A 57,671-nucleotide genomic window follows, 5' to 3' on the forward strand; every position below is an offset into this window, starting at 1 on the left:
AGATGTGTATAAGAGACAGCATTTATCGTTTTGCGGTTGAGTGGTATACCGATTATCCGGTTTGCGGTATACCATTTATCGTTTTACGGTTAGGTGATATACCGATTATGCTGTTAGCGGTATATCATTTATCGTTTTGCGGTTGAGTGATATACCGATTATCCGGTTTGCGGTATATCATTTATCGTTTTGCGGTTGAGTGATATACCGATTATCCGGTTTGCGGTATACCATTTATCGTTTTACGGTTAGGTGATATACCGATTATGCTGTTTGCGGTATATCATTTATCGTTTTGCGGTTGAGTGATATACCGATTATCCCGAATGCAACGGTACATCATTTACCGTATTTGCAACATCATAAAAAAGCAGCTACCCAAAGATAGCCGCCTGATTCAATGTTACCTATGCCACAACAAGTCTAATTTTATTATCAGAAGGATCTTTTGTAACAATGACTCCATCCTCATCTTGAACATATGCGCCGATTTGCTTTAAGTTTCCGACGGTAGTTTGTAAGGAATCTTCGTTTGGCAATACAAGCGTGAACAACTTAATGCCAGCACTATTATCAGAAGGTGCAGGTGCTCCTACGCCATTCCATGTGTTTAGTCCAATGTGGTGATGGTAGCCACCTGTTGAAATGAATAATGCCATGCCGCCATAACGGCAAACAACATCAAATCCAAGCCCTTTTGTATAGTATTCCTCGGTTTTTGTTAAATCAGATACATGCATGTGAATATGTCCCATTACGGTTCCTTCTGGAAGTCCAGTCCATTTTTCACCATTTGCAGCAGCAAGTACACCTTGACCGTCCATTGGTTCTGTTACCATCTTCACTTCGCCATTCATCCATTCCCATTCAGTATCAGGACGGTCTCTGTAAATTTCAATGCCATTTCCATCTGGATCATCTAAGTAGAGGGCTTCACTCACCGCATGATCAGATGCGCCAATTCGCACATTATTTTGGACCAAGTGATATAGTACCTTTCCTAAGTCCTCTCGTGTTGGTAAAAGCAATGCAAAATGGTAAAGCCCTGTTCGGCGTGGCTCTTTTGAAGTAACGTTCTCAGGCTGTTCTATGGATAATAACGGCGTTTTGCCATCCGCTGTTAACAATACCTTTCTTTCGGACTGTTCTAATACTTTAAATCCAATGATATTTTGATAAAATGCTAACGACCGCTGTAGGTCAGTTACTTTTAGTTCTACAAGGCCAACAAATGTATATGGTGGGCGTTGATATTTCATTTTCGTGTGCCTCCTCAATTCAATTAGTAACTTACTTTATGTAAGTAATTATATTTTTATAATTAAACTATGTCAAGTAAGTTTATTATTTGTTACAATGCGCTATAATATATTCATAGGGGTGATGGAAATATGGATACAAATGTAATTTGTCCTAAATTCGAAAAAGCTATGAGTTTAATTGGGCAAAGGTGGACAGGACTTGTCATATACCAACTTCTCTCCGGTCCACAACGCTTTTGCACGATTGAATCTTCAATCGGAATCAGTGGAAGAGTCCTTTCAGAAAGACTTAAGGACCTAGAAAGTCAAGGTATCATAAAACGTCATGTATACCCAGAAACCCCTGTACGTATCGAATACTCCTTAACGGAAAAAGGGTTGGCCCTTAAACCTTTAATGGATGAAATCCAAAAATGGTCGCAGGACTGGGTAAAAATAGATTCATAAATCATCAAGTTTTAAGCAGATTGTGTTGGATGCAATCTGCTTTTTTTCATAAGCCTCAGGTCTTATTTGGAAATATATCGGTAGTGCGTTACATGAACACCGCTCACCATTTATGATAGGGATAGAATAAATAATAAAGGCAGGTTAAAAAAATGAAGAAAATATTAATCATATTTTTCGTTCTTATTGGGGCTTATCTATTAATCACAAATCTATACCGTATTCCTGGGCTACCTTTTGGAGGAAATTTTGAAGACTCCGTTCAGGTTACCAATAAAATTGATGAGATTGAAATTGATATAACATCAATTAGCACGACTGTTATTCCCGAAAACCGGGATGACGTGAAAGCTGAATTGAAAGGAAAAGGCAAAGTTCATGTGTCAAAAAGTGGCGACACAATAGAGGTCACTTATGAACGTGGATTTCTCAACTTTGGGTGGTTTCCCTTCTTTAATAAATCAAACCTAACGGTGTATATCCCAGAAGATTATGACCATGATCTAGCACTTAAAGTTGGGTCCGGCCATTTAGAATTCGATGGTGCTCCAATGGAGTTAAACGAGCTTTCTGCAGATGTCCATTCCGGAAATATGAGATTGGAAAACCTTTCGGCTAAAAACTTTACACATAATGTTGCATCTGGAAACTCTAGAATTGAGAAGCTTACAACCAAAAACGGAGAAATCGATGTTAGCTCTGGTAATGTTACTGTGGACAATTATACCGGGAAACTAGAAGCTGAAGTACACTCAGGGCGTTTAAAAGCAACAATTGCAAACCTCACAGATTCAATTGATGCAAGCGTAAAATCAGGTCTACTTGATATTGACCTCCCAGATGATGCTGACTTTACTCTAAAAGGTAAAGCAAATAGCGGATACATTTCCAATGATTTCTCTTTAGATGATTCGACACGGGATAAAGGGAATATTGAAGGAAAACACGGTGCGGGCACCCATGATGTTAATATTGAAGTAAATAGCGGTAAAGCATCAATCAGATAATGAAAAAAAGCGCTCGAACTTCGAGCGCTTTTTACTGCTTCTTCCCTATACTCACTGATATGCTGGAATTCCTAACATCGTTTCTAAATCCACGATTTCAAAGCCCCGTTCCTGCAATTTTTCAATGATACCTGGCAATGCTTCGTATGTATCGTATTCATCGGAATCCGTATGCATGAGGATGATGTCGCCATTACGTATGTTAGCATCAACATTGGAATAAATTACATCTGGACTTTTTTGTGCCCAATCGAGTGAATCTATCGACCAAAGAATAATGGAATACTTATTTTCTTTTGCCACGCCAGCAACTAATTCATTCGTTGACCCATAAGGTGTCCTAATAAATGCAGGCTCTTTGCCAATGATTGACTCAATCACATTTCCCGCCCGCTCTATTTCGTTCTGAATTTCTGCTTCTCCCAGCTGATCCAGTTGGATATGATTGTAGCTATGACTTAGCACGAGATGTCCTTTTTCATAGGCTTCTTTTACAACCTCTGGATGCTTCTCCACTTCGCTTCCCAAAAAGAAAAAATTCCCCTTAACCCCATATTTGTCTAAAACTCCAATCACTGCCGAAGTCACCGTGCTATCAGGTCCATCATCAAAGGTTAAGGCTACCTGTTTTTTATTCGGACCATTGATAAATAAACGATCCTGAGTTTTGGAGAATTCAATGATCTCATCCCGCCATTTTTGCATAGACGCTACAGTCTTTTTTTCTAGAAATGAAGATTCCCCCATGATTTCAAGTAGGTATTCATTCTTCCATGAAAAATCTGCAGGAAATCTCGCTTCAGGAATAGTATTTTCCTTCAGCACCATATTGTGGTTCCCTTGGGCTACTCCCCCAACCTCTTTCACTTCCTTTGACTCGCAGGAAGATAACAAACTTACCGAGCATATGATAAAAAATATAATCACCTTTTGGACCATGAAATCGTTCCCCCTTTACTTCATTCTAAACACAGGACATAATTATTGAAAGATATAAAAAATGTACTGACAAAATTTTCAACCTATTTTATTATTAGTAAAACACTATAACGAGGAGGTTCTTTTGATGAGTATTGCACTCATTTCCGATATTCATGGAAATATGACTGCACTTGAAACTGTACTAGAACATATTAAAGCACGTGGGATCGAGACGGTTCTCTGTCTTGGTGACCTTGTTGGAAAAGGACCAAACTCAGCTTTAGTGGTTGACCGGATACAAGAGGTGTGTGAGGTTGTGCTTTTGGGCAATTGGGATGACTTTATTCAGAATGAACATCCTGATGAGGGTATCACATGGCATCGAAATCAACTTGGAGATGAACGCCTCTCATACTTAGGAACACTTCCCTTTCATTATGATTTTTATATGAGTGGTAAATATATTCGGCTGTACCACGCCTCAGCCAAAAGTGTCCACCACCGTGTTGTCCCCATGATTCATTCTGATGATGAAAAAAGAGCCATGTTTGAGTACTCTGAATGGATTTCACCTTTAGAGAACAGAACACCTGACATAATCGGATTTGGAGATATACACGCTGCCTTAATTGAACCAATGGATACAGAACAGACCCTATTAAATGTCGGAAGTGTTGGCAACCCACTTGATACAACACAAGCAACCTTTGCCATTTTACATGGAAAGTACCACTCAAAAGAAGTGGCCCCCTTCTCCATCGAAATTGTTCGGCTTCCATATGATGTTGAAAAAGAATTAACGATTGCAGCCAATATGGGGCTACCCTATTTTGACAAATATGCAGCGGAGCTTCGTGAAGCCGTTTACCGTGGTGCTCCAAACAGGGAAAAATAACTAGTTCTTGAAACTTGCACAAGATCTAAGAATCAATGTAAAATAATAAAATAAACGAATTTTCATACGTATAGTTTTCATAAAATGTGTATATAATGTTTTTTATTTGAGCCTCTATAATTACAATCCTGAGAGGAGAATTGCCTTGACTGCCAATAACGAACCTAAAAAAGAGATCACGGTTAATTCAACTGTACAGTTAAAAGGAATCGTAAAAGCCATTTTTAATGATTCCATACATGTACAAATTGGAGGTAAAATCATTACACTTCCCGCTTCAAACCTTTTAAAACAAAATAAACCATTAACCTAAGAAGAGAAAACACCGTCCGGAATTTGAACGGTGTTTTTTATTTCACCGGATTTTCCGTATTTTTATTTTCCATTCAGCTCCTGTTCCAATTTTATATTTATTAGCAATGGACTCCTGATTAAGAGCAACCGCAATTTTATCTAATGAGTTTATATACAAAATGGGTTCGCCAAGCCCACTATCAGCAAAGGATCGTCCATATTTCATCGTACTCTTATATACATTACTTCCATCATACTCAATCATCACTTCAATGCCATCACCATACTCATTTCCAAGCTGATTAAAAAGTGTCCTGTCGATGTTAGTCCAAAGGTTACCGAACCGAACATCTAAGACATCAATATTCCCAAACACCGTTTCATTATCAATGCTCGCTTCAGATATGGGCAATTGGACTAATGATTCAACCGGAACAAGGGGTCCAACTTCTTCGTAAGAAATCACACCGGATGCAAGCCTTGCCCCCGTATAAACATAAACATCTCTTCCATGGAATGTATAGGATTCTCCTGAAAACGGTAAACGATTAATGCTTTCATCAATAATCCTCACCTCTTTAATACCTAGTTTTTTCAGAATATGCGTAACCGTACCATTGTCCGGTGTTACAATGTATTGATTTGTTTCAGTCTTTACCACAATGCTACGTCGGTCAGAACCAACACCCGGGTCAACAACCGAAACAAAAACAGTGCCTTCTGGCCAATAGAAAATTGTCTGATATAAGCGGTAAGATGCTTCCCATATATTAAATTTTGGTATATCGTGAGTTAGGTCAAAAATTCGAAGTGTTGGGTCCACTGAAATTGCTACACCATACATTGCACTTACAGCACCATCACTTAATCCAAAATCAGTTTGTACTACTAGATGATTTTTCATCACAATAAATCCCTCCATTTTGTCTGTAATCTAACGGGCAAACCCGTTTTTGGGGTATAAAAAAACCACGTCCTTATCAAATACGATAAGGACGTGGTTGAATTCACGTGGTACCACCTTAATTCACTGTTTGCTCACACAAACAGTCTCTGCAAGTACGCAGGTCTATACTTAGCCTGTATACTGTGGTATTGATAACGAGTACCAAATCTCGTCGGAACCTACTCATAACAGTTGTTACTTTCAGCACGAAACTCAGAGGCCATTGTTCAGATTCGTATTTTTGCTTCTTTTCAGCTAACGAAGCTCTCTGTGTAAAATAGCTAAATCCTACTTTTTCTCTTCATCGTCTTTACGTAAGGTTATTATTAATTAGTTATTATATCCAGGTTCATCTTATATTGCAATTAAGATTTTCTAAAAATTCAATCGGGTTATTTTTCCCCTAATGCCTGTAAAGTACCCGGCCACCATGACCAATCCTCTTTAAAAATCTTTTTCTGAAGTTGTCGGTAGTTTACTATGCTTTTGGCGATTGAAGCCTTTTATTTTTGACACCACACTATACACAAGTAATGCGGCGAATATGGCTAGGATTGCACCAACTAAAATATCTCCAGGATAATGCACACCCACCCAAATACGAGCAAAACCTACTAAGCATGCAAGCACCATCCAAAGATACCTGCCTGGTTTCTTAAACAAGAAAAAGGAAAAACAGACCGCAAAAAAGATCATCGTGTGATCACTTGGAAAGGAATTATTGACTGCTTTTTCAACCAATTGATTTACATTTGGCAGTTCCGCAAATGGTTGGTTATTGGAATGAACCATTCCTGCCACCCTTCCAAGAAGCACCGCTATCCCAACTGAAAGGAGGCTACTCATCACCATGATACGGTTTTGCTCTCCCTTTTTAAATAAATAGAAAATCACCACAAAGATTAGGAAATACAAGGCATAACTGCCTATCATAATCATTGGAACATCTAAGAATGGTAATTTCTTGCCTAACCCATTAATTTGATAAAATATATCTTTATTGACATCCATTATATTCAAGATAACTCCCCTTTAATAAAGACTATGATTTTATTTTTAAACACAAAAAATCGATGTAGCATACTTACCATTACAATTTTGTAAGCCACATCGAATGTTTGTCAACTATAAAATCGGAGATAAAAGTCTTGAAATCGACTCTTTAAACTTAATGTTACTTCCTCTTTTTACGTATTCTTCCCATGTTAGTAGCTTTGATCGCTTGATATCTTCTTTGAAAATCGCTGTTAGTTCTTTTGAAATGTTTTCATCATATAAAAAGGCATTCACTTCAAAATTAAGTCGGAGGCTCCTCACATCGATATTCGCTGTACCGACCGAAGAAATCTCCTCATCGACCACAAGTGTTTTTGAATGAATAAAGCCATTACTATAAATGTAAACATTTGCTCCAACAGGTAGCAGTTCCCCAATATGCGAAAGGGTTGCCCAATAAACGAAAGGGTGATCCGGCTTATCTGGAATCATGATATTCACTTCAACCCCTGAAAGACAAGCTACACGTATCGCATCCAAAAGGCTTTTATCAGGGATAAAATAAGGTGTCTGCATATAAATCGACTTTTTAGCTGAGTAGAGCATTTTGATATACGCATTTTTAATCTGCTCAAAGTCTGTATCAGGACCACTTGTCACAATTTGAATCCCAACATTTCCAAGTCTGACATTCTCAATTGGAAATAACTCTGGATCATACATGATATCGAAATCACGAGATGCTTGGTTCCAGTCCAAAATGAAGCGAACCTGCATCGTATCAACTGCAGTTCCCCTTATGCGCAAATGAGTATCTCGCCAATACCCAAACCTCGTATTTAATCCAAGGTACTCATCGCCAACATTAAAGCCACCGACATATCCTACCTTTCCATCAATAATGACCAATTTCCGATGGTTTCGGAAGTTCATCCGCAAATTGATGAAACGCAACTTCGATGGAAAAAATACCTCGACAAGCCCACCAGCTTCACGAAATTCTTTAAAAAATCTTTTTGTCAATGTCCTAGAACCTAGCTCATCATATAGAACACGGACTGTTACCCCTTCTTTTACCTTCCTTGTTAAATGCTCCATTAATTTTCGGCCTAGATTATCATTTTTAATAATATAATATTGCAAATGAATCGATTCTTTTGCAGCTTCAATATCCTCAAATAGACGGCGATATTTCTCTTGCCCATCTGTAAATACTTCTACTGCATTATTTTTCGTAAACAGGGCATTCGCATTAACAAGGTTCATATAAATAAGATCTTGATTATCTTGTGTAATCGGATTGTTGAATAGGAACTTTTGGGTTCGTAATAGTTCTTTTTGCTTCTCAAGTACTTCTTCTATCCCACTCTTTTTTAAATCATCCCATTGAAAAAGATGGTCACGTGTTAAATTTCGGCCTAGAAGTAAATATAAAATAAAGCCAGCTACAGGAATGAAAAATAGGACTAATAACCACGCCCAGGTCGAACTCGCATCTCGTCTTTCGCGAAAGATGACAACCACGGCAAATACAATGTTTAAGACCATAACCAATCCTAATAATACCGATGTAATATTTACCATATTTCTCCTCTCTCACCGATTCATTCTACATTCCAATATACTATATTTCAGAATGTTTATGAAACAATTCGCTATATGGTGTTTTCAGATCCGCTCTTTAATTTTTATTGTTTTTTTATATTCTTTATTTCATTTCTGAGGTTTTTAACAAGATTAAATATGTAGAGCAAGAAACCTGGCCTTTCTTCAGCCAGGTTCCACATACTAATGAATGTTCTTATCTACATACCTTCCATAGTCTGGAATCGCTATTTGGTCGAAGTCCCTTACTAATCTACCTAAGGATTCTTCCAACAAAGAACCTGTCATTGGAAAACCATGTCCCGTGATGGCAACACTCGGTTTAAGCGCAGCCAACGTTTCAACGGACTTTTTCGCAGCCTGCCAATCTGTTGTTAAATATCTCGGCGGACCACTAATTTCCTGTTCTTGCGTAATCACCTTGTACAAAGACTCCTGTTTCACTGTCACAAACGCATCTCCAACAATTAAAGCACGGTCTTTTTCACGGAAAAAGGATATATGCCCAGGTGCATGTCCCGGTGTATGGATCCAACGGAAATCAGACAAATGGGGTACTGTTCCATCTGCAGGTAATTTTTCTACATGGTCCCCTAGTTGTATGGGCTCATTCGGAAACATCGGTGACATCTTTGCAACCATTCCACCTTCTACTGTCGGGTCCGGATCCGGATAGCTTTGTTGCCCTGTTAAAAATGGCATTTCCAGCTCATGCGCGTAAACTGGTACATCCCAGTGTTCAACTAATTCAACGATTGCCCCCACGTGATCAAAATGGCCGTGTGTTAACAGAATCGCCTTCGGACGACTATTTGCACCAAAGCGTTCCTCACAAGCTGCTATTATTTCCTCTGCAGAACCTGGCATACCTGCGTCAACAATTACAAAGTCCGATGTTCCCGGCTCGCCGACCACCACAAAATTCACAATTTGGATGGTATGACAATAAAGATCCGGCAGCACCTGCATCCCCATCCCACTAGCGATAGAAGTTGCAGGAATAAATTTATAGTCACTTCCATATTGCATGTCCTTCTCCATATAAATCCTCCTTACAGGTCTACATAGTGATAGTATTTCACGGAAGTAATAATTTATTTATGGAGAAATGGAGAAGACACACAACTTAGTCACCTAGGTTTGACAACCATTGCTTTAGTTTACTTTTTGGATAATAAACATTCCCGTTTAATATGATATGTGGAATCTCTGGGTGCTCTTTTATTAATTCCTTAGCATCCTCTTTGGAAACCCCAATATGGTAATGGATATCCTTTTCCTTTATTAGCTCGAATAAATCCTCTTCATCAAATTTCTCCATAACACCCTTTGCTTCAGGATTTTTAAAATTCTTCAAGCCGTCTCCAATGAAATAACCGGCAACGGCAATTCCAATCCCTATAAACAGGCTCATTTTTCCACCCTCTTTATTATAATAATCCTCTATATTATGTATTACGTTACGTCTATTAAAAAGTTTCACATATACGAAAAGGAACCAGTGTGTACTGGTCCCTTAGTTATGTGTTTTTATACGTTTTGGATAATGAAAAATCATTCTTAGTATCGTGTAAAATAACAAAATAAATACAATTGTATTGACAATCCAATGGGTACCAATCAGAATGTTGGCTAGCGCAAATACGATAATTGGCTTTGTTAACGCAAACGCACACATTTTCCACAGAAATTGAAATTTCAACTGGCGATGTGTAAGTTTACTGATTCCGACTCCTAATCCCGCTAATACAGAAATCCCCGCGATTCCTAAAAACAGCATTAAAAACGGATAGAATAAAAGGACCTGGATGATATATATATTTTGTGGAATGTCACTTTCCTTATAAGAGTCATCCAACAACAAATTGATTTCAATTGGAAGTGCGATGATAAACAGTAAAAACAGCAAAAAAAGGATCGTATGTCTCATTTCCAGCTTATTCAGCCGCTTCATCGCTGCCTTATTTGGCAATCGCAAACTATCGATAACTGTCGACATGAGTTTCACATAAAGCCACTCGTTTCGTTTAAAAATAATTAGACATAAAGATACCTTTCCGTCAGAAGAAAGGTATCCATTCATATTACTTATAAAATTCGTCAGGAATATTGCCGAATTTACGGTTGTGATAAAGTAGTGGTGGATTGCTATAGTTTTCAATTTCAACCACTTCACCAATGAGAATCGTATGGTCGCCTGCTTCAACGGTTTTGAACGTTTTACAGTGTAAAACGCCTGAAGACCCCTTCAAGATTGGAAGATTGTTAGTAGACATCTCCCATTCACAGTTCGCAAATCGATCTGTTCCCTTGCTTGCAAAAAGGGCACAAATATCCCCTTGGTCACCTGCTAATACATGTACTGCAAATTTATCTGTTTTTGTGAAAATATCATAAGTGGATACTCTTTTATCAATGGACCATAATATCAATAATGGATCCAATGAAACAGAGGCAAATGAGTTTACCGTAAGCCCAAGTGGCACTCCATTTTCATCAGTCGTTGTCACAACTGTTACACCCGTCGGATAATTCCCCATGACGTCTTTAAAAGTCTGTACTTTATCCATAGCTCACACACCTTTCTACACGATGACATACTTATTTTCTATCATTCTATATTAATAACTTACAAAAATCGTTAATATTACTATATCATGATTACTTTGACAATTCTAATCGTTTGCCTAATGTGCGGACGTATAAATATTTCCTTGGCGAATCCATTTCGTTGCGACCCATTTTTCTCCCTCAGATACAGGAACACTTGAATGCAGCGACATGCGGTCTACCTCACCTTTACTGTTCCCATACTGAAAATACACAGCAGAGCCTCTCTTCGGAACAATCGAAACGCCCGCTTTTGGAAAAACCGTTTCACCACCAGCCAGTACATCATTTAAATAAATAAGGAATGTACCCACCCGCTGACCCCCTTTTTCGGGGTCTACCTTACCCGGAGGAAAATAATCAAAATGACTTTTATATTCCTCACCAATGCCATAATTCAATACCTGGAGCCCTTCCCCATTTTCAACAGGGAACTCCGTTAATTCTGAAATTCTAGTTTCTATATCTTTAATAAATTCATTTTCTCGTAAATAAAAAGACATTCCTTTACTTGTTCGACCAGTTGCTGCTTTTTCTTCACCAGTCTTCGGGTCGATAACAGTCGACGGCTTAAGGCGGCTTCTTGATAATTCAATCAACTGTTCACATTCCTCATCGCTTAAAAATTGATCTAAATGCAAAATAAACGGTTTCTCTACTTTTGATAAAACCTTTATTTCTCGGTCCTTTGTGCGTAAAATACTTCCTTTTTTTGCGATTTCGGGCTGTTCATATTCATATGGAGCTTGTACACCTGGTGTGTCAATCGGCTTATTTCCGACAATTCGAAACAAAGTTGTATAAGAGAGTCTAGGGTCATAACCTTTCCGAATCATGGCATCTACAATTGCTTCAGGATTCACGCCACTGTTTAGCGTTTTAATAATCCAATCCATAAGTGCACCTGGTATTTGCTTTACTTTCTCCATTTCTTCCTCCCCTTTTGGAACGAGGGACCTGTCCCTTTGTCCCGAGCCCGTGTTTTAGATAAAGTAATCCCTTACATTACATTTTAATATATTCAAGTAAAATTGTGGTAGTAATTACTTATTTCCAATGGTTGAACATTTTGGATTGCCACATTTTCTACAAAAAAATAAAAGTAACCACAGTTGTAGTTACTAAATAGGTTTGATGTTCTTTATGTATGTGGGTCAGTTAGATTCCAAAAAACTTTCTTGCTAAGTCAACATATTCAATTTCATCATCCGGAACTTCGTCCTCATGATAAATGGCATCCACCGGGCAAACCGAAACACAAGCCCCACAGTCAATGCAAATATCGGGATTGATATAAAACTGATCATCACCAGGCTCGATACATTCGACAGGACACACCTCGACACACTCTGCTGCTTTCTCCGCCCCACATGGCGACGTAATTACATATGCCACCCAATCCCCCCCTAGTTGAAGGCCTTCCAGTAGACTAGAAGTCTTCCATATTTACTACACCCTATGTTGCTAAGGCGAGATGTATTCCGGATATTGGGATTTAGTTGAGGGGAATGGAAGTTGGCTGTGGAGCTTCAACGCTTCCCCCTGCCAAATCCCTCCACTAAAAAAAGGGCAAGACCATATCGATCTCACCCCATCATAACCTTAAAAAGATTATTCACTCTTTTGTCCCGTATACACATGAATGGCGTCTCTTAGGAATGTTGCTGTTCCCGGCTGTTCTTTATCGTAATATGCCGTGAATCTCTCGTCATCCACATACATTTGCGCTAACCCCGCATGCGCTTCTTTACTATAACTTGGCCAGTAAAACATGAGCCATTGCTTATGCATCTCTGCGGCTTTCTGGGCAAGTACTCCAGCAGGGTCGCCCGTCTTCAGCGCTTCCCTTAATGTCTCCATTAGTTCCTCTGAAAGATGGGTCGCCTTATCATGATCCTCTTTAGACATGTTCATAAATTTCTCATTTGATTGTTTAACCGTTTCTTCGCCATATTTTTCACGGATTTCTTTTCCGTATTTTTTCTCATTCTCTTCAACGGCTTTCTTTTTAAAGCCTTCAAATTTTTCTTGATCGGACATCGTTATTCTCCCTTCTTTTTGCGCAATGGTTTTCTCGACATTGGCAATTAATTGATCAATTTGTTTTCGTTTATCAAGGAGCTGCTCACGATGTTCTTTTAGTGCTTTGGATTCATCGAAGGCAGGGTTTGTCATGATTTGCTTAATATCAGTTAGATTGACTCCGAGTTCACGGTAAAAAAGGATTTGCTGCAGACGATTGACTTCATCTTGCCCATAGATTCGATATCCTGAAGAATTGATTCTTGCCGGCTTAAGAATCTCAATTTCATCATAATATCGAAGTGTTCTTGTGCTTACTCCCGCTAGTTTCGCTAACTTTTGAACCGTGTATTCCATCTCATCACCCCCTGATATTTTTACTTTACACCTTTACGTAACGTTAAGGTCAACACTTCTTTTTACGAAAAAATAAAAAACCCTACAAGATCGATATAACCTTGTAGGGCGTAAACAATTAGTTTTCTTGAATGTTTTTGCGGTCCTTCTTAAACATCTTGGATAAAATTTCATAGACAATTGGAACGACTAGTAGTGTTAATAAGGTCGAACTTGCTAGACCGCCGATAACGGTAATTCCAAGCCCTTTCGAGATTAAGCCACCGCCGCCTTCGCCAAATAATAACGGAATTAACGCACCAATTGTCGCAATCGCCGTCATTAGAATTGGACGTAAACGAGTTGATCCAGCTTCAAGAACTGCTTCACGCATTGTCATACCATCTCGTTCCATATGGATAATACGGTCGACTAGCACGATTGCGTTCGTTACGACGATACCAATCAACATTAAGAGACCCATCATGACCGAAACGGAAATGGTTTCATCTGCAATCAATAATCCAACAAACGAACCAATAATCGCAAACGGAAGGGAGAACAGAATCGCAAATGGCGCAACTCCCTCACCAAATGTCACAACAAGAATAAAGTACACAATCGCAATCGCTGCAAGCATTGCAAGACCTAGCTGAGTAAATGTTTCAACCATATCCGCTTGTACACCCGCAACTCCAAGTGTTACACCTTTAGGAAGGTCAAGCTCATCGATGTCTTTTCCGACCTTCGATGTTGCCTTTGAAATGTCGTCGCCGATAATGTTTGCTGAAACAGAAGCATAGTACTCACCTTTACTACGAGAAAGTGTATTTAAGGTTGTTCCTTCCTTAACCTCTACCAACTCAGAAAGCGGTAATGTAGTGCCTGCTGCTGTTGGAACTTGTGTTGCAAGAAGGTCCTCAATTGATTTAGGCGCAGCGACTTTTTCCTGTTGAACAACAACCTCTATCGCATTTCCGTCTTTTTCAACAGTTGTTAGAACCTCTTGTGAACGATCTGGATTTAACATCATGACAATCTGACCTGTTGTAAGCCCATATTGCAATAAGTTATCTTGTTCAACATGGAATGTGTACTCTACATACGCATCCTCCGCACTTGAAGAAACATCCTCCAAGCCGTCTGCATCCCTCATGACACCTTCGACCATATCAACTGCATCATAAAGTTTATTTAAATCTTCACTATATAATGTATAGCTTACTTCATTTGAATTCATGGACATAGAAGAGAAGTTTTGGCTCTTCCACTCACCAGATTGGCCAATATTGAACACATACTCTTCAATTTCTTCACGAACTTCAGGGAAGTTCTTCATTTCTGGGTCAAAGATGAGGTACATAAGGGCACCATCACCGCCGCCTCCCATCATGGCAGCCATCGGATCTCCACTTTCCGTTACGGAAACTTGAAGAATATCAATATCTTCGCGTTTTAATAGCTCATCTTCAACCTCCGCCACATTTTCAAGAGTTTCATCCTTTAACTCACCAGTTCCTGGTGTGTAGGTTAAATACATAACCTTTTCTTCTTCACTACCCATAAAACTAAAACCGATTAAAGGTGTTAATGCTAAACTGCCGACTAATAGTAAGATAGAAATCACAGACACAATAATTTTATGGTTTAATGACCAATTTAAAATGCCTTTGTACCCGTTCGCAAGCTTACCTGCTTCCTTATGCTTTGCTTCTGTTTTTTCCACATAAAGCTGCTTTTTAAACAAGGTATGTGATAAAGCAGGAACAATGGTGATTGCCACTAGTAAGGAAGCACCTAGAGCAAAGGTCATTGTTAATGCGAATGGCATGAACAATTCTCCAACCATTCCACCGACAAACACTAGTGGTGCAAATACAGCAACCGTAACTAAAGTGGAGGAAAGGATTGGTTTGAACATTTCAATTGTTGCTTCGCGAATTAATGCGCGTCCATTTAATTTCTCTTCTTTTAAGTGGAGTCGTCGATAAATGTTTTCTACAACGACAATGGAGTCATCAATTACCCGTCCGATCGCAACGGTAACCGCTCCTAACGTCATTAAGTTTAAGGTAATATCCATCCATTTTAACAGCAATAATGCCATAAAAATGGAGACCGGAATCGATACTATCGAAATAATTGTTGATCTGAAATTACGTAAGAAAAGTAAAATGATTAATACTGCAATCAAGCCACCAAAGAGCGCCTTCTCCACCATCGTTGAAACAGACTGTTCAATTGGCTCACCTTGGTCGAGTGATACATCTATAGTTAGACCTTCCATTCTTTCTTGCTCATCTTTAATCAGGTCTTTGACTTCATTTACAACATCCACTGTGTTCGCTTGTTGCTCTTTAACAATTTGAATCGCGATTGCGTCTTTTCCATTCGTACGGGAAACAGATTGAACGCGCCCAACCTCTTCGATCGTCGCGATATCACCAAGCTTCACAAATGGTACAGGACTGTTTTCAGTAGGTGTAACAGGAATTACCATATACTTTAATTCATCGGCTGTCATGAATTTTCCGTCAATCGCGACTGCTTGTTCACCTTCTTCAAATTCAAACAGACCTAATGATACAGCCATATCACTCGCTTGAATCATTTGCTTAACTGTATCTTCTGTTAAGTCGTACTTAGCCATTTCCTCTTTATTGTAGGTCAGTTGTACTTCCTCAATATGCTGACCTGTGATTGTTGCGGAACCAACCCCATCCAGTTTTTCAATTTTCGGAAGCAAAACATCTTCTACTGTTGATGTTAATTCAACAATATCTTCAGTTGTACTACTTACGCTAAGTGCCACGACTGGCATCATATTCATACTTATCGCTGTTATAACAGGCTCTTGTGCATTTTCTGGTAAAGTTACTGCGTCTAACGCAGACTGCAACGCACGCTTAGCCTCATCCATATCCTCCCCATAGTCATATTCAACTTGAATATTGGCCATGTTTGAATAGGAATTTGAATAGACAGATTTTACTCCATCCAGTCCTTCGACTGCTTTTTCAATCGGCATCGAGACATCTTCCATTACCTGTTCAGGTGTTGCTCCTGGATACACATCCATGACCATTAGGAACGGAATTGATATATCTGGAATGGTTTCTGTCTTCATTTGTGTACCTGAGTAAATTCCAGATACCGTTATAATAATTGTTAGTAACCAAACCGCTAGTTTGTTTTTTAGTACAAAATTGGCTATACCTCTCACACTTACACCTACCCTAGATTGACTTGTTAAACCCATTTATTTATAATAATGACCATTCAGTCATTTGTCAATGATAGACAGTGGGAGCGAAACAAATAATGGTAAAAAAGCAACTAATCATGGAAAAGGCACTAGAACTGTTCGCAAAGCAAGGTTTTGAAGCAACTTCCGTTCAACAAATAACGGATCGATGCGGCATTTCAAAAGGTGCTTTTTATCTTTCTTTTAAATCCAAGGATGAACTAATCATTGCCTTAATCGATCAATTTATGGAAGAAATCTTCGCTAACATTGACCATCTAGTCAGAAATAAGAAAAATGAAGAAAATCTTCTCTTTGATTTTTACTATGTAAGCTTTCAGTCGTTCGGACAACATACGGACTTTGCCAATATCCTAATGAAGGAATACACGCAGTCTCTAAACGAACAGCTTATCCTTAAAATGCACAACTATGACAAACTTATTAATTCCACAATTCTTTTGATGATTGACCGCGTCTACGGCGAAAAAGTGGATCAAACAAAATATGATTTGCTCTATTGCATAAAAGGCTTTATGCGAATGTATTCTGAGCTTTTTTTGTATCAAGGTTTTCCGCTAGATGTGGAAGCCCTTTGCAGGTCCCTTGTGGAAAAAACGGATCTCTTGGCACAAGGAATGACCCTTCCATTCTTACAAAAGGAGCATATGGACTTGTCAATCTTTCAAATTCAAGGAGATGTAACAAAGGAACAAATGGTTTCAATGATAGACGAGAAGGTAAAAGAGTTGGAGGATTCTATCCAGAAGGAGTCATTACTGCTTTTACAAGAGCAGCTTCAAAAACAAACGTTTAACCCTGCTATTATTAAAGGACTTCTGGAAAACATCCGTAACCATCCACATTGCAAGTGGATTGCCTACTTATTAGGTAGATATTTTAACCTTTAAGGGACAGATTTACAGATTTACACTGGGACAATGGACCTGTCCCTTCGTCCCAAAAAACACGGCAGATTTATTACTTCTGCCGTGTTCGTTGTTATCGTATTTGGCCATTTCCGGTCATTAAGAATTTTACTGTGGTTAGGGCTTGTAACCCCATTGGTCCGCGCGCGTGAAGTTTTTGAGTAGAAATGCCAATCTCCGCGCCAAATCCAAGGACTCCACCGTCTGTAAATCTGGTAGAAGCGTTATGGTAGAGGGATGATGCATCTACAAGCTTCATGAACAAATCGGCGGTTTCTTGATTTTCTGTTATGATCGCTTCTGAGTGTTTGGTTCCGTACTGTTCAATATGCTCAATTGCTTCGTGTACATGATCTACAATCTTCATTGCGATGTGTAGACTTAAGTATTCATTTGCCCAATCGTCTTCCCCTGCAGGGACTGCATTTGGGATAACGGAAAGTGTCTGTTCATCCCCATGTACCGTAATTGAATGTTCCTGTAATGTCTTAACCAGTGCATCCTTATGCTCTAACAACCAATCCTTCTGGATCAGGACTGTTTCTGCAGCATTACAAACAGCTGGTCGATCCGTTTTAGCGTTCACAAGAATTGGTAATGCCTTATCAACGTCTGCTTCGGAATCAATATACACATGGCAGTTCCCGACACCTGTTTCAAGTACGGGCACTGTTGCATGTTTCACAACCGTATGAATTAAAGAAGCGCCACCACGGGGAATAAGTACATCAATGTATTTTTTCATCGTAAATAATGGCTGGGTCGCTTCTCTGTCAGTACTTGCAATAAATTGAACAGCTTCTTTTGGTATTTTCGTATGTTCAAGCGCATATTGAATGACGTCAACAATCGCCTGATTTGTGTGTATCGCAGATGAACCACCTTTTAAAATAATGGCATTCCCTGATTTCAACGCAAGTCCAGTAGCATCAACCGTTACATTCGGACGTGCCTCATAAATCATCCCGATAACACCCAATGGCACAGTTACCTTTTTCACCTGTAAACCATTTTCTAATGTCCAGTCTGAGATGACTTGGTCTGTGGGATCCTCTAGACCAGCAACTTGGCGAAGCCCCTCCGCAAAATCAAAGATACGTTCTTTCGTTAAAGTTAATCGGTCCATAAAAGCAGGTGTGTAACCAGCTTCTTGGCCTTTTTGAAGGTCTACTTTATTCGCTTCTAAAATGGACTCATATCCCGCTTCCAAATGTTCGGCTAAAATATATAAAGCTCTGTTTTTATCCTCTGTTGATAATATACCTACTTTTTTTGAAGCCTTTTTTGCTATACTCGCTTGTGATTGAATATCGACATTTTCTTTAAGAAACGTCACGAAATTCCTCCTTTTAAACCCCAACCGTTATCGGGGCGTCAATATGACAAACAAAATCTCCCATCTCCATAATGACCGTATAATCAGTTGACTGATCTTTTTCGTCCTCCAGCATCCTTCTCAAATCAGCAGAAGAAACCTTCACAACCCCGCGTGCTATTTCTTCATCGTTGAGATCCATCACTCGGACAACTGCACCTTTATCAAACCTACCAACGACCTGTTTAATTTCTTTAAAACGCAAGCTTTTTCTCTTTTTCACCATTCGATCTGTCGCATGAGGATTTATAATAATTTCACCTTTAGCACCTGAGTGAAAAGCAATCCACTTTCTCTTTTGATTAAGTTTGGTCACGGACTCTTTACAAGTAAAATACGTACCAGTCGCGGTTTCTCCTACTGCATCTATGATGATATTCTCCTTGTTTGCATTTCCTAAAAAGGTAGAAATACCCGATGCCATTGCAATCTTCACGGCGTCAATTTTTGATTTCATGCCTCCTGTACCAACCGAACTCCCGGACCCACCTGCAGCATTTTCGATGTCTTCGGTAATTTCAGTAACACGATCAATTAGTTTTGCATCTTCATTTACTGTCGGGTTTTTATCATACAATCCATCTATATCGGATAAAATCACTAGCTGGTCGGCATCTACTAATCCAGCCACCTTAGCCGCCAATGTGTCATTATCCCCAAAGTTCAAACGCTCTGTCGAAAGTGTGTCATTTTCATTGACGACTGGAATAATACCTCTTTCTAATAAAACATTTAAGGTGTTATGAACATTTTGATAGCGTGACTCATCCAAAAAGTCACTTCTTAAAATCAAAATCTGAGATGCCACATATCCATGTGATAAAAAAAGATGGGAATAGGTTTCGATTAATAGCCCCTGACCAATTGAAGCTGCTGCCTGTTTTTCTGGCAATGAATCAGGGCGCTTAAGACAGCCAAGTTTTCGATAACCAGCTGCAACCGCCCCTGATGAAACAAGGACAACTTCATGCCCTGCATCTTTTAGCTGAGCAATTTCACTCGCTAGTTTTTCTAGCTTTCTCTTACTAATTTCTCCATGACGGCTTGTTAACGAGCTACTTCCTACTTTTATAACGACTCTCTTTTCTATGGACATCCGATCAATCCTTATCTTTTTTTGTTTTGATTGCCGGACGAAGCGTTTATCGCCGGTAAAATTACTATGTTAAACAGCCTGAACTTTTTTGGCAGTCTTGCCCTCAAGCTGCGAGCTTATTTCATGTGAACGCTTTGCTGCATGTTTAATAGCTTGTGAAATCGCCTTGCCACCGCCATTCTTTTCTAGTGCGGCTAAACCAGCAGCTGTCGTTCCGTTTGGTGAAGTTACATTTTCTCGTAATGTTGATGGTGTTTCACCCTGTTGCTGGATCATTTTGGCAGCACCAATAATCATTTGCGCAATAATATCCCTTGATAGGTTTTCCTGTAAGCCCGCCTTTTGTACGGTTGCTTCCATATGCTCCATAAGGTAATAAATGTAGGCAGGCCCACTACCTGCTACTCCTGTGAAAATATCCATTTGGTCTTCGGGAATCTCATACACTTCACCAATGGATTTGAGTAATTCTTTTGCTAGAAACATATTTTCATTTGTTGTATAGGAACCGGCTGATATAGCCGTTGCAGACTCTCTAATCATGCTAGATGTATTCGGCATTACCCGGATCACCTGTTGCCCAACTGGTAGATATTGCTCCATATAGGTTGTAGTAATACCCGCTAACACGGATAAAACAAGTTGGTTTGGTTGAAGTGAATCATTGATGGACTGTAGTGCAGTTTCTGCATCTTTAGGTTTCATTGCGAGGACAATAATATCGATATTTTTTAAGGCTAGGTCTTGGCTTACTAAACCATTAATGTTATAAGCAGCTTCTAACTGTTGTAGTCTTTCCGTATTCGTTCTGTTGGTAACAAAAATCTGTTTAGACGGGACTTTTCCAGCTGCAACAATTCCTGAAATCATTGCTTCTGCCATAGATCCTGCCCCTATAAAAGCAATCGTTTTTTCATGTAACATCAAATGTCTCCCTTGTGATAAATTTTAAAACATAGTACCTATCGTAACATCTTTAAAATCATAAACAAGGGATTCCCGGAAAGTCATATGCATATGATTCAATTAGTTAGTGTAAACGCTACCACAGAAAGCTAATCACACCTAACCAACTGAGACGCGCTCAAACCGTCGCTGAGGATAATATTTGAAGATTGAAACGAGCTTCAGAGAATGGGACAGAGGGAGAGGTTCAGTGTCCCAATTCATGGTAGACTAAAACAAAAGGAGATGGGAAATATGGAAAAACACCCTTACATAGACCAATTATTTATTGGTAAACCCAAAACATTGGGAGACCCGAATGCGAAGAAACACATGGACAAAGAATGGACAAGTGGGATTTTTAAAGAGCCTGCTCTCACACCGCTTTGGCTTGGCAAGGAAAAATTAGAAGGAGACGGCCAAGCAGATTTAAAAAATCACGGAGGACCCGAAAAGGCAGTTCTTGCCTATGCAGCGAATCATTATGAAGAATGGCAAAGTGAATTGAATAATGAACGGATTCAAGCAGGTGCAATGGGGGAAAATTTCTCTGTAGTGGGGCTGGATGAAACCAATGTGTGCATTGGAGATATTTATGAGGTCGGTGAAGCTCTTGTACAAGTATCTCAACCGCGTCAACCGTGCTGGAAACCAGCTCGACGGTTTAAAATAATCGATTTTGCCTTACGTATTCAAAAAAGCGGTCGAACAGGATGGTACTTCCGTGTTGTCAAAGAAGGCATTGTAAAAAATCACGATACAATCAAATTAATTGAACGATCTTATCCTGAATGGACAATCGCCCGTTGCAACGAAATCATGCATAGTAAGAAGGACGATTTAGACTCGGCTGCAAAACTAGCCACATGCGAACACCTTGCAGCCAACTGGAAAGAAACCCTCACAAAACGACTCAAAGGCGAGTCAAAATCAATTGATAGCCGTGTGTACGGACCAAATAAAGAAGAGATTAAATGAAGGATGTGACCCTCTTCAAAAGCTAATCTTGCCATTTTATCTGAAAGACATGGTCAATAGATCTTGCTCATTAATGAAAATTCAATGTTATTCCGGTATAAATTTTTTTACATTAAAAAATAACAAAAAGATATCAAATATATTGACAATTACATTTTACGGATGTATAGTGTGATTTATATTAAAAATACTTCTTATCAAGAGAGGTGGAGGGACTGGCCCTTTGAAACCTCGGCAGCGGACAAAATTCGTACCGTGCCAATTCCAGCAAGTTACTTGAGAGATAAGAAGAGGATAATGGAATTGACCTTCTGCCCTCTTCTGTCTGAAGAGGGCTTTTTATATTTTCATAAAATAATATTTTCTGATTATAAGAATAATAATTTGTTATTCAGAAATGTTGAGGGAACTTTTTTTAAGGACTAACGAAAGGGGAACAAGAATGATAGAGTTTCAAGATCTGATTAAGGTATACGACAGCGGCGGCAAGAAAGTGCACGCTTTAAATAACGTCAATTTAAAAATTAACAAAGGAGAAATCTACGGGGTGGTCGGATTCAGTGGTGCCGGCAAAAGTTCATTAATTCGCTGTGTGAATTTCCTTGAACGTCCTACCTCAGGAAAGGTTATTGTTGACGGGCACGACCTAACAACCCTTTCCGAAAAGCAGATTCGCGAAGTAAAGAAAAATATTGGGATGGTATTCCAGCACTTTAACCTTTTAAATTCAAAAACAGTATACGCGAATGTCGCAATGCCACTTATTTTAAGCAAAACACCAAAAGAACAAATTAAAAAGCGTGTTACAGAACTGCTTGATTTCGTCGGCTTAGGTGATAAGGCTGATGTTTATCCTGACCAACTTTCTGGAGGGCAAAAGCAACGAGTTGGTATCGCTAGAGCATTAGCAACACAACCATCGATTCTTCTTTGCGATGAAGCTACCTCTGCGCTGGATCCCCAGACAACAAGCTCCATCCTGCAACTGTTGAAAAAGATCAATCAAGAATACGACATTACAATCTTAATGATTACTCATGAAATGTCTGTGATTCGTGAAATTTGTGATCGTGTAGCTGTCATGGAAGCAGGGCAAGTGATTGAAGAAGGAACTGTCTTTGATGTCTTTTCCGCACCAAAGACACAAACCGCGCAAAACTTTGTCAGCACTGTTATGCACGATCAAATTCCTGAGTCCATTTTAAACATGATTAATAACAATCAAGAATCACAAAACATCTTCCGAATAAGCTTTGTCGGTCAGTCAACTGGTAAGCCGTTTTTATCACAACTTGCCAAGAAGCTTGATATCGATATCAACGTACTGTTCGGTAGTATCACAGAGCTTCAAGGTATCCCATTCGGTAATTTGATTGTGGAAATTCAGGGGCCAGACGCAGAGGTAAAACGCGCTTTAACATATATGCAATCACAACAAATAAGCTTCAAGGAAGTGACATCCCATGCTAGTTAATACGGAACAAATCATCGAAGCGCTAATTGAAACGATACAAATGGTTGCCTTCTCCTTTATCTTTTCGATTATTCTTGGGCTGCCACTCGGCATTCTTCTTTTTGTTACCCGAAAAGGTCAGATACTTGAGAACCAGCCGGTTTTTACCGTTGTCAATGCAATCATTAATATATTCCGTTCCATTCCATTCATTATTTTATTGGTAGCAATCATTCCGGTTACCCGGTTGATCGTTGGAACATCAATTGGAACAGCTGCTGCAATTGTTCCGCTCGTATTTTACGCCGGACCATATATTGCCAGACTAGTAGAAAGCTCATTGCTTGAAGTGGACGAGGGTGTACTTGAAGCAGCTAATGCGATGGGAGCTACTCCCGTCCAAACTATTTTTCGATTCCTACTTCCCGAAGCACTCAGTTCATTAGTCGTAAACTTTACAATTGCGACAATCGGACTGATTGGTGCATCTGCCATGGCTGGTACTGTCGGTGGTGGAGGAATCGGGGACCTGGCTATTACCTACGGGTACCAACGCTTTGATACTACAACAATGATCATTACCGTTGTCATTCTGATTGTGATGGTTCAAGGTCTACAATCGTTCGGCAACATCTTATCGAAAAAAATACGAAGAAGATAATCTAGGAGGAAACGTATCATGAAAAAAATCTTATTACCCATTCTTTTACTTACATTAGTTATCTTTACAGCTGCCTGCTCTAACAACAGTGCTAGCGGTAAAGAGTCAGAAACAAAAAAAGTAAAAATCGGCATCACCGGTACAGACACACGTACATGGGATTATGTAGCTGAAAAAGCAGCTAAAGAAGGTATCGAAATTGAACTTGTCTCATTTAGTGACTATGTTCTACCAAACACTGCACTTGCGGATAACGAAATAGACGCGAACTCATTCCAAACAGTTGCTTACTTTGACCAATTTATTGAAGAACATAATCTAGATCTTGTGCCAATTGCAACTACCTATCTTGCTCCAATGGCAATTTACTCAGACGAGTTAAAGGATGTAAAAGAGATCAAAGACGGTGCGAAAATTGCCTTACCAAATGATGTATCTAACCAAGGAAGAGCCCTTTTATTACTTCAAGAAGCTGGGCTACTTAAACTAGTCGATGATTATGACGGTCTTGGCTCAATCGAAGAAGCAATCGTGGAAAATCCAAAAAATCTAGAATTAATCCCTACTGCTCCTGCCCAAATCCCAAGAGCTCTGCCAGATGTAGATGCAGGTATTATCAATAACGGATTTGCAAGAGATGCTGGATTAAATCCAATTGAAGACTCTATTTTCCATGAAAGTGAAACAGCGATTGACTATCTCAACATTATTGCAGTAAACAAGGAAGATAAAGACGACGAAACCTTAAATCGAATTGCTGAACTATTCCAAGAGGAAGATACAGCTGATTTTATTAACAAAGAACATGGCGGTACTCTAATCCCAACCTTTGTTCCACTTGAGAATATTGGCTGGTAATTACCAAATCAGGAGGGAAACTTAGTTTCCCTCTTTTACATAATAAAGGAGGAAATAATCATGACCCAAGTTATCACTCATTTAACAGAAGCAATCACAGCAAATATTGATACGAATAAAGAACGCTACATTGAAACTAGTCACAAAATCCATGAAAACCCGGAGATTGGTAATGAGGAATTTTTCGCTTCTGAACAATTAACAACGATTCTTGAAGATGAAGGATTTTCTGTTGAAAAAGGTGTAGCTGGTCACGAAACAGCCTTTGTTGCCCGTTTCAAATCAGAAAAGACGGGTCCATCCATTGCCTTTTTAGCTGAATATGACGCCCTTCCTGGTTTAGGTCATGCTTGCGGCCATAATATCATTGGAACATTGAGTGTCGCTGCGGCGGTTGGATTAAGTAAGGTACTTGCGGAAACTGGCGGCGAGGCAGTCGTTTTTGGAACGCCTGCTGAAGAAGGTGGTCCTAACGGAAGTGCAAAAGGAAGCTTTGTTAAACATGGATTAGTTGAAGGAATCGATGCAGCAATGATGATCCACCCTCAAGGAAAAACAAGTCTTACCTCTCCTTCACTAGCTGTGGACCCGCTTGATTTTGAATTCATCGGAAAATCAGCTCACGCAGCTGCTGCTCCTCATAAAGGAATTAACGCCCTAGATGCTGTCATTCAGCTATTCAACGGTATCAATGCTCTTCGCCAGCATGTCACAGACGATGTCCGCATTCACGGCATCATCACACATGGCGGTGATGCACCAAATATCGTTCCTGATTATGCGAAGGCTCGATTCTTTATCCGTGCGGCTACAAGATCGGGGCTAAATGAAGTTACCCAACGAGTAAAAGCAATTGCTGAAGGCGCAGCTCTTGCTACAGGTGCAAAGCTCAATGTCATTGCTTTTCAGAATGAAGTCGATAACTTGTTGTTAAACGATGCGTTTAACGCCGTATTTAAAGAAATCATTGAAGAGTTGGGAGAAAACGTTGCGGACGAAAGAGAAGGAATTGGTTCCACAGATGCCGGCAACATCAGCCAAGTCGTGCCAACTATTCATCCATATATAAAAATTGGATCTGATGACCTTGTTCCACATACTGTCCCATTTAGAGAAGCAGCAGCATCTGAACAAGGCGACCAAGCTTTAATCACTGGCGCGAAAGCACTTGGCCTCACCGCGTTACGCCTGATTACTGAACCACAATTGCTTGAAGACATTAAAGGCGAGTTCAAACAAAGAAAAGCAGCAGAAGAATTGAAGTAAGATAATCTCCTCAAGAATTTTTCTTGAGGAGATTTTTTATGTGGTAAAAGAGACAGGGAAGTTTATAAAACGGTTGTTTGACAGAATCACCAAGACCTACAATGAAAATGGATTTGCAATCCTTTAAGGACGGAAAAATTCAATTCGATTTGGAAACTCAATGAACCTTTCCATATGAAAAGGAATAAATAAGTGACATACAAAACGCCCTTCGATGCAGGGCGTTTATTCTCCAATTCTTGACTGAATGGACTCCGTAATCGTTCCTAAACGACGGATTTTTGTATTTACTTCAATGGTAACTTCCATGTTTTCAAATTCCTGATCCCAGTTTGGTTGAAGTTTTCTCCACGACTTGAGATCTGATCTGTGAATCACTTCACCAAATCCAAAAATATCGCTTTGAAACTTCTCCTGAACGTTCGTTATAGACACTTTAATATGATTAGTAATCTCTGCTTCGTATTTTTTCTCCAATTCTTTAATATTTTTGGGGTTGGTTAGTTCAATCTTGCAGGCTGCTTCTCCGACGTTTCCTTCAGAAAAAACTTGAACATTGATTTTCGGTTCGCCATCTTCTACTTTTCCGGTTACTTTTGTTTTGGAACGAATGGTATTTATGGTTAATTTTCCATCCTCACAATGTATCGATTCCACTGTGCTTTTGATATTATCGGTGATATAGTTAAAGCCAATGCTTTCTTCCTCATTTAACCAGCCCAATAATTTATCTTTCTTAAATACCCCAACAGAATCAATTCTTAAGCCTGTACTTGGTGAGGCATTTTGAGCGTTTGTAACATTGCTTCCAGACTTTGGATCACCATACACATAAACCCCCATTAAAACAGGTTCTTGCCCTTTACTCACGACACTATTAATTAATTCGTCTAATCTCACCGTTTTCACCGGCGTATATGTTTTCTCAGAATTCTCCAAAGCACCAAACAGTTTATTTGCTGGCACTTTTTCAAGAGCGGTGGTGACATTCAAAACATCATAAGCGGTTGATCCCTTAGCGACCGTAATAAAGTAATCTGAACGCATTTCATGGTTACGGGAAAGATAATCTAAGACCCCTCCAATCCCTTCTTTCGCCAACTTTTCACCGAAGACCACTTCACGCAAGTGAGCTACATAAGGTCGTCTAGGTGCATCCTTAGACATTTTTTTCATCGCATCAACAACAGTTTCTCCACTTTGCATAAACGTTACCACTTCTGATCGGCCAGAATTGTTTTTTCCAGCGATTTCACTAGGGTTCACCGCTTGGATAGTAACATTAAAACCTTCCTCTGTTTTATCAATTCCTAGGCCTACAATGATTGCTAGTTCATTCAACTCTTTTTTACTCCAACATCCAACTAAAATCATCATCGATAAAACAATTTGAATGAATACAATGATCATTCGTTTCATGTAAAATCCCTCTTAACGTAAAAATGAATGACTACACTTTCTTAATTACCTGGTTTGGGTGACGGTGTATCGTCCCTAACTATGTCTTTTTGATTTAATAATCGAGGCCTAGTGATTAAAGCCCAGTGTGGCAGCCGTATTAAATTGTCTTTTTGATCCTGTAAAATAAAGGGTGCAGATGGTGACAAATATGGAATTCCAAAAGAACGTAAACTATTAAGATGGAGAACCATGATAATGAGTCCAATGATAATGCCAAATAATCCAAACGTAGCTGCAAGAATCATAAAAAAGAAACGCAGAATCCGAATCGATATCGCCATATTGAAGGTAGGAGCAACAAAGCTACTGATGGCCGTTAATGAAACAACAATAACCATTGTGGCAGACACGACCCCTGCTTCAACAGCCGCTTGTCCGATAACTAAAGCACCAACAATTGATATAGCCGAACCCACAGCTCTTGGCATTCTTACACCAGCCTCACGTAAAATTTCAAAAGTGATTTCCATCATCATCGCTTCGACAATGGCAGGAAAAGGAACACCTTCACGCTGTGCCGCTAGACTGATGAGCAAGCCAGTTGGAAGCATTTCTTGATGAAAGGTTGTTACAGCTATATAGACTGATGGTGTTAGCAAGGCTAGAAAAAACGCAAAATACCTGAGTAGACGAATTAATATGGATATATCTACCCGCTGATAGTAATCTTCACTTGCTTGGAAAAAGTGAACAAACAGGGCGGGAACGAGAAGAACAAATGGGGTACCGTCAACCACAATGGCAACCCTACCTTCCAAAATCCCTGCTGCTACTACGTCTGGCCGTTCTGTATTATATACAGTTGGAAATGGGGTATATGTTTCATCCTGAATGAGTTCTTCAATATACCCACTTTCTAGAATGGCATCAATGTTTATACGATTGAGCCGTTCCTTTACTTCTTTTACGATTTTGTCATTCACAACCCCTTTTAAGTACATAATCGATACATCCGTTTGGGTTCGCTTTCCAATTTGTTTGGTCTCTAGCCAAAGGTTGGGGTCTTTTATTTTACGTCTTATTAAAGCAGTATTTGTCCTTAAGTTTTCCGAAAATCCTTCTTTCGGTCCTCTTACAACAGTCTGTGAAGAAGGCTCCTGTACACCGCGATCTACCCATTTTCGAAACCCGAGTGCATATCCCTTTTGAAAACCATTCATTAAAATAATGGTATCCCCTGACAACAAATGAAGAAAAAGCGTTTTGAATTCACTTATTTCTTTTATTTCCCCTACTGGTAGGGATTCTGTTTTGATGACTTCTAACAAGTTGTCTGAAGATAAGTCTTTTTCGTCTAATTGAGCATTTCGAATCGAAACCATTAACGTTTCAAGGATAAATTCCTGAACAGATGCAGAATCAGTTAATCCATCTGTGTAAATAATCCCAAATTTAAATTTTTCATTTCTACGAGCTTGAAATTCTCTCGTCACAATATCCGAGCTATTTCCTAACGCTTTCTTTACATACTTCAAATTGTAGGTAAGGTCGGCAGAAAGAGTAGTTTGATCAGATCGTTCAGACTCATTTTGTTGTTGTTCAAAGTCTTGACTATTACTTGACTTTTCAGACTGAGCCTGTTGGTGTGCTTCAAGCTTTTTAGTTTGTTTTTCATTAAGTACATCCTTTAATGTTTTAGGTTTTCTCGTTTTCAACTCCAGCCTCCTTCCGTCTTTTTAGGTATATATTTTCACAGATGTTGGTAGCTTATCCACTTATAATGATTAATGGATAATTTTTCATATTCAGCTAAAAATAGAAAAGAACCTAATTAGAGAGGAAAGTTTGAAGAGAAATGGAAAATGCAAAGATTTCCTCCTATCAATTGTTTTCTTTAATATATATATTTATTTTAGGAACGACGATGATTTTTCCAGTCGGAGCAAATGGAGAAAAGGCTGCCTGGATTTCTATTATCATTGGAATGGTCGGAGGGATACCACTGCTCGCTATGTATCATTATTTAAATATACAGTATCCCAACTTACTACTTACAGACTATTGTCGAAAAATTCTCGGGAAGTTAATTGGAACAATAATAGGAGTTTTATATGTTCTTTATTTTTTGTATGGCGCTGCACGTGATGTGAGGGATGCAATGGAGCTTATGCCATTATTTTTAAATGAAACCCCAACTTGGGCAATTGGAGCAATGATTTTACTCCCTATCACGTTTGGATTGTTTTTAGGAATAGAGGTTATTGCCAGAACGAGTGAAATATTCTTTCCATATATCGTTCTTACCGTGGTCTTAATGGTTATTTTTGTTATTTTTTCAGATATCGTAAACGTGGAAAACTTGTTCCCCGTTCTTGAACCTGGTTGGGGGAAGATCATCCAAGGAGCACTTACGGATGCATGGATGGCACCATTCGGAGAAATGATTTGTTTTACCATGATTTTCGCATATTTACAGCCATCAAAATCACCATTAAAAGTGGGGCTGGTAGGGGTCCTTACGGGGGGATTTGTAATAGTATTCACCCATTTACTGATTATTTCTGTCCTTGGGGGAGATATACGAAATGAATCGATTGCCCCTTTACTCGTGATGGTAAAGAAAATTAACGTAGGCGATTTTATTCAAAGACTTGACGCTCTCTTTATGATTGGGCTAATCCTCAATGACTTTTTTAAAATTGTGGTTTTTATGTATGCGGCCGTCATCGGGGCTGCAGCAATTTTTAAAATATCTAAAAATCGTCTTATTATTCCATTTAGCCTGATTGTGATGTTCACGTCGATGTTCTTTGCCGATAGCTACACGACCCACATGGCGCAAAGTGATATCGTGTTGAAATATGTGTATCCCATCTTCGCAGCTTATATCCCGTTGCTGTTATGCACCGTAAGTGCTATCCGTCAGAAATTCAAGAAAAACAAAGCTAAATATGGGACATAGGGACAGGTTCATCGTCCCAAAATTAAAATTAATTAAAACTTGAAATATATCAAAAAACTTGGTATCATACTAACAAATCAAAAAGGCTATATGTGACTGGCGCACGCGGAAAACCGCGAGGGAGCATATGGTGTCGGAGCCGTTCGCCTGGGCAGAGGTAAGGGAAAGTCCCCTTGCCTCTTTCTGTTATCCATGGGATATTGTAATTTTTACCAACCCTAAACAGATCCAGACCTCATTAATTTGTATATTAAAAGTTTTCTATACTTAAAATCTATGTTCAGGAAAGAGGTAGACGAGATGAGCACACTTCTTAAAAACCAGGTAAAAACGATTAAAACGTTAAATAATATTGCAGAAAGCGGACTAAAGGTATTCGAGAAAGGTCCATTTACAATCGATGATCAAAGTGAAAACCCTGATGCGATTGTTGTTCGCAGTTTCAATATGCATGACCTCGAGCTTGGCGGTAATGTTAAAGCAATTGCACGCGCAGGCGTTGGTGTAAACAATATTCCCATCCAAAAATGCACGGAGAAAGGCATTGTTGTATTTAATACACCAGGTGCCAACGCTAACGCTGTAAAAGAAATGGTGTTAACCGCTTTAATGGCTACATCCCGTAACCTCTTTGCAGGTATTTCATGGACAAAAACATTAGAAGATAAAGGCGATCAAATACCAGCACTTGTTGAAAAAGGGAAAAAACAATTTGTCGGAAAAGAAATTAAAGGGAAAACTTTAGGTGTGATTGGTTTAGGTGCAATTGGTGCGCTAGTTGCAAACGATGCGCTTGATCTAGATATGGACGTAATCGGATTCGATCCATTCATCTCTGTTGATACAGCTTGGAACTTATCACGTAATGTTCAGCGTGCAATGTCACTTGAACAGTTGTTTGCAGAGTCTGATTATATTACCGTACACGTTCCATTAACCAACGATACAAAAGGAATGTTTAATAAAGAAACATTCAGCATCATGAAGCCAGGTGTTCACATTATCAATTTCTCACGTGGAGAGCTTGTGAACGAAATCGATATGGCAGTTGCACTTGAAGATGGAATCGTTGGGAAGTATATGACAGATTTCCCTAATGAAAATGTTTTAAAAATGAAAAATACCATTTGTACACCGCATCTTGGAGCTTCAACAAATGAGTCTGAGGAAAATTGTGCAATTATGGCAGCTCGTCAGACTAAGGAATTTTTGGAGACAGGTAATATTAAAAACTCTGTAAACTTTCCAAACGCGTCTCTCCCTTATACAGGGAAAACACGCGTAACGGCTTTCCATAAAAATGTGCCTAACATGGTTGGTCAAATCACATCAGCTATCTCAAACTATGAACTAAACATAGCCGACATGGTAAACAGAAGCCGCGGAGAATACGCATATACAATGATCGACATTGACAATAAAGTAAATGGAGATATCGTTCCTAGTTTACTAGAAAAAATCAAGCAAATTACCGGAATTATTTCAGCACGAGTGATTTAAGATAAAAAGGAAGCAAGGGGTGTCCCCCCTTGCTTTTTTTGTTTCCTTTGCTGGTTCAGTTTCCCCTAATTTATTCCAGACACATACCTCTTTCTCACCATAACAGGTTCGGCATCCCCTAATTTCATCCAGTCACGGACCTCTTTCTTATCTCTAAAATACCATCTCTTCAACCATCTCTTCAGTACCCGTGTTAATAAATAATCCGCGAACAATTACATCATCAGGCACAAGTGGATGTTTCCGGATTGTACCGGCATTTTTTTGCACAAAATCTGTTGCTGACTTGTTTCCCTCCAGCCACTCTTGCAAATTCATACCAAGGAATTCCGGCTTACAATTCTTGAAAAGATACTCGAGGGTTTCAAGTTTATCCTGAGGGACAGAGGGACAGGTACATCGGTCCAAGCGCGATGTATCAATCCCCTTGTCCCCAACAATATAAACTTCTTTAATCTTTTCTTGGTAAACCGTAATGATGATATTCCTCATGATTTCGCCAAAAGGATGTAACACTTCCCGACCATTGCTATTCAAGATGATCATATCCTCTGGGTTGTTGATATGGTTCACATAGTTGGAGAAACATTCTGGTTGGTATTCTGCTTCAGTTAAAAATAACACTTTCGTTCTTTCGTCTGAATTCATTGCATTCACCCCATTAATTTAATTGGCTTTCCAAGTCAGTTGAAAGTTTAAAGACAATAACCCGCTCTCCAGTACGTGTACTAATATCCGTGTAAAAACTAATCACTTCCTGTCCAGTGATTGTATAAATGATGTTTTTTAATTCTTCAACACCTGACTCTACCAAGCTATTACGATTTTGTTTAACAGCTAGGAGACCTCGTTGATCCTCACAAAGGGAATATTCAGCAGGAGTTAAGATACCACGCAAAACAACGATAATCATATCCCGTAAAATATCTGATTTAACCGAAACCGAGCCGCGTCCGAGATAACTTTTTTCCCAATGTGTTAATTCTTTACTAATTTCAGCTTCAATTGCTCCTTTTGACTTCTCCAACATGATACGTTCCTTCTTTCATAGTAAAATTCATCTACTACTGATTTAGTTATGAGGCCAACTCTTCCAGTATCCATCTGGATCAATGGATGCAAGACGAATCCATCCGTTTTGAACCTTTTGACGAAAAGCAGAATCATCCTTAAGCAGCCTTTCCACATATTCTTTCGGAGCTTGAATGACTACTAATAAACGTATGGGTCTGTGATAATTCTCATTATCTGATTTCATCACTGACTGCCAAGGAAGACCAGTTAGTAGGTCACTTCCGTTTCCCTGCATAACACCAATTCCAGAAGTGACTGTTTGGGTCGCTTTATTCCCGCTACCATAATAATGGGGAGCAACTGTGGAAGCGTAGTATTGCAAGTTAATCCACTGACTAACAGTTGCTGGACCTGTAATAATACTTGCAAGCAACTCACCATTTTGATCCTTTTTCCAAGAATAGTTATGGAGAAAAACCTCTCCACCCAAATTACACTCCTTTGTAAGCTCACGTTCCCCGATAATAAACGCTGCATTACGTGCAAGTCCCCACTCAGGGCGCACTTCACTCCAATCCTCTGCAAAACGCTTTGCTTCTGCACTTGGATTTTTATACTTTGAGCTGATATTTGGCAGTTGCTGCATTCGCTCAGCATTAGCCTCATAACTAACCCTCGGAAGTACGCTTTTGATTTGTTCGAATGATTCTTTTGCCGAATCTGAAAGTTCAGGAACATACACCCAATGAAGTTCATCAGTTGATGTAATATGTTCACAAGCTGCAAAAACGGTATCATTCGGAATGATAATCCCTCTCGTCGCAAGACTCTTTCTTACACTTGGAAGATTACATAAAGTCGCAAGCACCCTGGCATTAAATTCACCTGACGCTCCTCCACATGCTCCGCAGTCTAGTGCTGATGCGTATGGATTATTCACGCTACGGCTTCCATGACCGCAAATGGCGACTAAAGGAGCAAAACTCTCGGTAAGCCCCATCGTCCTTAAGGACTGTTCAACATAATGTACTTTCTCTTCTTCTGAAAATCCGACTGGCAGCTCTGATTTAGAATCGTGCACATAGTCTAGCAAGAGTTTAGTTGAAGGCTTACGTAGCCACTTTTTACGAGCTTTCCGAATCGCAGAATCCGTACTCCTTGGGATAAAACTCCGAACCACCGTTTGCAAACCAAACCATGGTCCGCTTATCTCAGGTAACACAAGGCTTGAAATCAAGTTGTGCTTCATCGTCTTAAATGTAGATTCAAGGGAATGCCCCGCATGCATACGTTGTTCATATTGGTTTAATTCTAACTTAGGAAGAGTTTCCATTACTTTAAATTTTGGTTTGTTCATAACCGGTAAGGATGGATGACTATGGGTACTGCAAAGTTTCTTCGTTTCAATCGGTAATCCAAAAAATCCAGCAGTGCCAAATGTCTGAAAAGGACCAAGTGCTTCTAGTTTACGACGAAAAGGCTCCGATCGGACATCAATACAAAAAGCGAATTGTGCCATTATCTGATCTTCATGACTTTCGGATTGCTTCGCTTTTGCTGTCACCATGTTCTTTATTTGGTGCTCATAGGTTTTTTCCCATGCTTCCAACCAAAGACGCTGACGATTCATTTGATCAAAGTGAAACCCCAGCGCTAAGCGTGCTTTTAATTCTGGTAAAGGCAAATTGCTCCACTCTTGAACAGATAGATTGCTATAACGAACACATGTTGAAATCAATGATTCTAACCGTGCTCTATTCTCAATCTTTTGCTCTTTTAATGGCAAATATGGTTGGATGAATACCCACTCCATAGAAATTCGGACGGCTAAATAGTCAATTAGTAGTTTCGCATCCTTATCAGATTGCTGAGAACGCCATAGCATCATACCTGCCCAACCAGGCAATGCAAGCAGATGGGCTTCTAGATACTCTTGTATATCTGCATAAGGGATCCCTAGACTATTCAAAACTTCCGCTAATGCAATATCTGCATCATTAGGCAATTCATCTAACTGCTTGCGAATTGCGGTGTTAAGCGCCGGATCCAATGTAACAAGTTTTCGCCACGCTTTATAAAAGCCTTCCTCACGATTTGGCATAGACCAAACACCTTGTGACTCGTCTACATATAATTTACACCACTTAATGATATGGTGGTTAAGTTCGTTAACAACCTTCCCGTCCCCTAATCGTTCCAGGTATTGACTATAAGTAAGGACATCCTGATTTTGCCTAATTTGAAGTTTCAATTGATTTACTTTTTTTACCAATCGATTTAATTCAGTATCCTCTAATTTATAAGAAGAGGCATGGTCTAGGAGAATGGCTTTACAGTATTGTTCAGCCTCCTCTAGTGACATCCCTAAAGACTGTGTATCAAGCCATTTTGCTAGCCCTTGTTTTAAAAAATCAAGGTTAATCTCTCCTCGATTCCATGCCTCCTGAAACACGGTGTCACTTGGATAAATATTTACATTACACACATTTTTAAGACGGTGAGCAACTTGTTCAAATGATTGTTGTTCTAATCCTGCCCAAGGACTGCGAGCCGCAAACGTTTGAATGGGTCCCAGTGGTGAAATTACTTTACTTGCTGCTTCCACTACATCATCCAATTCAAGATGAAAGGCATCGAGTTCTTTTTCCAAGTAAAGATTTTTAGCTAATGTGGTATTCATCATGCATTCTCCCCTTAACATGTAGCTTAGTTAAATATTTCGGATGACTATCAATCGACTCACGCCGAGGTTCGCTCCATTTTACAAGCCAAAGATAGATAAAGGCATATACTTTTGATGAGCGGTGACGAACTGCCCATGTACCTAATACACTTCCAGCCAATAAGAGAAAAAGAAGTAAAATAGCCACAAACATTGGCAGCTCTCCCCCAGTTTGAATCATTTCATCCAACAGATGAACAAGCGCAGAATGGATGAGGACAAACACTATACCTATTACTAGAATTAAAGAAAAGCCAACAACACGCCCGATCCGTCCGTAGCCTGAGCCTACAAGCTGCTTCCAAGCGTAGAACACGGACCATCCAATAATGACAGCACTTAAAAACTGATACGCCCCCCCTTGAGAGGTCAACAAAAAACAAGCTCCAACAAACAAGCCTAATCCGCCTCCGGTAACGCTCCATAAAATTGAAGGTTGTTGATTCGTACGGGAAACGAACCGATTTTGATCAACTGCACTACCTGCCTGCAAGAAAAGAGTAGCTTTAAATAACCCATGTAAGACAGCGTGAATAATGGCTGCCCAATAAGCCCCTAGTGCACACTGTATAAGCATAAAAGCCATCTGGGCGATTGTAGAACCAACGAGCTGTCGTTTGTAATCAACTTGAACTAACATCATCCCCGTTCCAATCAATACGGAAAAACTAGCTAAGATTATCAGCACAATCTGTGCCGGATCGCCATTAAAAAGAGGGGAAAAACGTGATAAAATCATTCCCCCGCCATTCACAATACCTGCATGCATGACAGCAGAAATTGGAGTTGGAGCTACAACTGAATCGATCAACCAACGCTGGAACGGCCATTGTGCAGCCGGAATCACGACAGCAATTATGAGAAGTAAGTTGATACAGAACTTCTCCCATGCATCAAGTTGGTCAATACTGACTTCATCTAAGGCAAGTGACAATTGCCAGTGCCCTGTGATATTAGCAACCCAAACACTTGCAACGACTAAGATTAACCAGCTAATGGCAAATTGCTGAGCCGATCTTCTTGCAGCATTTTTAGCCACTTGCCATTCTTTTCTTAATCCAATGAGAAGCGTCAATCCTAAAAGGGTGACACCCCATAAAATGAGTAATAAACGAAGATCGTCATTACACCATGCGAGTGAGTTAGCAACTGTAGTAAGTGTTAATAATGCAAAATATTTACGATATGAACGATCCCCTAGTAAATAGCGAACGGAAAAACGTTGGACAATCAATCCAACTGTTAGGACAAATGCTGCCAATAGCCATGACAGGGAATCCATGTGCCACGGTCCAATAATCACGCTCCCACTTTCAAATAAAAGGACCGTTATCGCCATTATTGGAGGCAGTGCGATGATGGTAATGTGGGTCCGAACATAATTCAAGGGAACTTTTGGATGTAAAAAAATAAATGCACTTAGCAACGAGAGTGTTAGTAAGATAAAAAATCCCGATTGAACTGTAAAAAGATTTAATGAATGCATCTCGCCTCTCCCCCTTGCGACTTTTTAGAAACAAAAAAACCGACAAATTTCAATGTTCAATGGCACTACGACCATTAAGCGCTGAAACTTGTCGGTTTACTTTAAACGAACCTATTGGTTTTTTTTACAGTCTACCGTCTTTATTACTATTTATGAACCGTTCAACTTGCTCTAATTTGCTATTTTATTAGATTCACTTTTTCATATAATCAATAAAAAAATATTAACTCTATGCTAAAGCCATCTATTTATTTATAGAAATTAAACAAGTACTAATTTGTGTAATATATTTTACTATTTTCAAAACATTTATGTCAAGAGTGGTTTTATACTTTCCTTCTTTTTTAAATTAAGAATTTATCTTTTATAGGAATTACCTTACTTAAGAAAAAATCCATCATTCACCGCGATGTTAACTTTCATTTTCAGCCCTCTGCTTTACACACATATTAAGTAAAGGTATTATAAAATGTAAAGGAGGGATTTTTTATGTCAGAATATAACAAATCAAAGAAGGATATAAGCGGTAAGAAATCGTATTCTACTCTATCATCAAAAAATCAAATTACTGTACCTTCCATAATTAGAGAAAAGTTAAATGCAGAACCGGGCGATCAGGTTGTATTTTATTACAACGAAGAATCTAAGGAAATTACTGTAAGTAGTATAAAAAAAGATTCATTATTATCTTTATATGGAAGTATGCCACCAAAAGGAGATAAAGGTATGAAAGACTGGGATGCTATAAGAAAAATGGCTAAAAATGAATATTTTAATAAAGAAAAAAATATATAGGGGAATAATCAATGGACAATTTACTGTTAGATGCAAATGTAATTATTAGGTTTTTAACTAACGATGACGAAATTCAGTCTCCATTATCATATAAAGTTTTTGAGAGAGCTGTTCACGGCAAGTATACTCTAGTTATATCACCCTTAATTGTGGCTGAATGTACTTGGGTATTGCAGATGAATCGTTACGGATATACAAAAGCTGACATAGCTGATAAGTTTACTCAGTTAATTTTATCCCCTGGTATAAAGTCGATAGATGAGGAAACAATCCTCAAATCCCTCCAAGACTTTAGTAAGCATAATGTTGATTTTATTGATGCCTATTTATCAAACATTTCTATTTTTAATAATAAATACCCAATAGTAACTTGGAATAAAAAGGACTTTAATCGACTAGGTTGTGAATTTTTTATACCGGAAAATATCGTATAAATTGGAAACCACTACATAAACATGCAAGAAATTTGAGCTATTCTTCAATCATTTTTATTATTTTCGCTCGGTTTCTACCCACCACTACATGATCGGGAACAACTTTTGTACGACAGATCTCAAAGTGACTTTCGTAGAACCTGTTGCTTTAGGATGCCATTTAATTTTTCCGAACTTAGTAGCATTGCAGCAACATAAAGAACGACACAAATTGGTAGGATACCAATTGTTGAGTGAGATGCAATAAACCCTAGAAGTGGCGGCATGAAGGTAGTGCCCGTATAAGCAACCGCCATTTGATAACCCATGATTGTCTGAGAATGTTTTTTCCCAAATCGCGCAGGCGTTTCATGCAACATACACGGAAATATTGGGGCTAAACCTAGTCCTATAACAATAAAACCGACAAGCGAGAATATGGTTGGCAATGGTAAAAATAATATAACGGCACCTGCAAAAGCAATGATTTGACCCGCTCGAATCAGGGTACGGTTTGTCATTTTAAAGGTAACAAAGCCTGTGATTAATCTTCCCACTGTGATTCCTACGTAATAAAAAGAAACCCATTTTGCAGCTGTTGCTGGACTTAAATCTTTTACATTTACCAAGAAACTGCTTCCCCAAAGCCCCACTGTTGCTTCAACCCCACAATAGAATAAGAAAGAAGCAAGTGCCAGCTTCACTCCTTTAATTTGCAAAGGTTTTACATCATGATGCACTCCATCATTAGATGCATCTTTCGTAGGTTCCTGATTTTCGTTAAAAGCAATATGGCTGTTATTGTTTACTTTTTTCCATAAAGGCAGTGTAAATAGAAGGAGGAGCACTAACGCAAACTGAATGCTAGAAATGACAAAATACCCATTTCTCCAAAAATTCCCTTCTGCGATAAACTGAGCCATAATGATCGGACCTAATGTAGCTCCAACTCCCCAAAAACAATGTAACCAACTCATATGATGTGCCTTATAATGGATAGCCACATAATCGTTTAAACCTGCATCAACCGCTCCTGCTCCTAACCCAAGTGGGATCGCACATACAACTAACCAACCAACTGAAGGAGCAAAATGGAAGCCTAGCAAAGCACATGCAGTCATTAAGACGCTGACAAAAGTGACTTTTCCAGTCCCGTACCTTTTAAGAACCTTTCCGCTAATCAAACTGGAGATAATGGTACCGCCTGCAATCGTCATAAAAAGGAGCCCAGCTGTCTCAAGTGGGGCACCCAAATCCGGTTGCATAACAGGCCATGCTGCACCTAACAATGAATCTGGCAACCCTAGGCTGATAAAAGCTAAATAAATAATGATTAAAAGGAGTAATGTCATTTTTATACCTCGTCTTTACGAATATGTGATTCATTCATCATATGGTCAATTCCAAGACCTTGTAATCCAGACAAATAATCCTGTTTCCAATCGCTAATTGTCAGCTTCGGAAGATGTTCTGAAGGAATATATGTTGAACTACCCTTTGCTATTTTGTCTAAGATGTCAATTTCGATTTCATCTATACAAAAAATAATGGTATGTGGATTGATGATTGCTACAAAGGATGCTATTAATCTACTAAATGCATCAATCTGGCCATCTTTTATAAGTGACTTCTTAGGTCCATTTTCCATTTTTTGCGCCTGCCCAAAATTTTGATTATCATACTGTGGGACGAATGAAACCTCTCCTGAGAAAAAGGTACTTCCCCGTACCACCTCTCCATTTATCATAATTCCAGCACCAGGACCATTATGACCGCTATACAAATAGACTAGCGACTTGTTTTTCTTATTCCCTATTTTTTGGTAGTAACCAAGCACTGCCGCATTCATATCGTTCTCGACTACAACAGGTATAGAGAAACGATCTTCCAAGTATTCTTTTAGATCAAAGTTTTGAAGATGCTCATAATCTGGTATATAAAAAATCCGACCATTATCAACGGAACCAGGGACACCAATAGCTACTGAACTGATTTTTGGATTCTCCGTCATGATGGTACTAATGGTTGTCGTTAATAAATCCAGCCCCTTGTCGACTAGGACACTGGGAGCTTTTCCTTGTTCCCGCACTTCTCCAACACAATTAAAAATGGTATAAATGGTCTCTGTATTCTCCAAGAAAATAGCAAGTCCAAGCATATGCTCTGGGTTGTATGAATATCTTTTGGCTCTTCTCCCACCACTCGATTCATCGAAACCTACCGAAGTAATTTCGCCATCCTTCTCCATCTGCACTAGAAACTTACTTATTGTTGGAAAACTAATGTCTAACTTATCCCTTAGTTCAACCTTTGTTGCACTTCCTAGTTCTAAAAGAGTTTTACGAATACCAAAGAGAATGGCCTTCTTCATCGTTTTTGGACTGGTATCCATCAAGAATTCCCTCTTCTCATACACTTTTTAAAAATGTTTAATAAGTATACTGCAAGACTTTTTAAACATCTTTAAGAAGTTCTATAATAATGACAATATATCAAACTAAATATGCGGAAGCAACCCAAGGACAAGGATAAAACTCCCTGGGTCTTATCATCTTGCTAATCGTTCATACACGTCCTGTAAAGTATAACAGCCTTCCTTATGAAGTTGGTGAATATAAAGCTGCCATAGCTCAGCAGTCATAATCGCATCACCTAGGGCATGATGTCGATTTCGAATCTCTATTCCTGAAATTGCGCAATAATCATCAAGACTCACAATCGTTTGATCTGGGACAACAATATTGAATACCAATGATGTATCCACTATTCGATGTTTATATGGTTTTTTGAATGCTTTCCAATGGGCGTGATGCAGAAACTTCTTTTCATGACTAGCATGGTGGGCAACAAGGGTATCACTTTGAACAAATTGATAAAATCGGATAAGGACTTCAGACAAGACTGGTGCTCCTTTTAAATCTGCTTCTTCTAATCCTGTTAATTTCTTAATATCCGGTGAAAGGCCTCCGTTATTGTGAACAAGTGAATAAAATATTTTACTATCATTCATTTGACCGTTTTCTATTTTTACTGCACCGATGGAAAGAATTTGGTCGCCTTGTTCAGGGAAAAAGCCTGTTGTTTCAAAGTCAAATACAACAACATTTAATTCATGTAAGGGAATATATAAGCTTTTTTCTATCTCTAATTCTCTTTCTAAACTTCTTAAAAAAGCGAGATGCTTTGGATCGGTTTTGCCAATCAATGGTGTATAAATATTGGAGGAAAGCTTACCATGAAACTGTTTAATTAATTGTAACAAAGGGTTATTTTTCATTGTTCATTTCCCCTTGTACCATCAACTCTGTCACCCTTTGAAGTTTTTCAACATCTCTCAATATCTGCTTCATCTCAAGCTTTTCTACCCTCTTTAGCCTTTTGATATTGAGATAATGTCCACCTTCATAACTTGTTGTATCTCCATGTAACAACCGGTATTGCATGAGTTTTTTAAAGTTAGAATGATGTGTATTGATTATCTTTGTGTACTTATCACACATACAAAGAGCTTCCATACGAGCTAACGTTGATGTTGTTTCAATTTTTTCGATTATTGATAGCAAACGAATACCATTCACATAAGGAAAAATAGCGGTCGTTTTCAAATCCATTTGGCCGGTATATGGACCAGACACGACAGTCAAAAATTGATTAAACAAACCAATGCCTTTTACTGTGTGTTTTGTGTTCTCTAATAATCTCACCAAAACAGCGGGTTGCTTGTCAATTGTTTGATGGATGATTTTCTTTAATGACCGTACCTTCTTCTCGTCTCCTACAACCACTCTTGCATCAAAGAAAATTAATAAGTATCTTAACGATTCCCAGGTATTATCTTTGATCCACTTTTTGATTTGAATTTCCCAGTTTCTCTTCGATTGGCACCATAATGGATTAGAGCTCATCACATTTCCTTCGCATTGAGGATAGCCAATATAATCCAGGGCAGACACAAGACTTTTTCCAAAAATAGAAAAATACGAAGCTGCAGACACACTTTCCTCCTCATAGAGGATGCCATGGTCCTGATCACTAATCACAGCCTGTTCACATCTTCCTGCACTTCCCATCACAAACCAGGAAAATTCACAGGGTGGGGGTCCGTAATTTTTCATCATTTCCTCTGATGTGATTTCAAAAACCGTTTTTAAAACAAACTCATGAAAAACTTGCAACTGTTCTGTACTTATTTGATGTGTTATCACATTGACATCATGCCAATTTTTTATCGATTGATATGGCTCAAGGAACCCATCCATGTCCTTACACATCCTTTACCGCTTCCCAAAATGTTGATACAACATAATCTCAAAAAATCAGGTGGGAGATGAACCCCCACCTATTTGAAAATCGGTTACTCCTTTATTGGCTGAGAGGATAAAACATTGGGTATTACGACTGTTTTTTTCATCTCCATATTGGGAAATGCTTCAGGATAGCCATAACTACCATGTTCACTCAAGTCTAGTCCAATTACCTCTTGTTCTTCTGTTACCCTGAGCCCATTCAAACCTTTTTTCATGACCAGTATGAGGACATAAGATACACCAAATGCATAGGCTGCTGAAACAGCAATTCCCATCGCTTGAACGCCTAACTGCTCAAAACCTCCACCATAAAATAATCCCGCTTGACCTACAGTTGCCAATTCTGGTGTGGCAAAGAAACCTGTTGATAAAGTACCCCATACACCCGCGATTCCATGAACAGATAAGGCAAAAATCGGATCATCAATCTTTCGTTTTTCAAAAAATCTAGCACTATAGAAAACCATAATTCCCGCTACAAATCCAATGACTACCGACGCCCATGTTTCTACGAATGCACAAGATGCTGTAATAGCGACAAGTCCTGCTAAAGTTCCATTCAACATGGTTGGGATATCAGACTTACCTAAGACAACCCATGAGATAAGTAAAGCACTGATTGCTCCGGCTGCAGCAGCTAGTGCTGTATTTAAAGCGACAAAGGCAAAGAAACCATCCTCTACTCCTAACGTACTGCCTGCATTGAATCCAAACCAACCAATAAATAAAATGAGAACACCTAAAGCTGTAAAAACCTGATTATGTCCGCTTATATTATTGGCTGTTCCATCAGAGTTGTATTTTCCAATTCTCGGCTTTAATAGAATGGTAGCTGCTAAAGCTGCCATTGCTCCCGTTAAATGGACAACTGTAGATCCAGCGAAGTCTTGTTTTCCGTGCTGTGCTAGCCAACCGCCGCCCCAAATCCAATGAGCGATTACTGGGTATACAAGTGCTGAAAAAAGAATTGCAAATACAAGATATACAGAAAGCTTTGCTCTTTCCGCAAAACCACCAAAGGCAATGGCTAAAGAGATTCCTGCAAACGCAAGCTGGAATACAAAGAAAGCTGTGGTTGAATAGGGGCTTCCTTCTACCTCACTACCCGAATAGAAGAAGTCTGACATGCCAACAAGAAAGTTTGCATTTCCCCCAAATATAAATCCGTATCCGACTGCCCAAAAGACAAGTGATGCAATTCCAAACGAAAAAATAGTTTTTCCCGCAATATGACCCGCATTTTTCATTCGAGTTGATCCTGTTTCTAGTAATATGAATCCACCTTGCATGAATATCACTAAAATTGCTCCTAGCATAATCCATACACTGTTCAAATAAAACAAATGATCCATTTTTTGTTCCTCCCTTTTTTCTTTTCTATATGTAACAGGGGACAAGCCCCTGGAACACGTTTAGTTGTCTACAATGTTAATATGATATTGTTCAAGCCAGGTGTTAATCTGAGAGAGATGAGCGATAAGTTGAGGACCTGTCATAAGCTGACCAAACCAAGGAACTTTGAAAGAAAAACCATCTGATTCGATGATATCTTTAACTTTTTGTTTTGAGATGATTTCTAATATGGGTGAAGTGGGATCGTCAATGATGTTTTGTAACTTAGTCTTTACTAGTTTCATATAAACGGGATGATGGGTTTTCGGATAAGGGCTCTTTTTGCGATATAGAACATCATGTGGAAGAATGCCCTCTAATGCCTTTCGTAAAATTCCTTTCTCGCGGCCATTCAGCATTTTCATCTCCCAAGGGATGTTCCATGCATATTCAACAAGGCGGTGGTCGGCAAATGGAACGCGTACTTCTAAGCTGGCGCCCATACTCATCCGGTCTTTTCGTTCCAATAATGTTGGCATAAACCAATTCATATTTAGATAGAACATTTCCCGTCGGCGTGCTTCAACTGGAGCTTCCCCTTCTAATTGAGGGACTTCAGCAATTGTTTCGTTATATCGCTCCCTTACATATTCTTTTAAATCGAGTTTCTCTTGCCATTGTGGGAGCAAGAGCTGCTGCCTTTCCTCCTGTGATCTCATCCAAGGAAATCCGTTTGCATGTAAAATATCGTCTCGATAGAACCATGGATAGCCACCAAAAATTTCATCCGCACATTCTCCTGATAAAGCAACGGTGTAATCCTGCTTTATGTGTTCACAAAACCATAATAGTGATGAATCAATATCAGCCATTCCAGGTAAATCTCGCATCAATACGGCCTTATCCAAGTAATCTACTAATTTCTCATGATCAATAACAGCTTCATGATGTTTTGTTTTTAAATATTGCTCCATTTTCGTAATCCAAGGTGCATCCTCATCTGGCTGAAAAGAACTGGCTTTAAAATAATGATTATTTTGTTCATAATCAATTGAATACGTGTGTAGTTGCCCCCGCCCTTCCTTTATAAAATAGTCAGCAGCAATTGCACTAATCGCACTCGAATCAACTCCACCTGATAAAAAGGTACAAACAGGTACATCAGCAACTAACTGGCGTTTGATAGCGTCCTTTACAAGAAACGAAACTTGTTCTACGGTTTCAGCAAGGGATTGGGAATGTTCCCTGCTTTCTACATTCCAATAACGCCATTGTTTAAGACCATTGTTATTAAATATCAAGGCATGTGCTGGGCGAAGTTCATGAATACCTCGAAATACACCATGACCAGGAGTTCGAGATGGACCCAGGCCGAATATTTCCTTAAGTCCTTCTCGATCCACCTCAGCCTTTACCTTTGGGTGTGCCAGTATAGCCTTAATCTCTGACCCAAATAGTAGAGATCCATTTTCTTGATGGTAAAAAAGAGGTTTCACACCTAGTCGATCTCTTGCGATAAATAGCTGTTCTTTGCCTTGATCCCAAATAGCAAAGGCAAAAATGCCGTTTAAATGCTCGACACACGTTTCTTCCCATTCGATATATGCTGTGAGAAGTACTTCCGTATCGGAGTATGATTGAAAAGAGTACCCTCTTTTCAATAACTCCTTCCGAATATCTTCGGTATTATAAAGCTCTCCATTATAGATCATCCTAAAAGTACGCCCGTTTTTTTCCTTTACCATTGGCTGAGTACCACCAATCGGATCGACAACGGTAAGACGTGAATGTCCAAGTGACACTTGCTGTGAACTCCAGACATTTAAAGCATCTGGACCTCGCTTAGATAAGGTGTCTGTCATTTTTTCAATGACAGATACATGTTGTGTTAAATCACGATGCCAATCTACCCATCCTGCTATTCCGCACACGTAACATCACTCTTCCTTTTATGATTTTTCCTAGATGCGCTTCTTTTAATACTGAGTCATATATTGCTCGCGCTCCCAAGAGTGGACTTGGGTACGGAACATATCCCATTCGATTTCTTTAGCTTCTACAAAATGCTCAAACAGATGGCTGCCTAGAGCATTCGTAACCACTTCGTTTGTCTTTAGTAAATCAAGCGCCTGTGCCAATGTGGCTGGCAAATCAGTAATGCCATATTCCTCACGTTGCTCTTTCGACATCACATAAATGTTTCGGTCTACTGGTTCAGGAGCTATTACATTATTTTTGACTCCATCTAATCCTGCAGCTAATAAAACGGCCATCGCTAAATATGGATTTGCGGAAGGATCAACACTACGAACCTCAACACGAGTGCTTAGGCCACGTGAAGCCGGAATACGGATTAGCGGACTTCTATTTCTTGCCGACCATGCAACATAACAAGGAGCTTCATATCCTGGAACTAACCTTTTATAAGAATTGACCGTTGGGTTTGTAATGGCTGTGAAACTTGGTGCATGCTTTAATATTCCTGCCAAGAAACTTCTTGCGGTATCACTCATTTCCAATTGTCCATTTGGATCATAAAAAGCATTCTCTCTTCCTTTGAATAAGCTTAGATTACAGTGCATCCCTGATCCATTAATACCGAATAATGGTTTTGGCATAAAAGTTGCTAACAAACCATGCTTACGGGCAATGGTTTTTACAACTAGCTTAAAGGTTTGAATATCATCGCAAGCTTTTAGAGCGGTTTGATATTTAAAATCAATTTCATGTTGACCCGGTGCTACCTCATGATGGGATGCCTCAATTTCAAAGCCCATTTCTTCTAGTTCCAACACAATATCGCGTCTGCAGTTTTCCCCTAGATCTGTTGGTGCAAGGTCGAAATAGCCGCCATGATCATTTAATTCAAGGGTTGGTTCTCCTTTCTCATCAAGCTTGAATAAGAAAAACTCAGGTTCTGGTCCAACATTGAAATCGGTAAACCCTAGTTCCTCCATTTCCTTTAAAATCCTTTTCAAATTACTACGAGGATCTCCTTCAAAAGGAGTGCCATCTGGATGAAAAATATCACAGATGAATCGTGCTACTTTCCCTTTTTCGGCAGTCCAAGGGAAAATAACAAATGTATCTAAGTCGGGGTATAAATACATATCTGATTCTTCAATTCGCACGAAGCCTTCAATCGATGAACCATCAAACATCATTTTATTGTCCAATGCTTTTTCTAACTGGCTTACTGGGATTTCAACATTCTTAATCGTTCCAAATAAGTCCGTAAATTGTAAGCGAATGAACCGTACATTATTTTCTTTTACCAATTCCATTACTTTCTCTCTGTTCATCTCTCAACACTCCTCATTTTTCTTTTTATACGTAAGCAGAAGTTATATTTCTAGTTCTCCATGACATATATAAGCAGCTTCTCCTCTTTTCCAAACATGGCCTTGTTCATCCCACCTTATTGTCAGATCTCCTCCAGGTAGATGAACCGTTATTGGCTCAAACTTAGCAATCAATTGATTCAATGTAGCAGCAACTACAGCAGCACAAGCACCTGTGCCACAAGCCATTGTGATTCCTGAACCTCTTTCCCACACTCGGTACTCAATCTCCCCAGAACCGATAATTTGGACGATTCCTACGTTAACTCGATCCGGGAAGAGCTCAGCATGTTCTATGACAGGACCTATTCTTTCTAACGGGACTTCCTTCACATCATCAACAAAGATGATCGCATGAGGATTGCCCATTGACACACTGGTTACATGATACTTCTCATCACCAAAGGTATGAAGTTCGTTAATTGCTGTCATGTTTGGGTCACCTGCCATGGGGATCATTCCTTTTAATAACTTTGGTTCCCCCATATCCACGTTTACATATTGAACAGATTGTTTATGATCCTGTACCACCTCTACCTCAACGCTAACAACACCACCCAAGGTTTCAATTGTAAATCGAGGTCTTGTTGCATACATGTGATCAAATAAATACTTAGCAACACAGCGTAACCCATTCCCGCAATTTTTAGCCTCAGAGCCATCTTCATTAAAGATTCTCATTTTAAAATCAGCAATCTCTGAAGGACAAATGAGAATGATACCATCGGAACCAATGCCAAAGTTTACATCAGAAACCTTTCTTGAAAGCTCAGGATATTTATGTTCTTCGAGAACATTATTCGGATCATCCAATTGATTAAATAGACAATAGTTATTGCCCAACCCATGCATTTTCGTAAAATTCATCTGTTTCTTCCCCCTTAAAAGATGAATTTAGAACTACTAAGCCTCGCTCTTATCTCCTCAAATATTCGCTGTTCTGCATCTATATCATCTGCTTGAAAGGTAACTGAAAACCGCACATAGTGACCGGCATCATCCCATGGAACAGACGAAATTAAATGCTCATTTATTAAATATTGACTAAACTCTTCTGCAGATTGAAACTCCGGACCGTTTTCTACTGCTCTAGGAATCTTCGTATATAAGAAAAAGGAGCCTTTTGGTTTGTTTGCATGAAATCCACACTCTCGTAAAATCGCAGATAAATGAGTATGGCGCCGTGAATATTTTGCAGACGTTTGTTCCGTGATTTCAGGTTGTGACAACGCATAGGCTGCAGCTTTTTGAATAGGAATAAATTGGCCTGAATCGTAATTGTCCTTTACTGCGGCAAATGCAGAAACAAGTTTGGCGTTACCTGCAATAAAACCAATGCGCCACCCTGTCATATTGAAGGATTTCGATAAAGAATGTAGCTCGATACCAACCTCCTTCGCCCCTGGTACAGATAAGAAGCTAAGCGGTTTTTCACCATCAAATACTAATGCGGCATAAGCAGCATCATGGATCACGATCAACTCATGTTTTTTAGCAAATTGTACAACTTCTTTAAAAAATATCCGATTTGCTACAGCTCCTGTTGGGTTGTTTGGGTAGTTTAAATAAAGTAATTTAGCCTTTTTCAACACACGATCAGGCAATGAATCTAGTTTTGGAAAAAATGAGTTCTCTTCCAAAAGTGGCAGATGTACCACTTCCCCACCTAAATACTCGGTATGAGTACCTAAAATCGGATAATTAGGTGAAGGCATGATTGTTATATCTCCAGGATTGATAAATGCTGTTGGAAGCATAGCCAATGCTGATTTTGAGCCAATCGCATGATTGATTTCCGTTCCAGGATCAAGACCCTCTACCCCAAAAACTTCTTTCATATAAGCTGCTGCAGCTTGCTTAAATTCTTGAATTCCATTATCAGCATAAAAGCGATTTTCTACCTTTTTTGCTTCTTCCTCTAATTTTCTAACCACCCTATCATCTGCCATGGCATCAGGTTCACCGACACCAAGATCGATTAAGACTTTCCCGGGATTTCTTTGCAATGCTGCACGCTTTGCCCTTTTTATTTTTTCAAATTTATAGATTTCATTTGTTAAGCCAAATTGGGATCCACCTATTCGGTCAGCAAATAGATCCTGAATATAATCAATTTCCAACATATTGTTTCCTCCGTATTCTTACGCCATCTTTCTCATGATGAAATCATGGCACTCCATAGCCGCTTCTTTTCCTTCCTGAATCGCCCAAACAATTAGACTTGCTCCCGTTCGAGCATCGCCAGCTGCAAAAACACCTTTTTCATTGGTCTGATATTTGCCATTGGTTACTGCAATATTTTTGCGTCGATCGACCGTAATATTGGTATCGTGGAATATCTCTGCTTCCGGTCCTTCAAAGCCAATTGCTAATAAAACCAATTGGGCTGGCCAATTTTTTTCTGTTCCTGGAATCACTTCTCTTATTTTTTGACCTTTTTCACTTATGATTGTGTTAACTTCCGCGCTCTTTACACCTGCTACATTTCCATTGCCATCACTACTAAACTCAAGTGTTGTCGTAGCAAACGCTCTTGGGTCATCTCCGAAAACACTAACTGCCTCTTCCTGACCTGTATCCACCTTATGAATAATGGGATATTGTGGCCAAGGGTTATCAATTGCGCGGGTAGTCGGACGAATTGGATAAATGTCAAACTGCACAAGACTCTTACAGTTCTGCCTTATAGCCGTAGAAACACAGTCTGTTGCTGTATCTCCACCCCCAATGACGATGACGTCTTTCCCTTCTGCTGTGATAAAATTCCCATCAGCAAATTGAGAATCGAGGAGGCTTTTCGTATTCAAATGTAAATAATCCATCGCAAAGTGGATGCCTCCAAGCTCCCTACCCGGAGCACTTAAGTCCCGAGGTCTTGTCGAACCGATACAAAGGACTACGGCATCATTTTCGGTTCGTAATTGGTCTAAAGATAGTTGTTTTCCGACTTCCATATTAGGAACAAATTGAATGCCTTCTTCTTGCATCAATTTGACTCTTCGATCAACAACATGCTGCTCGATTTTCATCTTAGGGATTCCATATGTTAACAATCCGCCGATCCGATCTGCGCGTTCATAAACCGTTACCGTATGTCCATGTTGATTTAAAATAGATGCGCATGAGAGTCCAGCAGGTCCTGAGCCGATAATGGCTATTTTTTTACCTGTCCGTTGTGTAGGAATTTGAGGCTTAACCCACCCTTCTTCAAATGCTTTATCGATAATGGCACGCTCAATGTTTTTGATAGTAACTGAATCATTGGCGAGTGAAGCGACACACCCACCCTCACAAGGAGCAGGACAAGCACGTCCAGTAAACTCCGGGAAAGGATTCGTCCTGCTCAAGCGCTCATACGCTTCCTTCCATCTCCCTTTATAAACAAGATCATTCCATTCTGGAATTAAGTTATAAATTGGACATCCGGTTGTCATACCCGCTAACTGACTGCCATTTTGACAAAAGGGAACAGCGCAATCCATACAACGAGAAGCCTGACTGCGTAGCACCATTTCAGAGGGGAGTTGAGCAATTTCTTTCCAATCTTTCACCCTTTCTAACGGGTCGCGATAGAGTACTGAACTCCGTTGATGATCGATAAATCCCGTTATGTTTCCCATCTATCTAACCCCCAATCGATTAACTGTATTGTAAATATTCGTTCTGGCTGGATTTTTCAAGAATTCTTTTATATTCTTTCGGAATTACTCGTACGAAACGAGATGCGTAGCTGTCCCATTTTTTCAGGATTTCTACGGCTTTCGTACTTTTTGTATATTGAGAATGTTGTTTGACTTGTCCTTTAATAAAGTTCATTTCATCTTGATTTTGTAAAGATTCAATGAGTACGAGTTCTTGATTACATCGTTGCTTGAATTCTTCGGCCTCACCAACTAAAACATAAGCAACTCCACCTGACATTCCTGCAGCAAAGTTTTGCCCGACCTCCCCAAGAATGATTGCACTACCGCCTGTCATATACTCACAACCATGATCTCCGATTCCTTCGACAACTACATCGGCACCGCTATTTCTTACACAGAATCTTTCCCCAGCCTTTCCTCGGATATATGCTTTTCCACTTGTCGCTCCATAAAAGGCTGTATTTCCAATAATAATGTTTTGTTCAGCTAAGAAAGTTGATTTTATCGATGGGTAGATTGCGATTTTCCCACCTGATAATCCTTTTCCTACGTAATCATTTGCGTCTCCCTCTAATGTCATCGTTGTTCCCTTTGGTATAAAGGCTCCAAAACTCTGACCTGCCGCTCCTTTAAAATGAAGCCTGATCGTGTCTTCTGTTAACCCTACTTCTCCATATCTAGTAGAAATGGCACTCCCTAGTAGAGTTCCAACAGAACGATTTATATTTTGGATAGGGAGCACTGCGCGAATTTGCTTTCCTTTTTTCAACCCTTTAAGAAATAAAGGCAGGAGCTCCTTGCTGTCCAATGTTTGATCAATTTCATGGTCCTGTCTCTCTTTTGGCTTTTTACCATTCGGCTGATTTAATAAAATTGGCGTCAAATCGAGTTTTTGAGCTTTCCAATGATTTGTTTTAGCCGGTTTTAAAAAGTCAGTCTGCCCAATCATTTCATCCAATGTTCTAAACCCTAATTGAGCCATATATTCACGTATTTCTTGAGCAAAGAAATGCATCAAATGAACCACATGGTCTGCAGTGCCAATCATATTTTTACGAAGTAGTGGGTTTTGAGTCGCGATTCCAACTGGGCATGTATCCAAATGACAAACTCTCATCATGATGCATCCCAGAGAAACAAGTGGTAATGTTGAAAAGCCATATTCTTCAGCCCCAAGAAGTGCTGCAATAACCACATCTCGGCCACTCATCATCTTCCCATCTGTTTCCAGCGTTACTTTATGTCTTAAGCCATTCAATTTTAAGGTTTGATGGGCTTCAGCAAGCCCCAACTCCCAAGGCATGCCAGCATGTTTTATACTTGAACGAGTAGCTGCTCCAGTCCCGCCATCATAGCCACTGATTAAAATGACATCTGCTTTTGCCTTTGCTACACCTGCAGCAATTGTACCAACACCCGATTCTGATACGAGTTTCACATTGATTCTTGCTTTAGGATTGGCATTTTTTAAGTCGTAAATCAGTTGAGCCAAGTCTTCAATCGAATAAATATCATGATGAGGCGGTGGTGATATCAGTTCAATTCCTGGAGTGGATCCCCTTGTTTTTGCAACCTCTGGGGTTACTTTATGACCAGCCAATTGTCCACCTTCACCAGGTTTTGCTCCTTGGGCCATCTTAATTTGAATTTCTTCACTATTAACGAGATAGTGGCTCGTAACCCCAAATCTTCCTGAAGCAACTTGCTTTATACTGCTGCATTTCGAATCGCCATTCTCCATCGGTGTAAATCGCTCAGGATCCTCTCCACCCTCACCACTATTGCTCCTTCCACCAATTCGATTCATTGCAATCGCTATTGCTTCATGAGCCTCTTTGCTAATCGATCCGTATGACATCGCCCCTGTTTTAAATCTTTTAAAAATCGATTCAATTGGTTCAACTTCCTCGATAGGTACAGGTTTCCTTTTATAATTGAAGTCAAGTAATCCACGAAGTGTCGTCTGCTGACTGATTTCTTCATTTAACAGATTGCTATATTCCTTATAGATTTCATATTTTCCTGTACGAACAGCATGCTGTAATAAATGAATGGTTTTCGGTTGGAATAAATGAGGCTCTCCCCCATAACGCCATTGAAAATCTGAACCCGTTTCTAGTACTGCTTCTTTCGACTGAAAAGCTGCTTCATGGCGTAAACGTACTTCTTTAGCAAGATCTTCTATCGTCAACCCACTGAGCTTTGAAGATGTATTTGGAAAATAACGGTCAATTACATCATGACTAATTCCTAAAGCCTCGAAAATTTGTGCACCTATATAACTTTGAACAGTAGAAATGCCCATTTTGGACAATATTTTCATGATTCCCTTTGTGACAGATTTCACATAATTTCTGGATGCATCCTCAATCGAAAGACCTTCCACAAATAAAGGAAGTGATTCGAAAACAAGATAAGGGTATATCGCATTCGCACCATATCCAAGTAGAGTTGCAAAATGGTGTACCTCTCTTGGTTCTCCAGATTCTACAATTAAACTCACTTTACTTCGCTTGCCAGTTTGAATTAAATGGTGATGGACAGCTGATACCGCAAGCAATGAAGGAATCGCCCCAAGCTGTTCAGTTACTTTTCGGTCACTAAGAATGAGGATATTACTCCCATTTTCAACCTCCTCATCTACACGTTGAAATAATTGATCGATGGTCTCACTCAAATTTCCTTTAATTGAGAATAAAGTTGAAATAATCGCTGCCTGCCACTCTTTTGTTTGTAAACTGCTTATTTTCTGCATTTCTGAGTCTAGTAAAATCGGGGTTTTTAGACGTATTTTTTTATATTTCATTTGTGCAGGCTGGAGTAAATTACCGCTCGACCCTAACATCACTTCTAATGACGTTACAAATTCCTCCCGAATGGCATCTATTGGTGGGTTTGTGACTTGAGCAAATTTCTGCTTGAAATAATTAAATAACAGTTGAGGTGTACTGGATAATACGGCTAAAGGAGCATCATAGCCCATTGAACCAATGGGTTCATACCCATTCAACGCCATCGGCTTTAAAACTTTTTCCCATTCTTCATTTGTGTAGCCAAAGATCGCCTGTCTGTGATGAGTTTCCCCGTCTGGTATAACCTCGGCGTGGGGCATTTCATCAGAAATCCTCTCAATAGGTACGATGGTTTCTTCTACAAGTTTCTGATAAGGTCGTTGGGAGATAATCAATTGTTTGACTTCTTCATCACCAAGTAAGCGCCCATTTTCTAGGTCGATTAAAAGCATCTGCCCAGGTTTCAATCGATCTTTACAAATGACTTTTTCCTCTGGAATGTCAACAACCCCTACTTCAGATGAAACACAGATAAAATCATCATCCGTAACAATAATCCGTGCAGGTCTTAACCCGTTTCGATCAAGACACGCTCCAACTAACTTTCCATCTGTAAAAGCCATTGCTGCCGGTCCATCCCACGGCTCCATGAAACTGCTATGATACTGATAAAATGCCTTTTTTTGTTCATCCATTACCTTGTTTTTTTCCCACGGTTCTGGAATCATCATCATCATCGCATGTGGTAATGACCACCCTGATAACACGAGAAATTCCAATGCGTTATCAAACATCGCTGAATCACTACCGTCTGTTTCAATAACAGGAAGCAAGCTTTCTATATCTTCGATTACGTCCGATTTGAATGCCGCTTCTCTCGCCTTCATCCAATTCACATTTCCGTTAATCGTATTGATTTCACCATTATGCATCATATAACGATTTGGCTGTGCTCTTTGCCAACTAGGGACGGTATTCGTACTGAAGCGATTATGGACCATCGCCACGGATGATTCGTATAATTCGCTATTTAAATCAACATAGTAATCTTTCAATTGCTCTGGTAGTAATAAGCCCTTGTAGATAATGGTTCTTGCTGAAAAACTGACAATATAATAGGGATCATCGTTTGCGAACTTCGCACTTTTAAGCGTCTTTTCTATTTTTCTACGAACCTGATATAATTTTCTTTCAAACCTGATATCTCCTGGTTCGCTATAAGGTGATTTCACAAATAATTGGCGTATCACCGGCTGTGTTTCTTTGGCCTGCTGATGTAAATTAACATCATTTGTTGGGACAGTCCTCCAACCGAACAGTTTCAAGCCTTCCGTTTCCATCACGTTTTCAATGATTTCTTCACAACGTTTTCTTGAATCTTCTCGTTGGGGAAGGAAGAACATTCCAACACCATACTTTCCCGCATCGCTTAGAGATTTTCCCGCTTTTTCCCACTCTGCTTGAAATAACGTATGAGGAATTTGCGTTAAGATCCCAGCTCCATCCCCTAAACTATTGTCAGCACCGCGTCCTCCCCGGTGATCAAGCCGTTCAAGTGCCATTAATGCTTGAGCTACAATGGAGTGTGTTTGCTTCCCATTTATATTGGCAAGCATTGCAATTCCACAAGCGTCATGTTCAAATTGAGGATCATACATCCCTTGTTTATCTAGCGTCCATGTCTGATGCATCTCATATCCTCCTTTGCATCTTTGTATATTTTTTAATGTTAAGGCATTATATAAATAATGTATTTAGATTTATTAACTGAAGATTTGCACTTTTTGCACAATTATAAATGCATATATTTATAATCACTAAAGTAATCAACGTTCGTATTTACCGTTTTTTTCTTGTCTTTTATACTACCACCGCTTCGTTTTTTTATATTTAGATGTTTTGTTGAATCATTTGGATTTTTTGTCGGGAGGGGTTATATTTTTACAGAAAAATAAGGTTGCTGCTGGATCTTTCACATATCCCGCAGCAACCTATCCTTGTGTATATTTATTTTCAACGTATTTCAGAGGGGTTCTTACCAGTATATTGTTTAAATTGTCTACTAAAAAAGTGTAAATCGTTATAACCAAGGGCATATGCCGTTTCTGTGACTGACATTCCAGTAAAATGGAGTAAATGCTCTGCACGTTTAATCCGAGAATAGACAATATACGATTTCACTGTATGACCTATAATTTCTTTAAATTTTTGAGAAAAATAGCGTTGCGATAGGTTCGCACGTTCAGCTAAACTTTCAATCGTATGCGGTTCACCAGGGTGTTGCTGAATATAATTCGCGATTTCACGAATTATTTCCATTTGGCTATTGCTGGTACTACCCAACTCTTCTTTTTTATCATGCTCATCTCTTAACAAATGGATCATTAATTGCTTCAAAATTAACTTTCCTTCAATTTCCGCGCCAAATGTATTGACTAAAAACAAACGGACATACTGTGTTAACAGTGATTCAAAGCTAATTGTATTTTCAAGAATTCGATGTGAAGAAGGAATCATTCTAGGTGTTTTGATTTCAGCAATATCAAAATGAATATACGTTAAAACGAGAGGATTTTGGGGATTATGGGTCGCTTCCGTCTCATCACCTGGTCGAAACAAAAAGCAATGACCTTTTCCCACATGATAAGACTTGTTGTTTAGTTTGACAGTCCCTTCACCACTCCACACATAAAATAAATCATAATTTGGCATGGGGGTATCTCTTTTTTTCCACTTCCAGTTGGGTTCACAATGTATAGTGGCTAAAGCAGGTTTTAATAGAAAATCTTCTGGATTCAGATCAAGCATCCAATTCCCTCCTTCCATAGATGGGAAACCTACTTTATATTTTAATTGTTTATTGTCCAATGTAGCAATCAGTCTGCATTAGAATGGGAAAAATTTTTAGCACGTTTCAATTATGGAAAAACATCAAAATTGAAAAAAGGAAGCTCTAGGCTCCCTTTTCTGATTAGCTTTGACGCCATGGGCTTCGGACGACATTTGTCTGATTTCTATCTGGCCCAACAGAGAAGATCGACAATGGGATGCCTGTTAACTGAGAAACTCTTTCGACATAATGTCTTGCGTTCTCTGGAAGTTCATCAAGTGATTTGCAGGCAGTAATATCTTCTGTCCAACCCGGAAGTTCTTCGTATACTGGCTCGCATTGAGCTAATATTTTTAAGCTTGCCGGAAATTCCTCCATCACTTTCCCCTTATAACGATAAGCAACACAAATTTTCAGCGAATCAATTCCTGTTAACACGTCGATTGAGTTCAATGATAAATCGGTTAAGCCACTTACACGACGGGCATGGCGGACGACAACACTGTCAAACCACCCAACTCGTCGTGGTCTCCCTGTCGTTGTTCCGTACTCACGACCGACTTCCCGAATTTGATTGCCAATTTCATTATCAAGCTCGGTAGGGAATGGACCGTCACCCACCCTTGTTGTGTATGCTTTACATACCCCAACAACATGAGTAATCTTACTTGGTCCAACACCTGAGCCAATTGTTACCCCACCTGCAACTGGATTAGAAGATGTAACAAACGGATAGGTTCCTTGGTCAATATCAAGCATGACTCCTTGTGCTCCTTCAAAGAGGACACGACGACCGTCATCTAAAGCATCATTCAAGACAACAGATGTATCGCTAACATATTTTGCAATCGTTTGGCCGTAATCATAATATTCGTCAAGAATATCCTCAAGTTTAAACCCCTCGGTTTCATATAGCCGGTCAAACAACCGGTTTTTCTCTTCCAGGTTACGTATTAATTTTTCTTCAAATACTTCGCGGTCCAGTA

49 protein-coding genes, 2 riboswitches and 1 other annotated feature (1 of these 52 running past the window's edge) are annotated in these 57,671 nt (G+C 39.3%); of the genes, 14 read left to right on the forward strand and 35 right to left on the reverse strand.

From position 1 onward, the window contains the following. Nucleotides 1–407: 407 nt before the first annotated feature. Complete coding sequence (locus E1I69_RS08335; protein WP_136379152.1) at nt 408–1,259, reverse strand: VOC family protein; 852 nt, start codon at nt 1,257–1,259, stop codon at nt 408–410. 132 nt (nt 1,260–1,391) lie between these two features. Here E1I69_RS08335 and E1I69_RS08340 point away from each other — a divergent pair, with 132 nt between their 5' ends. Then, nucleotides 1,392–1,709 (forward strand): winged helix-turn-helix transcriptional regulator, encoded by a 318-nt coding sequence (locus E1I69_RS08340; protein ID WP_136379153.1) that lies wholly within the window; start codon nt 1,392–1,394, stop codon nt 1,707–1,709. Nucleotides 1,710–1,861: 152 nt separating this feature from the next. Further along, complete coding sequence (gene liaG, locus E1I69_RS08345) at nt 1,862–2,716, forward strand: LiaG family protein (RefSeq protein ID WP_136379154.1); 855 nt, start codon at nt 1,862–1,864, stop codon at nt 2,714–2,716. Nucleotides 2,717–2,767: 51 nt separating this feature from the next. On the opposite strand, the gene E1I69_RS08350 is transcribed toward liaG, so the two are convergent. Then, nucleotides 2,768–3,655 carry a polysaccharide deacetylase family protein gene (locus E1I69_RS08350; RefSeq protein WP_136379155.1) on the reverse strand — a complete coding sequence of 296 codons (888 nt, stop codon included), beginning with the start codon at nt 3,653–3,655 and terminating at the stop codon, nt 2,768–2,770. Between the two features lie 127 nt (nt 3,656–3,782). Here E1I69_RS08350 and E1I69_RS08355 point away from each other — a divergent pair, with 127 nt between their 5' ends. Both E1I69_RS08355 and E1I69_RS24700 read left to right on the forward strand, forming a co-directional pair. Further along, nucleotides 3,783–4,532: a metallophosphoesterase family protein gene (locus E1I69_RS08355; RefSeq protein WP_242634560.1), complete on the forward strand. Its 750-nt coding sequence runs from the start codon at nt 3,783–3,785 to the stop codon at nt 4,530–4,532. 145 nt (nt 4,533–4,677) lie between these two features. Further along, nucleotides 4,678–4,845, forward strand: coding sequence for a hypothetical protein (locus tag E1I69_RS24700; RefSeq protein ID WP_165439152.1), 168 nt, complete (start codon nt 4,678–4,680; stop codon nt 4,843–4,845). A gap of 42 nt (nt 4,846–4,887) precedes the next feature. Here E1I69_RS24700 and E1I69_RS08360 read toward each other — a convergent pair whose 3' ends face one another. The 11 genes from E1I69_RS08360 to E1I69_RS08410 all read right to left on the reverse strand — a co-directional run bounded on the left by E1I69_RS08360 (nt 4,888) and on the right by E1I69_RS08410 (nt 16,564). After that, complete coding sequence (locus tag E1I69_RS08360; protein WP_136379237.1) at nt 4,888–5,730, reverse strand: SAM hydrolase/SAM-dependent halogenase family protein; 843 nt, start codon at nt 5,728–5,730, stop codon at nt 4,888–4,890. A gap of 84 nt (nt 5,731–5,814) precedes the next feature. Then, nucleotides 5,815–6,086 (reverse strand) — a binding site (T-box leader). 130 nt (nt 6,087–6,216) lie between these two features. Beyond that, the gene (locus E1I69_RS08365; protein ID WP_242634562.1) at nt 6,217–6,783 is read right to left on the reverse strand and encodes an undecaprenyl-diphosphatase; all 567 of its coding nucleotides are present in this window, start codon (nt 6,781–6,783) and stop codon (nt 6,217–6,219) included. 114 nt (nt 6,784–6,897) lie between these two features. After that, entirely contained in the window at nt 6,898–8,352 is a 1,455-nt protein-coding gene (gene cls / locus E1I69_RS08370; RefSeq protein WP_136379158.1) for a cardiolipin synthase, read from the reverse strand. 204 nt (nt 8,353–8,556) lie between these two features. Further along, nucleotides 8,557–9,414: an MBL fold metallo-hydrolase gene (locus tag E1I69_RS08375; protein WP_136379159.1), complete on the reverse strand. Its 858-nt coding sequence runs from the start codon at nt 9,412–9,414 to the stop codon at nt 8,557–8,559. An 85-nt stretch (nt 9,415–9,499) separates the two neighbouring features. Beyond that, nucleotides 9,500–9,787, reverse strand: a complete 288-nt coding sequence (locus E1I69_RS08380) for a DNA-binding protein (protein WP_136379160.1) — start codon at nt 9,785–9,787, stop codon at nt 9,500–9,502. Between the two features lie 102 nt (nt 9,788–9,889). Further along, nucleotides 9,890–10,372, reverse strand: a complete 483-nt coding sequence (locus E1I69_RS08385; protein ID WP_242634563.1) for a DUF1189 family protein — start codon at nt 10,370–10,372, stop codon at nt 9,890–9,892. An 85-nt stretch (nt 10,373–10,457) separates the two neighbouring features. Further along, complete coding sequence (locus tag E1I69_RS08390; RefSeq protein ID WP_136379162.1) at nt 10,458–10,943, reverse strand: flavin reductase family protein; 486 nt, start codon at nt 10,941–10,943, stop codon at nt 10,458–10,460. 117 nt (nt 10,944–11,060) lie between these two features. Beyond that, nucleotides 11,061–11,912 (reverse strand): 2OG-Fe(II) oxygenase, encoded by an 852-nt coding sequence (locus tag E1I69_RS08395; protein ID WP_136379163.1) that lies wholly within the window; start codon nt 11,910–11,912, stop codon nt 11,061–11,063. A 229-nt stretch (nt 11,913–12,141) separates the two neighbouring features. Beyond that, nucleotides 12,142–12,378, reverse strand: a complete 237-nt coding sequence (locus E1I69_RS08400) for an indolepyruvate ferredoxin oxidoreductase subunit alpha (RefSeq protein WP_136379164.1) — start codon at nt 12,376–12,378, stop codon at nt 12,142–12,144. A 216-nt stretch (nt 12,379–12,594) separates the two neighbouring features. Beyond that, on the reverse strand, nt 12,595–13,362 hold the full coding sequence (locus E1I69_RS08405) for a MerR family transcriptional regulator (RefSeq protein ID WP_136379165.1): 768 nt from the start codon (nt 13,360–13,362) through the stop codon (nt 12,595–12,597). A 118-nt stretch (nt 13,363–13,480) separates the two neighbouring features. Continuing rightward, nucleotides 13,481–16,564 carry an efflux RND transporter permease subunit gene (locus tag E1I69_RS08410; protein WP_136379238.1) on the reverse strand — a complete coding sequence of 1,028 codons (3,084 nt, stop codon included), beginning with the start codon at nt 16,562–16,564 and terminating at the stop codon, nt 13,481–13,483. 98 nt (nt 16,565–16,662) lie between these two features. On the opposite strand from E1I69_RS08410, the gene E1I69_RS08415 reads away from it, so the two are divergent. Beyond that, complete coding sequence (locus tag E1I69_RS08415; protein WP_136379166.1) at nt 16,663–17,496, forward strand: TetR/AcrR family transcriptional regulator; 834 nt, start codon at nt 16,663–16,665, stop codon at nt 17,494–17,496. A 91-nt stretch (nt 17,497–17,587) separates the two neighbouring features. Here the strand turns inward: E1I69_RS08415 and E1I69_RS08420 are convergent, their stop codons facing one another. The 3 genes from E1I69_RS08420 to proC form a co-directional block, all read right to left on the reverse strand. Next, nucleotides 17,588–18,850 carry a glutamate-5-semialdehyde dehydrogenase gene (locus tag E1I69_RS08420; protein WP_136379167.1) on the reverse strand — a complete coding sequence of 421 codons (1,263 nt, stop codon included), beginning with the start codon at nt 18,848–18,850 and terminating at the stop codon, nt 17,588–17,590. Nucleotides 18,851–18,863: 13 nt separating this feature from the next. Beyond that, entirely contained in the window at nt 18,864–19,985 is a 1,122-nt protein-coding gene (proB, locus tag E1I69_RS08425; RefSeq protein ID WP_136379168.1) for a glutamate 5-kinase, read from the reverse strand. Between the two features lie 69 nt (nt 19,986–20,054). After that, complete coding sequence (gene proC, locus E1I69_RS08430) at nt 20,055–20,909, reverse strand: pyrroline-5-carboxylate reductase (RefSeq protein WP_136379169.1); 855 nt, start codon at nt 20,907–20,909, stop codon at nt 20,055–20,057. Nucleotides 20,910–21,185: 276 nt separating this feature from the next. Here proC and E1I69_RS08435 point away from each other — a divergent pair, with 276 nt between their 5' ends. The 5 genes from E1I69_RS08435 to E1I69_RS08455 all read left to right on the forward strand — a co-directional run bounded on the left by E1I69_RS08435 (nt 21,186) and on the right by E1I69_RS08455 (nt 26,146). After that, nucleotides 21,186–21,908: an MOSC domain-containing protein gene (locus E1I69_RS08435; protein WP_136379170.1), complete on the forward strand. Its 723-nt coding sequence runs from the start codon at nt 21,186–21,188 to the stop codon at nt 21,906–21,908. 191 nt (nt 21,909–22,099) lie between these two features. Continuing rightward, nucleotides 22,100–22,198: riboswitch (SAM riboswitch) on the forward strand. A 152-nt stretch (nt 22,199–22,350) separates the two neighbouring features. Beyond that, nucleotides 22,351–23,382, forward strand: a complete 1,032-nt coding sequence (locus E1I69_RS08440) for a methionine ABC transporter ATP-binding protein (RefSeq protein WP_136379171.1) — start codon at nt 22,351–22,353, stop codon at nt 23,380–23,382. Further along, nucleotides 23,372–24,022, forward strand: a complete 651-nt coding sequence (locus E1I69_RS08445; RefSeq protein WP_136379172.1) for a methionine ABC transporter permease — start codon at nt 23,372–23,374, stop codon at nt 24,020–24,022. The genes E1I69_RS08440 and E1I69_RS08445 overlap by 11 nt, the downstream gene beginning before the upstream one ends. An 18-nt stretch (nt 24,023–24,040) precedes the next feature. Continuing rightward, nucleotides 24,041–24,880 (forward strand): MetQ/NlpA family ABC transporter substrate-binding protein, encoded by an 840-nt coding sequence (locus E1I69_RS08450; protein WP_136379173.1) that lies wholly within the window; start codon nt 24,041–24,043, stop codon nt 24,878–24,880. 60 nt (nt 24,881–24,940) lie between these two features. Beyond that, nucleotides 24,941–26,146 (forward strand): M20 family metallopeptidase, encoded by a 1,206-nt coding sequence (locus tag E1I69_RS08455; protein WP_136379174.1) that lies wholly within the window; start codon nt 24,941–24,943, stop codon nt 26,144–26,146. A 225-nt stretch (nt 26,147–26,371) separates the two neighbouring features. Here the strand turns inward: E1I69_RS08455 and E1I69_RS08460 are convergent, their stop codons facing one another. Both E1I69_RS08460 and E1I69_RS08465 read right to left on the reverse strand, forming a co-directional pair. Then, nucleotides 26,372–27,565 (reverse strand): Ger(x)C family spore germination protein, encoded by a 1,194-nt coding sequence (locus E1I69_RS08460; RefSeq protein ID WP_136379175.1) that lies wholly within the window; start codon nt 27,563–27,565, stop codon nt 26,372–26,374. Nucleotides 27,566–27,606: 41 nt separating this feature from the next. Beyond that, the gene (locus E1I69_RS08465; protein WP_136379176.1) at nt 27,607–29,262 is read right to left on the reverse strand and encodes a spore germination protein; all 1,656 of its coding nucleotides are present in this window, start codon (nt 29,260–29,262) and stop codon (nt 27,607–27,609) included. Nucleotides 29,263–29,402: 140 nt separating this feature from the next. On the opposite strand from E1I69_RS08465, the gene E1I69_RS08470 reads away from it, so the two are divergent. Further along, complete coding sequence (locus tag E1I69_RS08470) at nt 29,403–30,509, forward strand: GerAB/ArcD/ProY family transporter (RefSeq protein WP_136379177.1); 1,107 nt, start codon at nt 29,403–29,405, stop codon at nt 30,507–30,509. A gap of 82 nt (nt 30,510–30,591) precedes the next feature. Continuing rightward, nucleotides 30,592–30,669: riboswitch (ZMP/ZTP riboswitch) on the forward strand. Between the two features lie 140 nt (nt 30,670–30,809). Then, nucleotides 30,810–32,009 carry a phosphoglycerate dehydrogenase gene (locus E1I69_RS08475; protein ID WP_136379178.1) on the forward strand — a complete coding sequence of 400 codons (1,200 nt, stop codon included), beginning with the start codon at nt 30,810–30,812 and terminating at the stop codon, nt 32,007–32,009. Nucleotides 32,010–32,162: 153 nt separating this feature from the next. Here the strand turns inward: E1I69_RS08475 and E1I69_RS08480 are convergent, their stop codons facing one another. From E1I69_RS08480 to E1I69_RS08495, 4 genes are read right to left on the reverse strand one after another with little or no spacing between them, the layout of a single operon-like run. Continuing rightward, nucleotides 32,163–32,657: a carbonic anhydrase gene (locus E1I69_RS08480; protein ID WP_136379179.1), complete on the reverse strand. Its 495-nt coding sequence runs from the start codon at nt 32,655–32,657 to the stop codon at nt 32,163–32,165. Nucleotides 32,658–32,670: 13 nt separating this feature from the next. Beyond that, the gene (locus tag E1I69_RS08485; RefSeq protein ID WP_116354021.1) at nt 32,671–33,036 is read right to left on the reverse strand and encodes a DUF2294 domain-containing protein; all 366 of its coding nucleotides are present in this window, start codon (nt 33,034–33,036) and stop codon (nt 32,671–32,673) included. A 45-nt stretch (nt 33,037–33,081) separates the two neighbouring features. After that, nucleotides 33,082–35,703, reverse strand: a complete 2,622-nt coding sequence (locus tag E1I69_RS08490; RefSeq protein ID WP_136379180.1) for a DUF2309 domain-containing protein — start codon at nt 35,701–35,703, stop codon at nt 33,082–33,084. Further along, nucleotides 35,684–37,231: an NADH dehydrogenase subunit 5 gene (locus tag E1I69_RS08495; RefSeq protein ID WP_136379181.1), complete on the reverse strand. Its 1,548-nt coding sequence runs from the start codon at nt 37,229–37,231 to the stop codon at nt 35,684–35,686. The genes E1I69_RS08490 and E1I69_RS08495 overlap by 20 nt, the downstream gene beginning before the upstream one ends. A gap of 489 nt (nt 37,232–37,720) precedes the next feature. On the opposite strand from E1I69_RS08495, the gene E1I69_RS08500 reads away from it, so the two are divergent. Both E1I69_RS08500 and E1I69_RS08505 read left to right on the forward strand, forming a co-directional pair. Beyond that, entirely contained in the window at nt 37,721–38,026 is a 306-nt protein-coding gene (locus E1I69_RS08500) for an AbrB/MazE/SpoVT family DNA-binding domain-containing protein (RefSeq protein WP_136379182.1), read from the forward strand. Between the two features lie 11 nt (nt 38,027–38,037). After that, the gene (locus tag E1I69_RS08505; RefSeq protein WP_136379183.1) at nt 38,038–38,460 is read left to right on the forward strand and encodes a PIN domain-containing protein; all 423 of its coding nucleotides are present in this window, start codon (nt 38,038–38,040) and stop codon (nt 38,458–38,460) included. Between the two features lie 119 nt (nt 38,461–38,579). Here E1I69_RS08505 and E1I69_RS08510 read toward each other — a convergent pair whose 3' ends face one another. The 13 genes from E1I69_RS08510 to E1I69_RS08570 form a co-directional block, all read right to left on the reverse strand. Continuing rightward, entirely contained in the window at nt 38,580–39,791 is a 1,212-nt protein-coding gene (locus E1I69_RS08510) for an MFS transporter (RefSeq protein ID WP_136379184.1), read from the reverse strand. Between the two features lie 2 nt (nt 39,792–39,793). After that, entirely contained in the window at nt 39,794–40,831 is a 1,038-nt protein-coding gene (locus E1I69_RS08515; protein ID WP_136379185.1) for an ROK family transcriptional regulator, read from the reverse strand. A 156-nt stretch (nt 40,832–40,987) separates the two neighbouring features. After that, nucleotides 40,988–41,716, reverse strand: coding sequence for an exonuclease domain-containing protein (locus tag E1I69_RS08520; protein ID WP_136379186.1), 729 nt, complete (start codon nt 41,714–41,716; stop codon nt 40,988–40,990). Next, entirely contained in the window at nt 41,706–42,698 is a 993-nt protein-coding gene (locus E1I69_RS08525) for a DUF294 nucleotidyltransferase-like domain-containing protein (RefSeq protein ID WP_136379187.1), read from the reverse strand. Before E1I69_RS08525 ends, E1I69_RS08520 begins: the two co-directional genes overlap by 11 nt. Nucleotides 42,699–42,793: 95 nt before the next feature. Next, a complete protein-coding gene (locus E1I69_RS08530; protein ID WP_136379188.1) occupies nt 42,794–44,098 on the reverse strand; it encodes an ammonium transporter in 1,305 nt (434 codons plus the stop codon). A gap of 60 nt (nt 44,099–44,158) precedes the next feature. Further along, a complete protein-coding gene (gene asnB / locus E1I69_RS08535; protein ID WP_136379189.1) occupies nt 44,159–46,009 on the reverse strand; it encodes an asparagine synthase (glutamine-hydrolyzing) in 1,851 nt (616 codons plus the stop codon). A gap of 45 nt (nt 46,010–46,054) precedes the next feature. After that, a complete protein-coding gene (gene glnA / locus E1I69_RS08540) occupies nt 46,055–47,380 on the reverse strand; it encodes a type I glutamate--ammonia ligase (RefSeq protein WP_136379190.1) in 1,326 nt (441 codons plus the stop codon). 42 nt (nt 47,381–47,422) lie between these two features. Beyond that, on the reverse strand, nt 47,423–48,286 hold the full coding sequence (dapF, locus tag E1I69_RS08545) for a diaminopimelate epimerase (protein ID WP_136379191.1): 864 nt from the start codon (nt 48,284–48,286) through the stop codon (nt 47,423–47,425). Nucleotides 48,287–48,300: 14 nt separating this feature from the next. After that, entirely contained in the window at nt 48,301–49,542 is a 1,242-nt protein-coding gene (locus tag E1I69_RS08550) for an LL-diaminopimelate aminotransferase (RefSeq protein ID WP_136379192.1), read from the reverse strand. Between the two features lie 18 nt (nt 49,543–49,560). After that, complete coding sequence (locus tag E1I69_RS08555; protein WP_136379193.1) at nt 49,561–51,039, reverse strand: glutamate synthase subunit beta; 1,479 nt, start codon at nt 51,037–51,039, stop codon at nt 49,561–49,563. A gap of 19 nt (nt 51,040–51,058) precedes the next feature. Further along, nucleotides 51,059–55,546: a glutamate synthase large subunit gene (gene gltB, locus E1I69_RS08560; protein ID WP_136379194.1), complete on the reverse strand. Its 4,488-nt coding sequence runs from the start codon at nt 55,544–55,546 to the stop codon at nt 51,059–51,061. A gap of 322 nt (nt 55,547–55,868) precedes the next feature. After that, nucleotides 55,869–56,663, reverse strand: a complete 795-nt coding sequence (locus E1I69_RS08565; RefSeq protein ID WP_136379195.1) for an AraC family transcriptional regulator — start codon at nt 56,661–56,663, stop codon at nt 55,869–55,871. 163 nt (nt 56,664–56,826) lie between these two features. After that, nucleotides 56,827–57,671: the 3' portion of an adenylosuccinate synthase gene (locus tag E1I69_RS08570; protein ID WP_136379196.1), read on the reverse strand. It continues 448 nt past the right edge of the window; the window shows 845 of its 1,293 coding nt (coding positions 449–1,293); its start codon lies off the right edge, out of view; its stop codon occupies nt 56,827–56,829.

The sequence above is a fragment of the Bacillus timonensis genome (genome assembly GCF_004799755.1).
GTDB lineage: Bacteria > Bacillota > Bacilli > Bacillales > Bacillaceae_L > Ferdinandcohnia > Ferdinandcohnia timonensis_A.

Bases quoted from the DNA above. Each gene is read 5' to 3' on its own strand.
- E1I69_RS08490 (WP_136379180.1), bottom strand. From the start codon at position 35,703: ATGAATACCACATTAGCTAAAAATCTTTACTTGGAAAAAGAACTCGAT.
- E1I69_RS08455 (WP_136379174.1), top strand. From the start codon at position 24,941: ATGACCCAAGTTATCACTCATTTAACAGAAGCAATCACAGCAAATATT.
- E1I69_RS08505 (WP_136379183.1), top strand. From the start codon at position 38,038: ATGGACAATTTACTGTTAGATGCAAATGTAATTATTAGGTTTTTAACT.
- E1I69_RS08405 (WP_136379165.1), bottom strand. From the start codon at position 13,362: ATGGAATACACGGTTCAAAAGTTAGCGAAACTAGCGGGAGTAAGCACA.
- E1I69_RS08375 (WP_136379159.1), bottom strand. From the start codon at position 9,414: ATGGAGAAGGACATGCAATATGGAAGTGACTATAAATTTATTCCTGCA.
- E1I69_RS08520 (WP_136379186.1), bottom strand. From the start codon at position 41,716: ATGAAAAATAACCCTTTGTTACAATTAATTAAACAGTTTCATGGTAAG.
- E1I69_RS08525 (WP_136379187.1), bottom strand. From the start codon at position 42,698: ATGGATGGGTTCCTTGAGCCATATCAATCGATAAAAAATTGGCATGAT.
- E1I69_RS08415 (WP_136379166.1), top strand. From the start codon at position 16,663: ATGGTAAAAAAGCAACTAATCATGGAAAAGGCACTAGAACTGTTCGCA.
- E1I69_RS08395 (WP_136379163.1), bottom strand. From the start codon at position 11,912: ATGGAGAAAGTAAAGCAAATACCAGGTGCACTTATGGATTGGATTATT.
- E1I69_RS08365 (WP_242634562.1), bottom strand. From the start codon at position 6,783: ATGGATGTCAATAAAGATATATTTTATCAAATTAATGGGTTAGGCAAG.
- E1I69_RS08475 (WP_136379178.1), top strand. From the start codon at position 30,810: ATGAGCACACTTCTTAAAAACCAGGTAAAAACGATTAAAACGTTAAAT.
- dapF (WP_136379191.1), bottom strand. From the start codon at position 48,286: ATGAATTTTACGAAAATGCATGGGTTGGGCAATAACTATTGTCTATTT.
- E1I69_RS08480 (WP_136379179.1), bottom strand. From the start codon at position 32,657: ATGAATTCAGACGAAAGAACGAAAGTGTTATTTTTAACTGAAGCAGAA.
- E1I69_RS08390 (WP_136379162.1), bottom strand. From the start codon at position 10,943: ATGGATAAAGTACAGACTTTTAAAGACGTCATGGGGAATTATCCGACG.
- cls (WP_136379158.1), bottom strand. From the start codon at position 8,352: ATGGTAAATATTACATCGGTATTATTAGGATTGGTTATGGTCTTAAAC.
- proB (WP_136379168.1), bottom strand. From the start codon at position 19,985: ATGTCCATAGAAAAGAGAGTCGTTATAAAAGTAGGAAGTAGCTCGTTA.
- E1I69_RS08565 (WP_136379195.1), bottom strand. From the start codon at position 56,663: ATGCTTGATCTGAATCCAGAAGATTTTCTATTAAAACCTGCTTTAGCC.
- E1I69_RS08555 (WP_136379193.1), bottom strand. From the start codon at position 51,039: ATGGGAAACATAACGGGATTTATCGATCATCAACGGAGTTCAGTACTC.
- E1I69_RS08340 (WP_136379153.1), top strand. From the start codon at position 1,392: ATGGATACAAATGTAATTTGTCCTAAATTCGAAAAAGCTATGAGTTTA.
- E1I69_RS08550 (WP_136379192.1), bottom strand. From the start codon at position 49,542: ATGTTGGAAATTGATTATATTCAGGATCTATTTGCTGACCGAATAGGT.
- E1I69_RS08470 (WP_136379177.1), top strand. From the start codon at position 29,403: ATGGAAAATGCAAAGATTTCCTCCTATCAATTGTTTTCTTTAATATAT.
- E1I69_RS08510 (WP_136379184.1), bottom strand. From the start codon at position 39,791: ATGACATTACTCCTTTTAATCATTATTTATTTAGCTTTTATCAGCCTA.
- E1I69_RS08440 (WP_136379171.1), top strand. From the start codon at position 22,351: ATGATAGAGTTTCAAGATCTGATTAAGGTATACGACAGCGGCGGCAAG.
- E1I69_RS08530 (WP_136379188.1), bottom strand. From the start codon at position 44,098: ATGGATCATTTGTTTTATTTGAACAGTGTATGGATTATGCTAGGAGCA.
- E1I69_RS08350 (WP_136379155.1), bottom strand. From the start codon at position 3,655: ATGGTCCAAAAGGTGATTATATTTTTTATCATATGCTCGGTAAGTTTG.
- E1I69_RS08460 (WP_136379175.1), bottom strand. From the start codon at position 27,565: ATGAAACGAATGATCATTGTATTCATTCAAATTGTTTTATCGATGATG.
- glnA (WP_136379190.1), bottom strand. From the start codon at position 47,380: ATGAACAGAGAGAAAGTAATGGAATTGGTAAAAGAAAATAATGTACGG.
- E1I69_RS08495 (WP_136379181.1), bottom strand. From the start codon at position 37,231: ATGCATTCATTAAATCTTTTTACAGTTCAATCGGGATTTTTTATCTTA.
- E1I69_RS08380 (WP_136379160.1), bottom strand. From the start codon at position 9,787: ATGAGCCTGTTTATAGGGATTGGAATTGCCGTTGCCGGTTATTTCATT.
- E1I69_RS08435 (WP_136379170.1), top strand. From the start codon at position 21,186: ATGGAAAAACACCCTTACATAGACCAATTATTTATTGGTAAACCCAAA.
- E1I69_RS08335 (WP_136379152.1), bottom strand. From the start codon at position 1,259: ATGAAATATCAACGCCCACCATATACATTTGTTGGCCTTGTAGAACTA.
- E1I69_RS08355 (WP_242634560.1), top strand. From the start codon at position 3,783: ATGAGTATTGCACTCATTTCCGATATTCATGGAAATATGACTGCACTT.
- E1I69_RS08385 (WP_242634563.1), bottom strand. From the start codon at position 10,372: ATGTCGACAGTTATCGATAGTTTGCGATTGCCAAATAAGGCAGCGATG.
- E1I69_RS08360 (WP_136379237.1), bottom strand. From the start codon at position 5,730: ATGAAAAATCATCTAGTAGTACAAACTGATTTTGGATTAAGTGATGGT.
- E1I69_RS08500 (WP_136379182.1), top strand. From the start codon at position 37,721: ATGTCAGAATATAACAAATCAAAGAAGGATATAAGCGGTAAGAAATCG.
- E1I69_RS08515 (WP_136379185.1), bottom strand. From the start codon at position 40,831: ATGGATACCAGTCCAAAAACGATGAAGAAGGCCATTCTCTTTGGTATT.
- gltB (WP_136379194.1), bottom strand. From the start codon at position 55,546: ATGCATCAGACATGGACGCTAGATAAACAAGGGATGTATGATCCTCAA.
- E1I69_RS08445 (WP_136379172.1), top strand. From the start codon at position 23,372: ATGCTAGTTAATACGGAACAAATCATCGAAGCGCTAATTGAAACGATA.
- liaG (WP_136379154.1), top strand. From the start codon at position 1,862: ATGAAGAAAATATTAATCATATTTTTCGTTCTTATTGGGGCTTATCTA.
- proC (WP_136379169.1), bottom strand. From the start codon at position 20,909: ATGTTACATGAAAAAACGATTGCTTTTATAGGGGCAGGATCTATGGCA.
- E1I69_RS08450 (WP_136379173.1), top strand. From the start codon at position 24,041: ATGAAAAAAATCTTATTACCCATTCTTTTACTTACATTAGTTATCTTT.